The following is a 57,671-nucleotide window of genomic DNA, read 5'->3' as shown; positions in this document are numbered from 1 at the left end:
CCAGACCCCGGCGCGGGTTGGCGGAGAGGATCAGCTTGTTCAGCTCGCCCTGGACCCGCTCGGCCGAGACGATCTCGATCCGGTCGGACATCGCCTTCATCGCGGCCACCACCTCCGGGGCGACCTCGAAGTCCAGCTGCGCCGAGAAGCGCGCCGCCCGCAGCATGCGCAGGGGATCGTCGGAGAAGGAGTCCTCAGGGGTTCCCGGGGTGCGCAGCACTCCCGCGGCCAGGTCGTCCAGGCCACCGTGCGGGTCGATGAACTCCTGCTCGGGCAGCGCCAGGGCCATCGCGTTGACCGTGAAGTCACGGCGCACGAGGTCCTCGTCGATCGAGTCGCCGTAGGAGACCTCCGGCTTGCGCGACGTGCGGTCGTAGGCCTCCGAACGGTACGTGGTCACCTCGATCTGGAAGGTCCGCACGACGCCTGCGACGCGCGCGTTCTTCTGGGCCCCGACGGTGCCGAAGGCGATGCCGACGTCCCATACCGAGTCGGCCCACGGCCGGACGATCTTCAGAACGTCCTCGGGGCGGGCGTCGGTCGTGAAGTCGAGATCGTTGCCGAGACGCCCGAGCAGCGCATCGCGGACGGACCCGCCGACCAGGGCGAGGCGGAAGCCCGCCTCCTGGAACCGGCGGCCGAGCTCGTCGGCGACAGGAGCGACCCGCAGCAGTTCACTGACCGCGCGGCGCTGCACCTGACTCAGGGCACTGGGATTGTCTTCGTTGGCGTTCGGCACAACAGAAAAGGGTACGTGCCCGGCCCACCCGGGACCGCCCCGTTTATCGGCGACCCCGGTCCCCGGCCACCGCGGAGCTGTGCCGATCATGTGGAGCAAGGGGCGGCACTCGCACACAGCGCACCTCGTTACCATTCGTGGACACACGAAAGACGACCACTGACACTTCTAGGGACGGGCTAGCGCGTGGCCGAGGCGGCAGACATCCAAGGGGCCTCCCCCGCCCCTGTCCGGCGCCGATGGCTGCGGCGCGCGATCGTCCTGGTCGCCGGGACCCCCGTGCTGGCCGCCCTCGTCTACGCCCCCGCCCCGCAGGCCGAGGCCGCACAGGCCTCCTCCGTCGACGTCCAGCTGGTCTCCATGGCCCCGAGTGCCCCTGTGAAGGGCGACACCCTCACCATCCAGGGCACCGTGGTCAACACCGGCTCAGAGAAGATCACCGACGCCCATGTCGGGCTGCGGGTCGGACCCGCGCTCACGGACCGGTCGTCCATCGACGAGACGGCGGACCGCAACGGCTTCCGGGCCGGCGCCGACCCCGGCGAGATCGACTCGGCCTACGCCGTGAAGATCGCCTCCCTGCCGTCGAAGGTCACCCAGAACTTCACCCTCACCGTCCCGGTGAACAAGCTCGAGCTCGACAAGGACGGCGTCTACCAGCTCGGTGTCTCCCTGTCCGGGGTGACCGAAAGCCGGCCGTCCGAGCAGGTGCTGGGCATCAAGCGGACCTTCCTGCCGTGGCAGCCCGAGACCGCCGCCAAGCGCGCGCAGCTCACCTACGTGTGGCCGCTGATCTCCACCACGCGTGTCACGGCCGAGACCGGCTCGGACGAACTCCAGACACCCGTCTTCCTCGACGACTCCCTCTCCGAGGAGATCAAGCCCGGCGGCCGCCTGGACCAGATGGTCACGCTCGGCAAGGATCTGCCGGTCACCTGGGTCATCGATCCCGACCTGCTCTACACGGTCGACGCGATGACCAAGGGCTACCGGGTCCGCACAGCCAACGGGAAGTCCGTCCAGGGCAAGAACAAGGCCGTCGCCGAACAGTGGCTGAACTCACTGGAGGCGGCCGTCCAGGGCAAGAAGGTCGTCGCCCTGCCCTTCGCCGATCCCGACCTCGCCTCCCTGGCACACCACGGCAAGGACGTCTCGGGCACTCTGGGACAGCTGCGCCCGGCCACCGACAAGGCCAAGGCCGCCGTCCAGACCGTCCTGCACGTCCCCGCGTCCACCGACTTCTCCTGGCCCGTGAACGGCGCCATCGACCCGGCCATCGTCAACGTGGCCACCTCGGCCGGCGCCCACAACGTCCTGACCCGCAGCGACAGCCTCGTGGAGAGCGGCGCCCTCGGCTACACCCCGTCGGCCGCCCGCCCCATCGGGGCCGGCACCACCGCCGTCGTGGCGGACGCCGAGCTGTCCACCGCGTTCGAGGGCGACATGCTGAGCGCCGGCGGTTCCACGCTCGCCGTGCAGCGGTTCCTCGCCCACAGCCTCGCCCTGAACCTGCAGAAGACCGACGAGCAGCGCAGCTTCGTCGTGGCCCCGCAGCGGACGCCGACCGTCAGCCAGGCGCAGACGATGGCCGCCGCCGTGCGCGGCCTCCAGGGGGGCCGCTGGACGCAGCCGGCGGACCTCGAAGCGGCCGCCGCCGCCAAGCCCGACCCCGGCGCGGCCACGCAGGTGCCGGGCGCCGGCCAGTACCCGCAGGACTTGCGCAAGCAGGAGCTGCCGGTATCGGCCTTCGAGAAGATCCGCACCACCCAGAACACGCTCGATCATTTCAAGGTGATCCTCACCGCACCCGACCGCGTGGAGATCCCCTTCGGCAACACCGTCAACCGGGAGATGTCGACCTCCTGGCGAGGACGTCCCGACGAGGCGCGCCTCTACCGGGACCAGGTGCAGGAGTACCTGATCGGTCTCACCGAGAAGGTCAAGGTCATCCCCAAGTCCGACGCCACCCTGTCCGGACACAGCGCCACCATTCCGGTCAGCGTCCAGAACAGCCTCGTGCAGGACGTGCACGACCTGGTCCTGCGGGTGAAGTCCGCCAACCCGTCCCGCCTGATGTTCGGCGAGAGCGGCCAGGCGGAGCAGCAGGTCACCGTGCAGGGCGACCACACCCAGACGGTGAAGTTCCCGGCCAACGCCACCGCGAGCGGACCCGTCGAGGTCACCGCGCAGCTCTTCACCAAGGACGGCATCCCCTACGGCAAGGAACGCCGGTTCACCGTGGAGGCCACCGAGATCACCCCCACCGTGATGCTCGTGATCGCCGGCGGTGTTCTCCTCCTGGTCCTGGCAGGCATCAAGATGTACGCCAGTCGCAAGCGTGTCGCGGCCCGCGCCGCCGCCGAGGAGAGCACGCAGCCGAGTGACGAGTCCCCGGACACCGAACCGCAAAGCACCGAGGGGTCCGGCACGAGTGAGACAGTGGACCGTTGAGCGATGCCGTGGCCGGTCGGCCTGGGGACGATGAGGTGGGGTTTCGATGAACGCGCCGTACGACGGTGACCGCGCGCAGGGCACTGGCGGGCCTGCGCCCTCCCAGGGCACTGCTCCGGGCGCCCCGGTGCCCGGGCAGGTTCCCGTGCCTGCGCCCGCGCCGGACCGCGACCCGTATGTCCAGGATGCCTACGACTACGACCCGTACCGGTCCCAGGACCTCTCCGCCCAGGACCCCGTCGGCGAGGTCCTCTACGACCGGGCCGCGCACCCGCCTCCGCCGCCCGGCACCTTCCAGGAACCCGGTCCGCTCTACGCGGCCCCGGCCGCCCCCGTGTACTCCCCCGACCCGCGCGTCTGGGCCCAGACCCCGCCGCCGGAGCCGGACGGCCCCTCCCGGCACCTGCCGTACGGCGACCGTGCCGCCACCACCGAGTTCGTGGGCGTGGACTCCCTCGTCACACGGGCCTCGGAGGAGCAGCCCGAACCGGATGCCTTCGCCCACCTCTACCGGGACCAGGAGGCGGCGCCCCGTACCCCCACCGAGGACGCCCCCGTCGCGGCACCGGCTCCGAGCAAGCCGGCCGGCCGCGCCGCGAGCCTGCTGAAGTCCAGCGCGCTCATGGCCGCCGGCACGATCGTCTCCCGCATCACCGGCTTCCTGAGAACCCTGGTCATCGCCGCGGCGATCGGCGTCGGCACCTTCAACGACACGTACCAGATCGCCAACACGCTGCCCACGATGATCTACGTGCTGGTCGGCGGCGGCGCCCTCAACGCGGTCTTCATCCCGCAGCTGGTCCGCGCGATGAAGAACGACGACGACGGGGGAGAGGCGTACGCCAACCGGCTGCTGACCCTCGTCGTGGTGCTACTGGCCGGCATCACCACCATCTGCGTCCTGGCCGCACCGGTGTTCATCACGATGATGTCCCCGAAGATCGCCTCCGACCCGCAGCAGATGGACGTGGCCGTCGCCTTCGCGCGCTACTGCCTGCCCACCATGTTCTTCATGGGCGTCCACGTGGTGCTCGGTCAGATCCTGAACGCCCGCGGCCGGTTCGGCGCGATGATGTGGACCCCGGTCCTCAACAACATCGTGGTCATCGCCACCTTCGGCGCCTTCATCTGGGCCTTCGGCGGCTTCACGACCTCCGGCGTCAACGCCACCACGGTCACCCCGGAAGGCGTCCGTCTGCTGGGGCTGGGCACCCTGCTCGGCCTGACCGTCCAGGCCCTCGCGATGCTCCCGTACCTGCGCGACGCCGGCTTCACGCCGCGCCTGCGCTTCGACTGGAAGGGCCACGGCCTCGGCAAGGCCGCCCGCCTGGCCAAGTGGACGTTCTTCTTCGTCCTCGCCAACCAGGTAGGCCTCGTCATCGTCACCCAGCTCGCCACCTGGGCCGGTTCGGTCGCCGAGAAGCAGGGCCACCCCGGCACCGGTATCACGGCCTACAACTACGCACTGCTGCTGTGGCAGATGCCGCAGGCGATCATCACCGTCTCCGTCATGACGGCCGTCCTGCCCCGCATCTCCCGCTCCGCGCACGACGGGGACGCCGCCGCGGTCCGCGACGACATCTCCTACGGCCTGCGCACGTCGGCCGTCGCGATCGTGCCCTGTGCCTTCGCGTTCCTCGCGCTCGGCATCCCGATGGCGACCCTGCTGTACGCGGGCTCCGGCGCCGGCGCCCAGAACATCGGCTACGTCCTGATGGCCTTCGGCCTCGGACTGATCCCGTACTCCGTGCAGTACGTCGTCCTGCGCGGCTTCTACGCCTACGAGGACACCCGGACGCCCTTCTACAACACCGTCATCGTCGCCGCCGTCAACGCTGCGGGCTCGGCGATCTCCTTCTTCGTCCTCCCCGCCCGCTGGGCCGTCGTCGGCATGGCCGCCTCCTACGGTCTCGGATACGCCGTGGGCGTCGGGGTGGCCTGGCGCCGCCTGCGCAGCAGGCTCGGCGGCGACCTCGACGGAGCCCATGTGATGCGGACCTACGCCCGTCTCACCGGGGCCTGCGTCCCGGCGGCCGTCGTGGCCGGCGCGGCCGCCTACGGGGTCACCCAGTGGCTCGGCAGTGGCGTTCTCGGCTCCGCCACGGCCCTGGTCGCCGGCGGAATCGCCCTGGCCGCCGTCTTCCTCATCGCCGCCAAGCGGATGCGGATCGAAGAGCTCAACGCGATGGTCGGAATGGTCCGCGGACGTTTGGGGCGCTGATGCGCACAACCGTCGCCCCCTTTCGTGTGTCGTGCATAGCGTCGGACTGTGGGCACAATTGGCATGGCTTCGCAGACTGGCCTACAGCGCGCAACGGATGGGGAGGCAGGAACGACGGTGGCGGAACGTAGCACGGCTGCCGTCGACGTGGCCGACAACGACGGCGACGAGCCGTCTGCCGCTCAGGCGGCGAAGGCCACGTCCGACGGGGTGGACACCCAGAACGGACGAGCCGCGGACGGACCCATGCCCGACAAGGACGGCGAACGCACGAACACGGCCTCCACGGCCGCACCCGAACTCCACAGCGGCCACAAGCTCGCCAGACGCTACCGGCTGGAAGAGTGCGTCACCCGTGTGGACGGATTCAGCAGTTGGCGCGCGATGGACGAGAAGCTGCGCCGGGCCGTGGGCGTGCACCTCATGCCCGCCGACCACTCGCGGGCGCGTTCGGTCCTGGCAGCCGCCCGCTCGTCCGCGCTCCTCGGCGACCCGCGCTTCGTGCAGGTGCTCGACGCCGTGGAGGAGAACGACCTCGTCTACGTCGTCCACGAGTGGCTGCCCGATGCCACCGAGCTCACCGCCCTCCTCGCCGCAGGCCCGTTGGAGCCCCACGAGGCCTACCAGCTCGTCAGCCAGGTCTCCCAGGCGATGGCCGCCGCACACCGCGAGGGCCTGGCCCACCTGCGGCTGACGCCGAGCGCCATACTGCGCACGTCCACGGGTCAGTGGCGGATCCGCGGCCTCGCCGTGAACGCCGCACTGCGCGGCATCACCAGCGAGACTCCGCAGCGCGCCGACACCGAGGCCATCGGTGCCCTGCTGTACGCCGCCCTCACCCAGCGCTGGCCGTACGAGAGCGACGCGTACGGGCTGGCCGGTCTGCCCAAGGGTGTCGGCCTGATCGCACCCGACCAGGTTCGCGCCGGCGTCCACCGGGGCCTGGGCGAGCTCGCGATGCGCGCACTGGCCAACGACGGAGCCACCGCCTCCCGTCAGGAGCCGGCCTGCACCACCCCGGAAGAGCTGTCCAAGGCCGTGGCCGCGATGCCCCGCATCCGGCCGCCGGAGCCCGTCTTCACGGCCCCGCCGGAGTACCAGCACACCACCTACCAACAGGGCAGCTACGGCCGCAACACGCCCGTCGGTGTGTCCACCGTCCAGAGCCTGCCCGTCGCGCCCCCGCCGCCGCCCCTGCAGAGCCGTACCGGTCGCGCACTGAAGTGGGGCGTCGCCGCCCTGCTCATCGCCGCCCTCGGCCTGGGCAGCTGGCAGCTGGCAGACGCCCTCCTGGAACGCGGCACCCAGAAGGGCAACAGCGGCACGAGCAACAACACCACCAAGCCCGGCACGGACGACGACAACCCGAAGGCCGAGCCCGGCGAGCAGCTGCCGCTGTCGCACGCGAGAGTCCTCGCCATAGGCGGCGACGACCAGGTGAAGCCCGAACTCGCCGCGAAGACCATCGACGGCAGTGCGGAACCTGGCTGGATCACCCCGCAGTACCTCGGGTTTTCGAACCTCGGCAACCTGCCCGGCCGCAAGGACGGCAGCGGCATCGTCGTGGACCTGGGCAAGGTCAAGGACGTAACGGGACTCGACGTGGACTTCTACGTCGAGGGACAGAAGGTCCAGGTCCTCGCCGCACCAGAGGATGCCTCCAACCCGAACTCCCTCTCCGCGTTCTCCCAGCAACTGACCAAGCTGGAGGTCGCGCCGAAGAAGCTGGAGACCACCCTCGAGAAGCCGGTCCGCACACGGTTCGTCCTGATCCACATCACCGACCTGCCGTCCGACGGCGAGGGCGGCTACCGCGGCGGCATCAACGAGATCAGGGTCCTCGGCACGGCCTCCTAGGCCGATCCAAAACACGGCCTGGCCGTCCCGCCACCGCAGGGTCCGCTGCGCCACCGGCGCGGCGGGCCCTCGTGTTCAGCGAGCCCAGGCCGTAATCTCCCCCGGGGAGGCGAGGTGTGATGCACGAAGCGAAAGCCGAGGGCGCCAGCGACCAGGAGCTTCTGGCGCTGCACGCGGCCGGGGATCCCGATGCCTTCGGGGAGCTCGTGCGACGCCACCGGGACCGGTTGTGGGCCGTGGCGCTGCGCACGCTCGGGGACCGGGAGGAGGCCGCTGACGCCGTGCAGGACGCCCTGGTCTCCGCCTACCGGGCCGCGCACACCTTCCGGGGCGAGTCCGCCGTCACCACCTGGCTGCACCGGATCACCGTCAACGCCTGTCTCGACCGTGCCCGTAAGGCCGCCTCGCGCAGGACCGCTCCCCTGGACGACACGGAGCGCCTGGAGCGCCTACTGGAGCCCCATGAGTCCGCAGAGGCGCCCGCCGAGCGCCGGGATCTCCACCGCCAGCTCCTGGCCGCCCTCAGGACGCTCCCGGACGAGCAGCGGGCCGCGCTGGTCCTCGTCGACATGCAGGGATACCCCGTCGCCGAGGCCGCCGACGTCCTCGACGTGCCCACCGGCACGGTGAAGAGCAGGTGTGCACGCGGCCGGGCGAAACTCCTGCCGCTCCTCACTCATCTGCGCACGAATGCCGGGGATAACACCAGCGCCGAGCGGGGAAGGAACCGGTCGCCGGGCAGGCCCGTCCCACCAGCGGCAGCAGAACCCCGGCAATCAGACCCAGACGCTGTGAAGGGCGGAGGTGGACGACCGTGAGCCCTGCGACGGGCACGCCCGGCACGATCCGGCACCCGGACGTCTCGGAGATCTCCGACCTGACCGAAGGACTGCTCTCCCCGGCCCGGAGCACGGAGATCCGCCGCCATCTCGACGGCTGCACCCTGTGTGCCGACGTCCGGACCTCACTGGAGGAGATCCGCGGCCTGCTCGGCACCCTGCCGGGCCCGGCCCGGATGCCCTCCGACATCGCCGGCCGCATCGACGCCGCCCTCGCCGCCGAGGCGCTCCTCGACGCGACCCAGCCGGAGACCCCTGCGGCTCCCGAGGCTCCGGTCCGCGCAACGGGGCGCGCCGTTTCACGTGAAACGTCGCCCGCAGGTCACCCGACCGGCCCAACCGGACCCGGCCGGCGCCGCGCCCGACGCCGCATCGCGGTGCTCGGCGGTCTGATCGGCGCCGGGGCCTGTGCCCTGGGCCTCTTCCTGTTCGGGGACTTCTCCGGGAGCCCGGCACACGACAGCGCTGCCCGTACCGAAGCCCCCTCCTCCGCCGACCAGCCCTCCGTCAGTGCGGCCGGCGGCCCGGACTACACGGGACAGGGACTGCGGGAGGGAGTCGACCGGCTCGTGGCCCTCGCTCCCGGTGCCCGCAACGTCCCGGGTGAGGAGAACAGCACCCTCGGCGCCGACGACACCCCCGGCAACGTTCCCGGGGCTGTACCGGGCGACAAGGTCGCTCCGCCGAACCTCCCCGCCTGTGTCCGGGAGGCGACCGGCCGCACGGAGTCACCGCTCGGCGCCGAGCGCGGCACGTATCGGAACACCGGTGTCTACCTGGTCGTCCTGCCGCACCCGAACGACTCCTCCCGCATCGACGCGTACGTCGTCGACAGCGGGTGCGAGAGCACCGCCTCGGGCACCCCGGGCAAGGTCCTCCTGAAGAACACCTATCCCCGATAGCTGACGCGTTCAGGTCCGCTGCGACAGGTGGGGAATGCAGGCACCGTAGGATCCGTTGGGTGGGGTGAGAGTCCGCACCGGCCCCCGGTAGGCAGCACGCAGTCCGCAGAGACGAGGAAGAAACCCGTGAGCGACGTCCGAAACGTGATCATCATCGGCTCCGGGCCGGCCGGGTACACCGCCGCCCTGTACACCGCACGCGCTTCGCTCAAGCCCCTGGTCTTCGAAGGTGCCGTCACCGCGGGTGGCGCCCTGATGAACACCACCGAGGTGGAGAACTTCCCCGGGTTCCAGGACGGCATCATGGGCCCGGACCTCATGGACAACATGCGTGGCCAGGCCGAGCGCTTCGGTGCCGAGCTGGTTCCGGACGACATCGTGTCCGTGGACCTCACCGGTGAGATCAAGACCGTGACCGACACCGCCGGCACCGTGCACCGTGCGAAGGCCGTCATCGTCACCACCGGTTCGCAGCACCGCAAGCTCGGCCTGCCCAACGAGGACGCCCTCTCCGGCCGTGGCGTCTCCTGGTGCGCCACCTGCGACGGCTTCTTCTTCAAGGACCACGACATCGCCGTCGTCGGCGGCGGTGACACCGCGATCGAGGAAGCCACCTTCCTCTCCCGGTTCGCCAAGTCCGTCACGATCGTCCACCGCCGGGACAGCCTGCGCGCCTCCAAGGCCATGCAGGACCGCGCGTTCGCCGACCCGAAGATCAAGTTCGCCTGGGACAGTGAGGTCTCCGAGATCCACGGCGACCAGAAGCTCTCCGGCCTCACCCTGCGCAACACCAAGACCGGTGAGACCTCCGAGCTGCCCGTGACCGGCCTCTTCATCGCCGTCGGCCACGACCCGCGCACCGAGCTCTTCAAGGACCAGCTGGACCTCGACGACGAGGGCTACCTCAAGGTCGACGCCCCCTCCACCCGCACCAGCCTCACCGGCGTGTTCGGCGCCGGCGACGTCGTGGACCACACGTACCGTCAGGCCATCACCGCCGCGGGCACCGGTTGCTCCGCCGCCCTCGACGCCGAGCGCTTCCTCGCCGCCCTCGCGGACGCCGAGAAGGCGCACGCAGCGGTCTGACCGGTCCCACCCCCCGCACCAGCCCCACACCCCACCCCGCAGGAAGAACAAGGAGGCCGCTGTGGCCGGCACCCTCAAGAACGTGACCGACGACGACTTCGACGCCGAGGTCCTCAGGAGCGACAAGCCCGTACTGGTCGACTTCTGGGCCGCCTGGTGCGGACCGTGCCGCCAGATCGCGCCGTCCCTCGAGGCCATCGCCGCCGAGTACGGCGACCAGATCGAGATCGTCAAGCTCAACATCGACGAGAACCCGGCCACCGCCGCCAAGTACGGCGTCATGTCCATCCCGACGCTGAACGTCTACCAGGGCGGCGAGGTCGCCAAGACCATCGTCGGCGCCAAGCCGAAGGCCGCCATCCTGCGCGACCTCGCTGACTTCGTCGAGGTCAAGGCCGTCTGACCGCGGCGCGCGTTTCACGTGAAACGGGCCAGCCCCCTTCAAGGGGGCTGGCCCGTTCCCGTAGGTCGTCAGAGAGGCCGTAGTGCCGGCTCCTTGCGCGCGGCTCCCAGCAAGCGGTCCAGGGCGAGCTCGACGTCTTCCTTCCAGGACAGGGTCGACCTCAGCTCCAGCCGCAGCCGCGGATGGGCCGGATGCGGCCGTACCGTCTTGAAGCCCACCGCCAGGAGATGGTCCGCCGGCAGCAGGCAGGCAGGCCCCTCCCACCGGGCGTCCCCGAACGCCTCGATCGCCCGGAACCCCCTGCGGAGCAAGTCCTTGGCCACCGTCTGCACCATGACGCGGCCCAGCCCCTGTCCCTGGTATCCGGGCACGATCCACGCGGTGATCAGCTGTACGGCGTCCGGTGAGACGGGACTCGTCGGGAAGGCCGTGGCCCGGGGAACGTACGCAGGCGGCGCGTACAGCACGAAGCCGACCGGGACCTCGTCCACGTAGACCACACGGCCGCAGGATCCCCACTCCAGCAGGACAGCGGAGATCCAGGCTTCCTTCTCCGTCGCCGAGGTGCCCGCCTTCACGGCGGCCTCACCGCTGACCGGGTCCAGTTCCCAGAAGACGCAAGACCGGCAACGTCGAGGCAGATCCTGGAGGTTGTCCAGCGTGAGAGGTACCAGCCGACGACCCATGACGGCATCGTATCCACTGGTCCATCGTTCTTCGACAGCAAGCGAAGGGGCGGACCGCGCCGGCTCACACCGGCAGGATCCGCCCCTCGGCCGACCGGGGGATCACTCCCCGGAGAGACCCTGATCCAGCACCCGGCCCTCGCCCGGTGCCAACGTCCCCAGGATCCGCTCCAGGTCCTCCATCGAAGCGAACTCGACGGTGATCTTGCCCTTCTTCTGGCCGAGATCGACCTTCACCCGGGTCTCGAACCGGTCCGACAGACGCGTCGCCAGCTCGCTGAGCGCCGGCGACACCCGGGCCCCCGCACGGGGACCCTTCGGCTTCACCGCACTGGACGGCTGCGAGGCCATCAGCGTCACGATCTCTTCGACCGCGCGCACCGAGAGTCCCTCGGCAACGATCCGATGGGCGAGCCGGTCCTGCTCTGCGGAGTCCTCCACCGAGAGCAGCGCACGCGCGTGTCCGGCTGACAGCACTCCGGCAGCCACCCGGCGCTGCACCGGCGGAGACAGCTTCAGCAGCCGCAGGGTGTTCGACACCTGGGGACGCGACCGACCGATCCGGTCGGCCAGCTGATCGTGCGTGCAGTTGAAGTCCTGGAGCAGCTGGTCGTAGGCCGCGGCCTCTTCCAGCGGGTTGAGCTGAGCCCGGTGCAGGTTCTCCAGGAGAGCGTCCAGCAGGAGCTTCTCGTCGTCCGTCGCACGGATGATCGCCGGAATGGCCTCCAGCCCGGCCTCCCGGCAGGCACGCCAGCGCCGCTCACCCATGATCAGCTCATAGCGACCCGGGGACGCCTGGCGCACCACGACCGGCTGGAGCAGGCCCACCTCCTGAATGGAGGTGACCAGCTCGGCGAGGGCATCCTCGTCGAACACCTCACGCGGCTGCCGCGGGTTGGGCGTGATCGCGTCCATGGGAAGCTCCGCGAACGTCGCTCCCGCCACCAGGTTCGCCTCCGGCTCCGACTCCGGCTCCGGACCCGGCTCTTCCACCGGAAGGACAGCAAGCGATGTTTCACGTGAAACATCGGCCTGCGCCAGAGCCGCCAGCTTCGCCGCCGCGATCCCGCGCTCGGACGTCAGCTCCGGTACCGCCGTCGGGGAGGTGGCACCGGCACTGCTCGCCGGCAGCGTCTTCTCCTGCGGAGCCTGCGGGATCAGTGCAGCGAGCCCCCGTCCCAGCCCTCTACGTCGCTCACTCACTGGATCCCCTCCGCCACACTCTGCGTGCTGTTCATGCCCATGCCCAGATGGGCGTGCTGGGACTCGTACCGCATTCCGACCCCCCGATACGCGATCTCTCGCGCCGCCTCCAGATAGGAGAGGGAACCGCTGGAACCCGGGTCATACGTGAGCACCGTCTGTCCATAGCTCGGCGCCTCCGAGATGCGCACCGAGCGGGGGATGCTCGTTCGCAGCACCTCCTTGCCGAAGTGGCTGCGCACCTCCTCCGCCACCTGCGATGCCAGCCGGGTCCTGCCGTCGTACATCGTCAGCAGGATGGTCGACACGTGGAGGGAAGGGTTGAGGTGGGCCCGCACCAGATCGACGTTGCGCAGCAGCTGACCCAGTCCCTCCAGCGCGTAGTACTCGCACTGGATCGGAATCAGCACCTCGGCGCCGGCCACCAGGGCGTTCACCGTCAGCAGTCCGAGCGAGGGCGGGCAGTCGATCAGGATGTAGTCGAGCGGCTGGTCGTACGCCTGGATCGCCCGCTGCAGGCGGCTCTCCCTCGCCACCAGCGACACCAGCTCGATCTCGGCACCCGCCAGATCGATCGTGGCCGGAGCGCAGAAGAGGCCCTCGACGTCCACGACCGGCTGGACGACCTCCATGAGCGGCCGGCTGTCCACGAGCACGTGGTAGATGGACGGCACATCGGCGTGGTGGTCGATGCCCAGGGCGGTGGACGCGTTCCCCTGCGGGTCGAGGTCGACCACGAGGACCCGAGCCCCGTTCAGAGCCAGCGAGGCCGCCAGGTTCACGGTCGTCGTGGTCTTGCCCACGCCGCCCTTCTGGTTGGCGACCACGATGACACGGGTCTCCTCCGGGCGCGGCATCACAGCGCCGGAGCGCCCCATGGCCTCCACCGCCAGCTGGGCGGCTCTGCCGATGGGGGGCTCGTTGTCTACAAGGGGTGGGGGCGATGTTTCACGTGAAACATCCTCACCCACCTGTTCAGAGCGGGGACCGGGGACCGGGTCGGCCATCGGCCCCGCGAGGTTGGCGTCGGACCGCACGGTGTCACTCTCCTCGACATCAGGCTCGCGATGAACAGAGCCTGCCATGTCACCGGGGTCGCGAACCAGCGGGGCCCGTACTCCTGTGGATGAATCCACCGATGTGGACAACTCCGTCCCCCTGGCGTCCTTGCGCTGGAGGGGGGACGCAGCCGCACGACCGCGGCTGATGATTCCGTGCAGCAGAGAGCGACGTTTCACGTGAAACACGATGCCCGGACGGAGTCTTCAGGCCTCTACGACACTCCGAAATGCATACCTATAGGGCCCAAAGCAGGCGAAATCTCCGCATGGGCCCCACACAGCCAGCGAATCAACGACGGCGACGAGACCGTCCGACCCTGGCGGCCTTAGCCCGCTTGGCCGCGAACCTCACCCCACCGGGGCTTTCTCCGACCTCGACCCGGACCACCGTCGACAGCGGGTCCACCAGACCCTCGCCCACCTGCAGCACCGAGGTCTTCACCACACCCAGCTTCGTCAGCGCCGTCTTCGCCGACACCAACTCCTCCTCGGCGGTGTCTCCCTTGAGCGCCAGCATCTCTCCGTACGGACGCAGCAGGGGAACGCCCCAGCCGGCCAGGCGGTCCAGCGGAGCCACCGCACGCGCCGTCACCACGTGCACCGGCTGCAGCTTGCCGAGGACCTCCTCGGCCCGCCCCCGCACCACCGTGACATGGTCGAGGCCGAGCAGTTCCACTGCCTCCTGGAGGAAGGTCGTCCGCCGGAGCAGCGGCTCAAGCAGCGTGATCTTGAGATCCCGTCGCACCAGCGCGAGCGGGATACCGGGCAGGCCCGCACCGGAGCCCACGTCGCACACGGTGACGCCCTGGGGCACCACCTCCGACAGCACTGCGCAGTTCAACAGGTGCCGCTCCCACAGCCGCGGCACCTCACGCGGCCCGATCAGGCCGCGCTTGACCCCCGCGTCCGCGAGCAGCTCCGCATACCGCACAGCTTCCGGGAAAAACTCTCCGAACACCGCGCGCGCCTCTTCGGGCGCCTCGGGAAGCTCAGCTGCCTCCGTCACGGGACCGTCCTTCCGTACCTCGTGGTCCTGCAGACCACGTATTCAAGATGCCGCGTCGTTCACATGCCAGGCTGACAAACTTCGGCCCCGCCTGCGAGACAGACGGGGCCGAACACTCATGCCGGTGATCAGGCCGGGAGCACAACGACGAAGCGCTGCGGCTCCTCGCCCTCGGACTCGCTCCGCAGACCGGCGGCCGCCACGGCGTCGTGGACGACCTTCCGCTCGAACGGGGTCATCGGCTCCAGCTTCAGCGGCTCGCCGGATGCCTTCACGTCCGCCGCCGCCTTCGCGCCCAGGGCCGCCAGTTCCTCGCGCTTCTTCGCACGGAACCCGGCGATGTCGAGCATCAGCCGACTGCGGTCCCCGGTCTCCCGGTGGACGGCCAGGCGGGTCAGCTCCTGCAGGGCCTCCAGGACCTCACCGTCGCGCCCCACGAGCTTCTGCAGGTCGCGGCTGGCGGAGTCACTGACGATCGACACCGCGGCACGGTCGGCCTCGACGTCCATGTCGATGTCGCCGTCCAGGTCTGCGATGTCCAGCAGACCCTCGAGGTAGTCGGCCGCGATCTCACCCTCCTGCTCAAGGCGGGTCAGGGTGTCGCCACTCTCAGCGGCGGCGGTGGTGGTGCCTTCCGTCACGGGAGGGACTCCTTCTTACTTCTTGGGAGAGGACTTGCTGGGCGTCTGGCGCTGCGACTTCGTCTGCCGCTTCGGCTGCTGCCGCTTCGCGGCACCGCCGCTCGCGGCATCCGAGTCCGCCGTGGCCTCGGAACTCTTGATCACGGAACCGTCCGCCTGAGCGGCCAGACCCTGCTTGGACAGGGACGTGATGAACTTCCGCTCGATGTCGTTGCGGTCCGGACCCTTGGCCACGATGACAGCGACGACCTTCTTCTTGCCCCGGCCCTTGACCTCACCGTGCGAGGTGGCGTGCTTGAGCAGCCGCGTCAGGTACTGCTCCTGCGCCTTGCTGCCCGGCGTCGGGTTCTGGTTGATCACGTACATCTGCTGACCCATGGTCCAGACGTTGGTGGTCAGCCAGTAGACGAGGACACCGACGGGGAAGTTGATACCCATGACCGCGAAGATCACCGGGAAGATGTACATCAGCATCTTCTGCTGCTGCATGAAGGGCGTCTTGACCGACAGGTCGACGTTCTTCTGCATCAGCTGACGCTGGGTGTAGAACTGCGACAGCGACATCAGGACGATCATGACTGCAGTCACGATCCGGACGTCCGTCAGCGAGGCACCGAGGGCGGCGACCTTCTCGGAGCTGTCCATGAACTTGGCGGCGATCGGCGCGCCGAAGATCTTGGCCTCACGGGCGCTGTCGACGAGCTGCTGGTTCAGGACGCCGATGGTCTTGCCGTCGGCGATGTTCGCCAGCACGTGGTACAGCGCGAAGAAGAACGGCGACTGCGCCAGGATGGGAAGGCACGAGGAGAGCGGGTTGGTACCCGTCTCCTTGTACAGCTTCATCATCTCTTCGGACTGACGCTGCTTGTCGTTCTTGTAGCGCTCCTGGATCGCCTTCATCTTCGGCTGGAGCGCCTGCATGCCACGCGTCGCCTTGATCTGCTTCACGAAGAGCGGGATCAGGCAGATACGGATCAAGACCACCAGGGACACGATGGAAAGGCCCCAGGCCCATCCACTGTCCGGCCCGAAGACCGCCCCGTACAGCGAGTGGAACTGGACGATGATCCAGGAAACGGGTGTGGTGATAAAGCTGAACAGACCGGCGATCGTGTCCACTAATCAGGCTCCTTGAGCATTGCGAGATCTACGCAACGCACTGCGCAGCTGCTCGTGCCAACGCGGGCGTTTACGGGGTGGGACATGGTCCACGCCGCCCGGGGACCACGGATTGCACCGCAGGATCCGCCAGGCGGTCAGTGCTGTCCCCTTCACCGCACCATGCCGGTCGATGGCCGTGTACCCGTAGTGCGAACACGACGGGTAGTAGCGGCACACCGGCCCGAGCAGCGGACTGATCGTCCACTGGTACAGCTTGATCAAAGCGAGCAGCGGGTACTTCATCGAGCCACGCCTCCCAGGAGCCGCACCAGAGCGGCATCCAGGTCCCGGGCCAACTCGTCGGGGCCGGCATCGCCCGCTCCGGGCAACGCTCGTACCACCACCAGGCTACCGGCGGGCAGCTGCGACAGCCGATCGCGGACCAGATGGCGAAGACGGCGCTTCACCCGGTTCCGTACGACGGCATTGCCGACGGCCTTGCTGACGACGAAACCCGCACGCGACGAGGGATCGATCTCCCCCGACTCGTGCGGGTCCGTTGCACCGCTTGTACGTAGGTGGACGACGAGGAGTGGGCGACCGGCCCGACGTCCTCGGCGTACCGCGCTCGCGAAGTCCTCGCGCCGCCTCAGCCGATTCTCGGGAGACAGCACGACGTCACGACCTGCGCGTTGTTACGCGGAAAGGGCGGCGCGGCCCTTGGAACGACGGTTCGCGAGGATCGCGCGACCGGCACGGGTACGCATCCGCAGGCGGAAGCCGTGGGTCTTGGCGCGACGGCGGTTGTTCGGCTGGAAGGTGCGCTTGCTCACTCGGGGGCTCCAGAGAATGAATCGTTGTGGCGGGACATCGCCTGGCTGTCACCGTGCGCCCACGAGGAAACTCGCGTGTTCGCCCGAGTGGCACCGCTAATTGATCACTATCAGTGACCTTCGCCCATCGGTAGGCAGGCGGCAGCAGCCATCGACAACTCGACCTCGTTACGGTACGCGCGGCTACGCCATCCGGTCAAACCGAGTCTGCCCGACCCCGCACTGTGCACAGGCTGTGGACAACGACTTGAACCGCAGCCTCTGGCCTGACTACCGTTGTCTGACCCCGGATTTTTTGTCCCGACCGTCCCAAAGAACCACACATTCGTGGGACCCCTGTGAGAGAGCGTGCTCTGTGGCTGACGTACCTGCCGATCTTGCCGCAGTGTGGCCAAGGGTGCTCGAGAAGCTCCTCGGGGAGGGTCAGCCGGGTATCGAGCCCAAGGACAAGCAGTGGGTCGAGCGGTGCCAGCCCCTGGCACTCGTCGCCGACACCGCCCTGCTCGCCGTCCCCAACGAGTGGGGCAAGCGCGTCCTCGAAGGCCGCCTCGCCCCGCTGATCAGCGACGCGCTCAGCCGGGAGTGCGGCCGCCCCATCCGGATCGCCATCACGGTGGACGACTCCGCCGGCGAGCCCGCCCCCACCACGCCTCCCGCCCAGCAGCCCGGCGGCTACGAACCGTACGGCGGCCAGCGCCCGGGCGGCGGCGGTCCTTCGGACGACCAGCTCCCCACGGCCCGCCCCGCGTACCCGGACTACCAGCAGCCGCGCGCCGAGGCCGGCGCGTGGCCCCGCGGCGGACAGCAGGACGACTACGGCTGGCAGCAGCCGCGCCTGGGCGGCTTCCCCGAGCGCGACCCCTACGCCTCCCCGCAGCCGGGCTACCTCCAGCAGGCCGAGCCCTCGGGCTACGACCAGCAGCAGTACGACCAGTCCGCCTACGACCAGGGCTCCTACGACCAGAAGCAGTACGAGCAGGCACCGTACGAGCAGCAACAGCCGCACCAGCCCCACCAGGCCCATCCATACGAGCAGCAGTCCTACGAGCAGCCCGCACCGCGCCAGGCCCCCGGCCGGCCCGCCGCGCCCCCGGCCCCGTCCGGCGGCTCCACCTCGGGCCCGCTGGAGCCGACCGCCCGGCTCAACCCCAAGTACCTGTTCGACACCTTCGTCATCGGTGCGTCCAACCGCTTCGCGCACGCCGCCGCGGTGGCCGTCGCCGAGGCGCCGGCGAAGGCCTACAACCCCCTCTTCATCTATGGGGAGTCGGGCCTCGGCAAGACGCACCTGCTGCACGCCATCGGGCACTACGCGCGCAGCCTCTACCCCGGCACCCGCGTGCGGTACGTGAGCTCGGAGGAGTTCACGAACGAGTTCATCAACTCGATCCGCGACGGCAAGGGCGACGCCTTCCGCAAGCGCTACCGCGAGATGGACATCCTGCTCGTCGACGACATCCAGTTCCTCGCGAGCAAGGAGTCGACGCAGGAGGAGTTCTTCCACACCTTCAACACGCTCCACAACGCCAACAAGCAGATCGTCCTCTCCTCCGACCGGCCGCCCAAGCAGCTCGTCACCCTTGAGGACCGGCTCCGCAACCGCTTCGAGTGGGGCCTGATCACGGACGTCCAGCCGCCCGAGCTGGAGACCCGCATCGCGATCCTGCGCAAGAAGGCGGTCCAGGAGCAGCTCAACGCCCCTCCGGAGGTGCTGGAGTTCATCGCCTCCCGCATCTCGCGCAACATCCGCGAGCTGGAGGGGGCGCTGATCCGGGTCACGGCCTTCGCGAGCCTCAACCGGCAGCCGGTCGACCTGGGACTCACCGAGGACGTCCTCAAGAACCTGATCCCGGGCGGCGAGGACAGCGCCCCGGAGATCACGGCCGGCGACATCATGGCGGCCACCGCGGACTACTTCGGCCTGACCGTGGACGACCTGTGCGGCTCCTCGCGCAGCCGGGTCCTGGTCACCGCCCGCCAGATCGCCATGTACCTGTGCCGGGAGCTCACGGACCTGTCGCTGCCGAAGATCGGGGCCCAGTTCGGCGGCCGCGACCACACCACGGTGATGCACGCGGACCGCAAGATCCGGGCTCTGATGGCCGAGCGGCGGTCCATCTACAACCAGGTCACGGAGCTCACCAACCGCATCAAGAACGGCTGAGCCCGGGCGCCGGCCGACTGGACCGGCGCCGCGTCAGGCCCCTTTCACACACCTTCAGAGGGCGCTCCCGGTCCACAACGGGGGCGCCCTTCTTCGTGCGTGCGCCCCCGACCTGTTCGAATACGCCCCCTGCGGAGCAACTTATCCACAGATTCGGGGACTTTCTTCCGTCCACACCCTGGGGACTGCCCGCGTCGCCCACAATCTGTCCACAGGGGAGACTGTTGATGACCCATCAGGCCTGGTCAGGCCCCTGTGGATTTGTGCGCAAGCGTCATCCACAGCCTGTGGACAAAAATCTCGTCCACAGCCCCACCCACGCCGTTGTCCACCGCCACCCCACAGGTTCCCTCATGCTGTGCACAGGTTCTGCGGACTTCTCCACACCCTTGTCCACTGTTCGGCAACCCGCCACCCCCTCTCACCGCCCGGAGTGAAAGGCGTCACACGGATGTAGACGTTTGGGCTGTGGAGTACCGGGGGAAAGCTGGGGACACACCTGTGGAGTAATCGGGGTCACCTGGGGACAGCCTGTGCAGAACTTTTTGTTCTCCACAGGGACACCGTGTTGTCCACCGGTGTCACCCACAGGGCCGGTGGATAAAAAACGCACTCTGACCTGCGCCATCGGGGTTATCCACCGTTTCCACAGGCCCTACTACTACCCCCATAGAGAGTGAGCCCGGTTTCGGTTTTCAAGCGGGGCCTGTGCACAACTCGTCGCTCGCCCGTCCCGCCGCTCCGCTCCCGACTTGACCTCCGGCCGCACCGAGTGTCGGCGCCGTACGTCAGACTGGTCCCCGGCATCGGTCGAGGCATCGACGAGCCGACGACGAAGGCCGGCAGACGAGCGAGCAACAGCAGGAGGCGGTTCCGGTGAAGATCCGGGTGGAGCGCGACGTACTCGCGGAGGCGGTGGCCTGGGCGGCCCGCAGCCTCCCGGCCCGGCCGCCGGTGCCCGTTCTCGCGGGCCTGCTGCTCAAGGCCGAGGAAGGCACCCTGAGCCTCTCCGGCTTCGACTACGAGGTCTCGGCCCGCGTCTCGGTCGAGGCCGACGTCGAGGAGGACGGCACCGTCCTGGTCTCCGGCCGACTGCTCGCCGACATCTGCCGCGCCCTCCCCAACCGCCCGGTGGAGATTTCCACAGACGGTGTACGGGCGACCGTGGTCTGCGGCTCCTCGCGGTTCACACTCCACACCCTTCCTGTGGAGGAGTACCCGGCACTGCCGCAGATGCCCACCGCCACCGGCACCGTGGCGGGCGAGGTCTTCGCCTCCGCCGCCAAGCAGGTCGCCACCGCCGCCGGCCGTGACGACACGCTGCCGGTGCTGACGGGTGTCCGCATCGAGATCGAGGGCGACCGCGTCACCCTGGCCTCCACCGACCGCTACCGCTTCGCGGTCCGCGAGTTCCTGTGGAAGCCGGAGAACCCGGACGCGTCGGCCGTGGCCCTGGTGCCCGCCAAGACCCTCCAGGAGATCGCCAACTCGCTGACCAGCGGCGACACCGTCACCCTGGCGCTCTCCGGCTCCGGTGCGGGAGAGGGCCTGATCGGTTTCGAGGGCGCCGGCCGCCGCACCACCACCCGGCTGCTCGAGGGCGACCTGCCCAAGTACCGGACGCTCTTCCCGACCGAGTTCAACTCCGTCGCCGTGATCGAGACCGCCCCGTTCGTCGAGGCCGTCAAGCGCGTGGCCCTGGTGGCCGAGCGCAACACCCCGGTCCGCCTCAGCTTCGAGAAGGGCGTGCTCACCCTGGAGGCCGGATCCTCCGACGACGCACAGGCTGTGGAAAGGGTCGACGCCCAGCTCGACGGCGACGACATCTCGATCGCCTTCAACCCGACCTTCCTGCTGGACGGCCTGAGCGCGATCGCCTCCCCGGTGGCCCAGCTCAGCTTCACCACGTCGACCAAGCCCGCGCTGCTCAGCGGCCGCCCGGCGATCGACGCGGAGGCCGACGAGGCCTACAAGTACCTGATCATGCCGGTGCGACTGTCCGGCTGACGTCCCGCCTGTCGACGCCGGGCCCGGTCTCGCACGCTGCTGCGGACCGGGCCCTGCGTCGTCCACAGGCTGGGGAAGGACGCCGGTAGACCCGGAAAGCCGGAAAGCCGGACCGCTCGCCCGGGAGCGCCCGCAGGGCCCGTCGCCACGGCCCGGCGTAGGCTCGGATCCGGTGGGCGGCCCCCGCGCGTCCCGCGAGGACACGGCCGGGGCAGCCCCGGCAAAGACGGCCACAACGCTTAAGGAACCACCTGATGGAGCTTGGTCTCGTCGGTCTCGGCAAGATGGGCGGCAACATGCGCGAGCGCATCCGCCGCGCAGGCCACACCGTCATCGGATACGACCGCAACCCGGACCTCGCGGATGTCCACAGCCTGCGGGAACTCGTGGACAGCCTGCAGGCCCCCCGCGTCGTGTGGGTGATGGTCCCCGCCGGCGCGGCGACGCAGTCCACCGTCGACGAGCTGGCCGAGCTGCTCTCGATCGGCGACATCGTCGTCGACGGCGGCAACTCCCGCTGGACGGACGACGAGAAGCACGCCGAGGAGCTGGCGGCCAAGGGCATCGGCTTCGTCGACTGCGGTGTCTCCGGCGGTGTGTGGGGCCTGGAGAACGGCTACGCGCTCATGTACGGCGGTGCCAAGGACCACGTCGCCCGCGTCCAGCCGATCTTCGACGCCCTCAAGCCCGAGGGCGAGTTCGGCGCCGTGCACGCCGGCAAGGTCGGCGCGGGCCACTTCGCGAAGATGGTCCACAACGGCATCGAGTACGCCATGATGCAGGCCTACGCCGAGGGCTGGGAGCTCCTGGAGAAGGTGGACTCGGTCACCGACGTCCGCGAGGTCTTCCGCTCCTGGCAGGAAGGCACCGTCATCCGCTCCTGGCTGCTGGACCTGGCGGTGAACGCCCTCGACGAGGACGAGCACCTGGAGAAGCTGCGCGGCTTCGCGCAGGACTCGGGCGAGGGCCGCTGGACGGTGGAGGCGGCGATCGACAACGCCGTACCGCTGCCCGCGATCACGGCGTCGCTGTTCGCGCGGTTCGCCTCGCGGCAGGACGACTCCCCGCAGATGAAGATGATCGCGGCCCTGCGCAACCAGTTCGGCGGCCACGCGGTCGAGAAGAAGTAGCAGCTCAGCAGCACAGCAGCATTAGAGAGCAAGGGAAGCCGGGGGAGGTCGGCGCCGTATGCATGTTTCGCATCTCTCACTGGCCGACTTCCGCTCGTACGCCCGGGCCGAGGTTCCCCTCGACCCGGGCGTCACCGCGTTCGTGGGTCCCAACGGCCAGGGCAAGACCAACCTCGTCGAGGCGGTCGGCTACCTCGCGACCCTGGGCAGCCACCGCGTCTCCTCGGACGCACCGCTCGTACGGATGGGCGCGGACCGGGCAGTCATCCGTGCCGCCGTGGCCCAGGGCGAGCGCCGGCAGCTGGTCGAGCTGGAGCTGAATCCGGGCCGCGCCAACCGCGCCCGGATCAACCGGTCCTCGCAGGTCAGGCCGCGGGACGTGCTGGGGATCGTACGGACGGTGCTGTTCGCCCCGGAGGACCTGGCCCTGGTCAAGGGCGACCCGGGCGAGCGCCGCAAGTTCCTCGACGAGCTGGTCACCGCGCGCTCCCCGCGGATGGCCGGGGTCCGCTCCGACTACGAGCGCGTCCTCAAGCAGCGCAACACCCTGCTGAAGTCCGCGGCGATGGCCCGCCGGCACGGCGGGCGCCAGGGGGCCGCTGGACGGAGTTCGGGGGCGGACCTGTCCACGCTGGACGTGTGGGACCAGCACCTCGCCCGCGCGGGCGCGGAGCTGCTGGCCCAGCGCCTCGACCTGATCGCGACGCTGCTGCCGCTGGCCGACAAGGCGTACGAGCAGCTCGCGCCCGGCGGCGGCCCGCTGGGACTGGCGTACAAGTGCTCGGCGGGCGAGCCGGTGGACAGCGGGGCGGCACGCACCCGCGAGGCCCTGTACGAGGTGCTCCTGGCCGCGCTCGGCGAGGTGCGGGGGCAGGAGATCGAGCGTGGGGTGACCCTGGTCGGCCCGCACCGCGACGACGTGGCCCTGCGGCTGGGGGACCTGCCGGCCAAGGGGTACGCCAGCCACGGCGAGTCCTGGTCGTACGCGCTGGCGCTGCGGCTGGCCTCCTACGAGCTGCTGCGCTCCGAGGGCAGCGAGCCGGTGCTGATCCTGGACGACGTGTTCGCGGAACTGGACGCGCGGCGCCGGGAGCGGCTGGCGGAGCTGGTGGCGCCGGGCGAGCAGGTGCTGGTGACGGCGGCCGTGGACGACGACGTGCCCGGCGTGCTGGTGGGAGCCCGGTACGGGGTGTCCGGCGGTGAGGTGACCCGGTTGTGAACGAGCACGGCAGGGACCCGCAGCCGGCGCGCAGGGCACCGGAGGCCTCCGGGGTGGACCTGGCCCGCCAGGCCCTGGCGGCGGCCCGGGAGCAGGCGCGGGCCCGGGGCGACGCGGCGGGCGGCAGGAAGCGCCGGCAGCAGCCGGGGCTGCGGTCGGGCGCCCGGGCGGACGGCCGCGACCCGATGCCGCTGATGGCGGCGCTGGACCGGCTGCGCACCGAGCGCGGCTGGGAGATGCCGATGGCGGTGGCGGGCGTGATGGAGCGCTGGCCGGAGATCGTCGGTCCCGAGATCGCGGCCCACTGTGAACCGCAGCGCTACGAGAACCGTGAGCTGGTCGTGAGGTGCGACTCCTCTGCGTGGGCGGCGCAGCTGAAGCTGCTGGCCCCGCAGCTGGTGGCGCGGCTGAACGCGGATCTGGGGCAGGGCACGGTCCGCCTGATCAAGGTGCAGGGCCCGGGCGGACGGCCGAAGGGGTACGGGCCCTGGCGGGCTCCCGGGAGCACCGGACCCGGGGACACCTACGGGTGAGTAGCGCCCGTGGGCCGCTGTCCGGCCCGCGCCGGCGGGTGGCGTCCCTCACGGTAGCCGGAGGTTGACAGGCCGAAGCGCTGGGTGCCCGTGTGAGCCTCTTTGAGCCCCTTCCCGCATATGGGGAGTCGGAGAGTGGAGGTTCAGGGCGGCACATGCGTACTCAGGTACCGGCAAACCCCCATTCATGTCGGTGGTACCGGTAGACTGGAGGAAATCCCGCCCGTTCGCGGGATCACGCAGACAACGCAGATCGACGCGGCCGCTCCCGCCGGCGCACTTGCTGGTCCGGAGTACGGGCTGCGCTGTGCCAGAAAGGGCGCTTCGTGGCCGATTCCGGCGACTCCAACGAGAAGAATTACGACGCCAGTGCGATCCAGGTCCTTGAGGGCCTGGACGCGGTCCGCAAGCGGCCGGGTATGTACATCGGCTCGACGGGTGAGCGTGGTCTGCACCACCTCGTCTACGAGGTCGTCGACAACTCGGTCGACGAGGCGCTGGCCGGGCACGCGGACACCATCGACGTGACGATCCTCGCCGACGGCGGGGTGCGCGTGGTCGACAACGGCCGCGGCATCCCGGTCGGCATCGTTCCGTCCGAGGGGAAGCCGGCCGTCGAGGTCGTCCTGACGGTCCTGCACGCGGGCGGCAAGTTCGGCGGTGGCGGTTACGCCGTCTCCGGCGGTCTGCACGGCGTCGGCGTGTCCGTCGTGAACGCCCTGTCGACCAAGGTCGCGGTCGAGGTCAAGACGGACGGCCACCGCTGGACCCAGGACTACAAGCTGGGTGTGCCGACGGCTCCGCTGGCCCAGAACGAGGAGACGGCGCAGACCGGCACCTCGGTCACCTTCTGGGCGGACGGCGACATCTTCGAGACGACCGAGTACTCCTTCGAGACGCTGTCGCGGCGTTTCCAGGAGATGGCCTTCCTCAACAAGGGCCTGACCCTGTCGCTGACGGACGAGCGGGAGTCGGCGAAGGCGACGGCGGGCGCCGACGACCCAGACGCGGACACGGCCGAGCCCCAGGCGCGCACGGTGAAGTACTACTACGAGGGCGGCATCGTCGACTTCGTGAAGTACCTCAACTCGCGCAAGGGCGAGCTGATCCACCCGACCGTCATCGACGTCGAGGCCGAGGACAAGGAGCGCATGCTCTCGGTCGAGATCGCGATGCAGTGGAACTCGCAGTACACCGAGGGCGTCTACTCCTTCGCGAACACGATCCACACGCACGAGGGCGGTACCCACGAGGAGGGCTTCCGCGCGGCGCTGACGGGTCTGGTGAACCGTTACGCGCGCGACAAGAAGCTGCTGCGCGAGAAGGACGACAACCTCGCCGGCGAGGACATCCGCGAGGGTCTGACGGCGATCATCTCGGTCAAGCTGGGCGAGCCCCAGTTCGAGGGCCAGACGAAGACCAAGCTCGGCAACACGGAGGCCAAGACCTTCGTGCAGAAGGTCGTCCACGAGCACCTCAACGACTGGTTCGACCGCAATCCGGTCGAGGCCGCGGACATCGTCCGCAAGGCGATCCAGGCGGCCACGGCGCGCGTCGCGGCCCGCAAGGCCCGTGACCTGACGCGCCGCAAGGGTCTGCTGGAGAGCGCCTCGCTGCCGGGCAAGCTGTCCGACTGCCAGTCGAACGACCCGACCAAGTGCGAGATCTTCATCGTCGAGGGTGACTCCGCCGGCGGTTCGGCGAAGTCCGGCCGCAACCCGATGTACCAGGCCATCCTGCCGATCCGCGGCAAGATCCTGAACGTCGAGAAGGCGCGGATCGACAAGATCCTCCAGAACACCGAGGTCCAGGCGCTGATCAGCGCCTTCGGCACGGGTGTGCACGAGGACTTCGACATCGAGAAGCTCCGCTATCACAAGATCATCCTGATGGCCGACGCCGACGTCGACGGCCAGCACATCAACACCCTGCTGCTGACCTTCCTCTTCCGCTTCATGCGCCCGCTGGTCGAGGCCGGTCACGTGTACCTCTCGCGTCCGCCGCTCTACAAGATCAAGTGGGGTCGCGACGACTTCGAGTACGCGTACTCGGACCGCGAGCGCGACGCCCTGGTCGAGATCGGCAAGCAGAACGGCAAGCGCATCAAGGAAGACTCGATCCAGCGCTTCAAGGGTCTGGGCGAGATGAACGCCGAGGAACTGCGCGTCACCACGATGGACGTGGACCACCGCGTGCTCGGCCAGGTCACCCTCGACGACGCGGCGCAGGCCGACGACCTGTTCTCGGTGCTGATGGGTGAGGACGTCGAGGCCCGGCGCTCCTTCATCCAGCGCAACGCCAAGGACGTCCGCTTCCTCGACATCTGAGTCGGCCCGACGCTGACCGCCGCCTGAAAGGATTTCTGACCAGCAATGGCCGACGAAACCACCCCCACCGCAGAGAATCCCGCGGAGGAGCAGCCGCAGCTGCGCATCGAGCCCGTCGGGCTCGAGACGGAGATGCAGCGCTCCTACCTCGACTACGCGATGTCCGTCATCGTCTCGCGTGCACTGCCCGACGTGCGGGACGGCCTCAAGCCCGTGCACCGTCGCGTGCTGTACGCGATGTACGACGGCGGCTACCGGCCCGAGAAGGGCTTCTACAAGTGCGCCCGCGTCGTCGGCGACGTCATGGGCACCTACCACCCGCACGGTGACAGCTCCATCTACGACGCCCTGGTCCGCCTGGCCCAGCCGTGGTCGATGCGCATGCCGCTGGTGGACTCCAACGGCAACTTCGGCTCCCCGGGCAACGACCCGGCGGCCGCCATGCGCTACACCGAGTGCAAGCTGATGCCGCTGGCCATGGAGATGCTCCGGGACATCGACGAGGAGACCGTCGACTTCCAGGACAACTACGACGGCCGCAACCAGGAGCCGACGGTCCTCCCGGCGCGCTTCCCGAACCTGCTGGTCAACGGCAGCGCCGGCATCGCGGTCGGTATGGCGACCAACATCCCGCCGCACAACCTGCGCGAGGTCGCCGCCGGTGCCCAGTGGGCGCTGGAGCACCCGAACGCCACGCACGAGGAGCTCCAGGACGCGCTCCTGGAGCGCATCAAGGGCCCGGACTTCCCGACCGGCGCGCTCGTCGTGGGCCGCAAGGGCATCGAGGAGGCGTACCGGACCGGCCGCGGCTCCATCACGATGCGCGCGGTGGTCGAGGTCGAGGAGATCCAGAACCGCCAGTGCCTGGTGGTCACGGAGCTCCCGTACCAGACCAACCCCGACAACCTCGCCCAGAAGATTGCCGACCTGGTCAAGGACGGCAAGATCGGCGGTATCGCGGACGTCCGCGACGAGACCTCCTCGCGGACCGGCCAGCGCCTGGTGATCGTGCTCAAGCGCGACGCCGTCGCCAAGGTCGTGCTGAACAACCTCTACAAGCACACCGATCTGCAGACGAACTTCGGCGCGAACATGCTGGCGCTGGTGGACGGGGTGCCGCGCACCCTGTCGATCGACGCCTTCATCCGCCACTGGGTGACGCACCAGATCGAGGTCATCGTCCGGCGTACGCGCTTCCGCCTGCGCAAGGCCGAGGAGCGCGCCCACATCCTGCGTGGTCTGCTCAAGGCCCTGGACGCGATCGACGAGGTCATCGCGCTGATCCGGCGCAGCAACACGGTCGAGATCGCGCGCGAGGGCCTGATGGGCCTGCTGGAGATCGACGAGATCCAGGCGAACGCGATCCTGGAGATGCAGCTGCGCCGCCTCGCCGCCCTGGAGCGGCAGAAGATCGTCGCCGAGCACGACGAACTGCAGGCCCGGATCAACGAGTACAACGCGATCCTGGCCTCCGAGGACCGCCAGCGCTCCATCGTCAGCGAGGAACTGGCCGCGCTCGTCGAGAAGTTCGGCGACGACCGGCGCTCCAAGCTGGTGCCCTTCGACGGTGACATGTCCATCGAGGACCTGATCGCCGAAGAGGACATCGTCGTCACCATCACGCACGGCGGTTACGTCAAGCGCACCAAGACCGAGGACTACCGCTCGCAGAAGCGCGGCGGCAAGGGCGTGCGCGGGACGAAGCTGAAGCAGGACGACCTGGTCGACCACTTCTTCGTCTCCACCACGCACCACTGGCTGCTGTTCTTCACGAACAAGGGCCGGGTCTACCGGTCCAAGGCCTACGAGCTGCCGGACGCCGGCCGGGACGCGCGCGGGCAGCACGTGGCGAACCTGCTGGCCTTCCAGCCGGACGAGAAGATCGCGCAGATCCTCGCCATCCGCGACTACGAGGCGGCCCCCTACCTGATCCTGGCCACCAAGGGCGGCCTGGTGAAGAAGACGGCGCTCAAGGACTACGACTCGCCCCGTTCGGGCGGTGTCATCGCCATCAACCTCCGGGAGACCGGCGCCGACGGGGCCGACGGCTCCGCCGACGAGCTGATCGGCGCCGAGCTGGTGTCCGCCGAGGACGACCTGCTGCTGATCAGCAAGAAGGCGCAGTCGATCCGCTTCACGGCGACCGACGACGCGCTGCGTCCGATGGGCCGCGCGACCTCGGGCGTGAAGGGCATGAGTTTCCGAGAAGGGGACGAACTGCTCTCCATGAGCGTGGTCCGGCCCGGTACGTTCGTCTTCACCGCGACCGACGGCGGCTACGCCAAGCGGACGGCGGTCGACGAGTACCGCGTCCAGGGTCGTGGCGGTCTGGGCATCAAGGCCGCGAAGATCGTGGAGGACCGCGGGTCCCTCGTCGGGGCGCTCGTGGTGGACGAAACGGACGAGATTCTCGCCATCACGCTCAGCGGTGGTGTGATTCGTACGCGCGTCAATGAAGTCAGGGAGACCGGCCGTGACACCATGGGCGTCCAGCTGATCAACCTGGGCAAGCGTGATGCCGTGGTCGGCATCGCCCGCAACGCCGAGGCCGGTCAGGAAGCTGACGAGGTCGAGGCCGACGAGAACGAGACCGAGGCGGCCGCCGCACAGGCCGTCGAGGCAGCCGGGGGCACGCAGCCCTCGGCCGGGGAGCACGAGGAGTAAGTCGTGAGTGGAGCCACGGGCGCCGGACCGGCCAAGACTGGAGCGAACGGTGCCCGTGGCCCTGCCGCGGACTCCCAGGGGGGAACCGTGACGGACACCCGAGGACCGCAGACATCGGACGAGGCCGAGGCCAAGCCCGCTGCCGACGCGGACAAGCCCGCGCAGCCGTACCAGCCGCCGCAGGCCTACGCGGCCCCCACGGGCCCGGGTGCGCCGCGCGGCGGCGGTACGGGCGCCACCACCCAGCGCAAGCCGCGCACGCCGGTGCGCACGGCTCCCAGGACGCGCAAGGCGCGGCTGCGGGTGGCCAAGGCGGATCCGTGGTCGGTGATGAAGGTCAGCTTCCTGCTGTCGATCGCGCTGGGCATCTGCACGATCGTGGCGGCGGCCGTGCTGTGGATGGTCATGGACGCGATGGGCGTCTTCTCGACCGTCGGCGGCACGATCAGCGAGGCGACCGGCTCGAACGAGGGCAACGGCTTCGACCTGCAGGCGTTCATGTCGCTGCCGCGCGTGCTGATCTTCACGTCGGTGATCGCGGTGATCGACGTGGTGCTGGCGACGGCGCTGGCGACGCTGGGCGCGTTCATCTACAACCTGTCGGCGGGATTCGTCGGCGGCGTCGAGCTCACCCTCGCCGAGGACGAGTAGGCCTCCCGGCGGAGCGCCTGTGAGGGGTCGGATGACCTGCGCAGACGCCCCCCGGGAACGGATTTTGGCCTGACCGGGTCTGTGCGCTAATCTTCAGGAGTCAGCGCGCAGCGCGGATGGGGCTATAGCTCAGTTGGTTAGAGCGCATCCCTGATAAGGATGAGGCCACAGGTTCAAATCCTGTTAGCCCCACAGTGTCGAAGACCCCCAGGCTCAAGGCCTGGGGGTCTTCTGCGTCGGGCCAGTTGGCGGACCCGGTGCCTGTCGAATGGCGCCGATCGGATATCGGTCGGTGTGTATTGTTGGGCGCCAGAAGTCCCCTACGTCAACGAAAGACGAGGTCGCGCGGTGAAGAAGCTGCTCCTGGTCGCACTGGCCGCCATCGGCGGGCTCCTCGTGTACCGCCAGATCCAGGCGGACCGCGCCGAGCAGGACCTGTGGACGGAGGCAACCGACTCCGTGCCCTCTGGTTCCGGTGTGTGAGACCGAAGGCTGAGTTCATGAAGCCCCGGCTGCCGCTGCGGCCGGGGCTTCATGCTGTTCTGTGACGAAAACTTACCTTTTGTAAAGATTTGGCTTGCGGTAGCAAATTCGGGGTGGGCGTGATGGGTCGGGTACCGACGACGGTGTGGGCGGTGGCCCTCGGCACGATGGTGGCCGGAGTGCCCGCCGCCGCGTACGCCGGGGAGAACACCCCCCGGCCGCCCTCCGTCTACCGCCCCGCCGACGGCGCCGAGACCGTCGAGGGCAAGCCCTCCTCGGCCGACGCCCCGCTCGTCGAGGCCGGTAGGACCTACGAGGACACCATCGCGCCCGGGCCGCGCTACTACCGTCTCGTCCTGGCGGGCGACGGCTCCAACGCCTACGTCAGCGCCGTGGTCCGGCCCCCGGCGGGTGCCAAGGTCTCCCGCAGCGACGGCATCGAGGTCGAGCTGATGACCACCGCGGGGAAGTCCTGCGACAACAGCACCGGCCGCGCGACCTTCGGCTACGACGCGGTGCCCCTCGCCGCCGCCGGTGTCCGCTGGGGCACCGAGGACCAGCCGTGCGCCGCCCCCGGCGTCTACTACGCGAAGCTCACCCGGACCGCGGCCGAGGACTCCGACCAGAGCCCCTGGCCGCTCGAACTGAAGGTGCAGCGCGAACCGGGCCGCGGCGCGGGCGCCCCGACCACCGCGCCCAGTGGCCGGCCGACCGGGGCGCCGTCCCTGCCCGGAACCGAGGCGGTCGGCCGCGTCGGCGGCACCGGCTTCAACGACGCGCGCGCCCTGGGCGCCGGGGTGTGGCGCGACGAACTGCGGCCCGGGCAGACCCGCTGGTACCGCGTTCCGCTGGACTGGGGGCAGCGGCTCGGCCTGGGAGCGGAGCTCTCCGCCGCCCGCGTGACCAAGAAGTACACCTCCGCCTCGGGCGGACTGGCCGTCACCCTCTACAACCCCTACCGGGCCGCGGTTTCGGGCAAGGAGGCGTCCTACGACGGCGTGCAGGCGGGGGTCACCCTGGAGAAGACGCCCCCGGTGGACTACGGCAACCGTTTCTCCGGCGACCGGGAGACCCGGCCCGTCGGCGTCGCCGGCTGGTACTACATCGCCGTGACGATGGGCGGGAAGGTCGCCGACTTCACCGAGGACGCGGTCCCCGTTCCGCTGACGCTGCGGCTGGAGGTGGCCGGAACCCCGGCCAAGGCCCCCGCGTACCAGGAGGATCCGGCCGCGGGCGGCTTCGGGGTCGGGGCCGCGGACCGGACGGCGGCGGCGGAGGGCCTGACGGCCCCGGAGGCCGCGGAGGCGGCCGGGACCCGTTCGGTGATGCGCGTCGTCGCGAGCGCGGGCTTCGGCGGCGGGACGCTGCTGCTGGCGGTGCTGGGCGGCTGGGTCCTGCTCGGCCGGCGGGGGCGCGGCGCTACATCTGCGTGAGCGCCCAGACGCCGACGGCGAAGCACACCAGCGCCGCGGCGAGCAGTGAGGCCACCGCCTTCGGCGGGGGCGGGGCGATGCCGCCGCGCACCCTGACCGGCGCGGTGGGCGTCCCCGGCACCCCAGGCGCGGCCGGTACGGCCGGCGGGGGCAGATGGAAGCTGCCCGTCTCCGAAGGGCCGTACGAGGGGCCGTACTCGGGCCCGTACGAGGGGCCGTGCGCGGGCGCTCCGACAGCGGCGGCCTGCTGCGGGACGCGGGGCGGCGTGGCGGCGGCACCGCGGGGATCGGCGACGGCGGGCCCCGCGGCGGGCGCCTGCGGGGTCGCCGCGGCAGCCGAGGCGGGCGCGGAGGCGGCCGTGGACGGGGCCGTGGACGGGGCCGTGCCCGTCCGTCCCTCGGGCCCCTCGGGGCCGAACCCGGGCGGCAGCGGACCGAGTTGGTCGAACACCTCCACCGGATCCTCGTCCGGGGCCGGGGCCGGCAGCAGCTCCACGGCCGCGGCAAGGGCCTTGCGCGCCCCTGTGGCCGTCCGGAACCGGTTCTGGGGGTCGGGCTGCAGGAGGTTCGCGATGACGTCCCAGAGCGGGCCGGGGACGCCTTGCGGGGCGTCCGGGGTCCCGTGCGCGAGGAAGTGGTCCACCAGGGCCCGGGCGTCGGGCTTGCTCCCCTGGAGGAGGTACAGGGAGACCAGGCCCACGGCGAAGAGGTCCGCTGCGAAGTCGGGTTCCGCCCCCGTCAGTTGCTCGGGAGCGAAATAGCCCGGCGTGCCGACCACGTAGTCGGTCTCGGTCAGGCGGGGCTCGCCCTTGCGCATGGAGATGCCGAAGTCGGACAGCCGCAGGTGCGGCCGCCCGCTTCCGGTGGCCTCCATGAGGATGTTGGCCGGTTTGATGTCGCGGTGCACCACGCCTTCCGCGTGCACCGCCGCCAGGCCCGACAGCAGCTGGTCGAGCAGCGCGCACACGAAGCGGGGCGGGAGGGGACCGTAGTCCCCGATCACATGGCCGAGGGAGCCGCCGCCTACCAGGTCCATGGTGAAGAGGACCTTGTCGTCGTCGGCCGCCCAGCTCGCCGGCGCCAGTACGTGCGGGTGGTCGATCCGCAGCGCCTGCTCCCGTACGAAGCGCAGGAGCGTGTGGGCGTCGCTCTGCAGCAGGACCTTCGCGGCGACGTAGCGGCGACGGCGGTGGTCCCAGGCCCGCCACACGGCGCCCGCGCCACCGCGCCCGATCGGATCGATCAGCTCGTACCGGCCGGCGAAGACCTCACCCATCGCTGCGCCCGTCCCCCGTCATCCTGTTGTCCGCCGTCGCGCGTGTCAGTTCTGGTGCGCCTCGTAGTGGGCGACCGCGTCCGCAGTGCGGCCCGCTCCGTACACCCGGAGGAACTCTGCCAGTTCCGGGTGGCTGGGGGCGAGGCTGTTCGCCGCGTCGATGATGTCGCCGGCCGCGGAGACCGAGCGCAGCAGCGACTGGATCTCGCGGACCACGCGCTTGACGGTGGGTGCGCCGGAACCGGTGGTGGTCTGGCCGCTGCTGCTGAGGACGGATCCCCCCTGGGTCTTCTTGATCTCGTCCATCCGGTCGGTCGCCTCCGCCGCGCTGACGCTGCCGTCGGCCACCTGTCCGGCGAGGTCCTGGAGGGCCTGGACGCGCTGGACCACGGCAGGATTCCCGATCTTGGCGCGCTGGCCGCTCATCAGCTGGGACAGCATGGGCGCCGACAGTCCGAGTACTGCAGCGAGACGGGCCTGGTTCAGGCCGAGGTCGTCTATGAGCCTGCGGAAGAGCGCCCCCAGCGGCTCTCCGTACCAGCTTCGCTGGAGCTCTCTGGCTCTGGCCGTGGCCTCTTGCTGCACTGCGTCCACTCTTACTACTCCCCTTCGCTGGTGCGAACCTCGCGAGCATCTTACGGAGAGTGGTCGCAGGGCGGGAGTCCCTAGCATTTTGCGAGATGAGGGGGTAGACCCGGTACTCTGTTCTGCGGAACGGCCGTATCCCTCACGTGGGACCGGTGCGTCCAGTTCCATGGGGCCTTAGCTCAGTTGGTAGAGCGCTGCCTTTGCAAGGCAGATGTCAGGAGTTCGAATCTCCTAGGCTCCACATCCAAATGCCCTCTGATCTGCGAAAACGCGGCTCGGAGGGCATTTTTCATGCCCGCGGACGGCGAAGGTCTGCCCGGCCGTTCCTCCCCGGGTGCCCTTGGCGGCCCGGGGCGCGGGACCGGCGGTGCAGTTTCCCCCATCAGTCGGACCAGCTTGCTGCGCATGTGCTGAACGCCCTGGTGCGTGGTGCCCGGTGTGCGGATCCCGCGTGGTGCGGTGCCGTTTCTCGACACGACGGAGCATGGCCCGGTCCCTTCCGGGAGCGTTCCCGAGGGCCGCGCGTCCCCCGGACGGCCCCGTCGCTGGGCCGCTCGCCGTCCGGTGGCGGACAGTGGGGAGAAAGGCATCGATCCCAGGGGGGAACCCTCACGCCGGAGGCGTACAGACATGGGACTCTTCGACTTCCTGAAGTCCGACAAGAAGAAGGCGCACGACAGCGCCGACAGGGCCAAGGAGCAGGCGCAGCAGCAGGCGGACGAGGGGGCGGGCCGGTCCCGGAGCGCCGCGGCCGACGCCGCCTCGGCGACGAGGGCCGCCGCCGAGCGCATGGCGGCCGCCGCACCGCCCAGGCCGGGGCCCGCGCCCGCGACCCCGACCCCCGGCTCGGCGGCGCACAAGGCGGTGCCCGCACCGCCCAGGCCCGCCGCGATGCCGAAGCCCGCGCCGCCCTCCACCGGGCCCGGGGCGGCGCACACGCCCACGCCCCACTCGGCCGCGCACAAGGCGGTGCCCGCGGCCCCGACGGCCAAGCCGGGGCCCACCGCCAAGAAGCGCACCTACACCGTCCAGCGGGGCGACACGCTCGCCGCGATCGCCGCCCGCGAGCTCGGCAACGAGGCGCGCTGGCGCGAGCTCTACGCCATGAACAGGGGGGTCATCGGCGCCAACCCCGACCTCCTGCCGCCGGGCGCGGTCCTGACGCTCCCGGCCTGACCCCACCCGGCTCCGCCCGCACACGACGTGGCAGGGCCCGGACCCCGCGCGGGGTCCGGGCCCTGCCACGTGCCGGAACGTCTGGGGCGTGTGTCGAAAGTCCCGCCTGCCCCGCGACGCCTGGCACGCACGCTCGCCGCGTTGTCGGGATCGTCCACGTACGCCCAGTACGAGGACGATCCTCCGCCTTGCGATCGCACGCACCAGACGCCGCGGGGCCCGCCGTTCGGGCGGACGGCGCTACTTTCGACACACGCCCTAGTGGCCCGGGTCCGGCTCGGGTCCGGAGCCCGCCTCGCGCTCCTTCTCCGCCAGCTCGTCGTCGAAGCTGGCCGGCGCGGCGTCGCGGTCCGACAGCTCGGTCGCCGCGGGCGGCTCGACCAGCCAGTCCGGGTTCGACTGCTGGTCCCACCACCGCCACGCCAGGTAGGCGCCGGCCGCGACCAGGCCGACGAGCGCGGCCCCGCGCAGAACCCTGCCGCGGCGCCGTGCCCGCTCGTGCTTGCGCACGAGCTTCTGCACTTCCTTGGCCGTCACCTGGCCGCGCAGCGCCGCCAGGGCCGCGGTCGACCGCGACGCGGCCTCCTCGGCCACGGGCGTGGCGACCGCGATGGCGCTCTCGATCTTCGGCTGCGTGTAGTCGGCGGCGTGACGGGCCGCCAGGCGGGTCTGGTGCACCGCCTTCGTCGCGGCACGGTCCACGGGTGGCGGTACGTGTGCCCGCGCCGCCTTCAGCCGCGGCTGCAGATGGCAGTCGTAGGTCATCCGGGCCTGGCGCGCGGCGCCGGTCGCCGCCTGGGACACCATCGGCGTCAGCCGCTCGTTGGCCTCGTGCGCGTAGTGCACCGCAGCGTCCCTGGCGGATTCCGCGTACGGCGCCACCATTTCAGCCGCGTACCGCACGCTCTCCCTGGCGCTCTCGGCTGCCAGGCGCGCGCTGTCCTTGCCGGTCACGGGATCCTCCTCCTCGGTGGCGGACACAGTTCACCTTTCCACCCTTTGTCGGATCATGCCTGCCATAGCGCCGACAGGCATGCGTGACAGGGCATACGGGTGGAGGATTTCAGTGCCGCGGAGCCCTCCGTGCGACCATCTGGACCGACAGCGATGACTATGGAAGGCAGATCCGTGGCCGAGAAGCTCTACGCCACCCTGAAGACCACGCACGGCGACATCGAGATCGAACTTCTGGAGAACTTCGCTCCGAAGACCGTCCGCAACTTCGTCGAGCTCGCCACGGGCGCCCGTGAGTGGACCCGCCCCACCGATGGCCAGAAGACCACGGACCCGCTGTACGACGGCACCGTCTTCCACCGTGTCATCAGCGGCTTCATGATCCAGGGCGGTGACCCGCTCGGCAACGGCACCGGCGGTCCCGGCTACGCGTTCGCGGACGAGTTCCACCCCGATCTGGCCTTCACCAAGCCCTACCTGCTCGCCATGGCCAACGCCGGCCCGGGCACCAACGGCTCGCAGTTCTTCATCACCGTCGCCCCGACCGCCTGGCTGACGCGCAAGCACTCCATCTTCGGAGAGGTCACCGACCCGGCGAGCCGGAAGGTGGTGGACGCGATCGCCTCCGGCGCCACCAACCCGCGCACCGAGCGGCCGCTGGACGACGTGATCATCAAGTCCGTCGTCGTCGAGAGGCGCTGACGGCCCGCGCCACCGCGCGCCCGCGCCACCGCGCGCCCGCGCCACCGCGCGCCCGCGCCACCGCGCGCCCGCGCCACCGCGCGCCCGCGCCACCGCGCGCCCGCGGCACCGGGCCACCGCCCCACCGCGCACCGGGAACCTTTCCGCCCCGCCCGTCCGTACTGCATACGTACCGGACCGGCGGGGTCCACACCGTTCGCCCCGCCGCCGACCGAGGGAACCGATGGACACCGACCGTCTGCCGGGCTGCTACCGCCACCCGGACCGCGACACGGGGATCAGCTGCACCCGCTGCGAACGCCCCATCTGCCCCGATTGCATGATCAGTGCGTCGGTGGGGTTCCAGTGCCCCGAGTGCGTCCGCGAGGGCTCGGGGACCGGTCACCGGCCCGCCGCCAACGCGCCGCGCACCATCGCGGGCGGTGTGGTCGCCGAGGACCCCCAGCTGGTCACCAAGATCCTCATCGGGATCAATGTCGCCGTTTTCTTCCTCTGCCTGCTGGCTCCGGCGCTGGTGGTGCAGCTGCAGCTGATCGGCGGCTACCGCGAGTACCTCGGCGGCCCCGTCCACGGCGTCGCCGGGGGCGAGTACCACCGACTGCTGACCTCGGTGTTCCTGCACACCGAGTGGTGGCACATCATCAGCAACATGATCGCGCTCTGGATCATCGGGGGTCCGCTGGAAGCGGCCCTCGGCCGGACCCGGTACCTCGCCGTCTACCTGCTGTCGGGCCTGGGCGCGAGCGCCTTCGTCTATCTCCTGGCGGAGCCGTACATCCGGACCGTCGGCGCGTCCGGGGCGATCTTCGGCCTGCTCGGCGCCACCGTGGTGCTGGCACGGCGGCTGCGGTACGAGATGCGGCCGGTGATCATCATGGTCGTGCTGATGCTGGTGCTGACCTTCGTACCGCTCGGCGGCGTCCTGCGTGTGTCCTGGCCGGCCCACGTGGGCGGTCTGATCACGGGTGCGCTGGTGGGCCTGGGCATGCTCGTGCCGACCGGTGCCCGAAGTCGGACGTTCGTCCAGTGGGGCACCTGTGCGGTGGTGTTCCTGCTGGCAGCGGCGCTGATCGTGCTCCGCACAGCGGAACTCACCTGATCACACCGGCGTCAACTCTCCACAGAGTTATCCACAGATCTTCTGTCTTTTCCTCAGGTGTGGATGACGCTGTGGATAACTCCTGGGGAGAGCTTCCGTCAGGGACTGCCGGGTGCTACTTCCACTGCGTGGAAACGCCGAATCCCGCCGCGATGAAGCCGAAACCGACGACGATGTTCCAGTTGCCGAGGGCCTCGACCGGCAGCTGGGTCTCGGTCACGTAGAAGACGACGATCCACGCGAGACCGATCAGGAAGAACGCCAGCATGACCGGGGCCACCCAGCTGCGGTTCGTCAACCGGATGTTCTGCGGCTGCCGCGCGGGCGGCGGGGTGTAGTCGTCCTTCTTGCGGATACGTGACTTCGGCACGAGGGGCTCTCCTGTCGATGCGCTGGGGACCTTGCCTGCCCCGGGCGTCCGTTAGCGTAGTGGACCTGTGGCGTTGAAGGAGAAGGGTACGTTGAGCAATTCAGACGACTCCTCCACGGGTCCCCGTCGCCGGGCCAGGCCGGTCCGGTTGCTGACGGCCGCCGTCTTCGCCCTGGCCGGGCTGCTCTTCGTCACCAGTTTCAACACCTCCAAGGGTACGAACATCCGCACGGATGCCTCGCTCCTGAAGCTGTCGGACCTGATCAAGGAACGCAGTGCGGACAACGCGGAGCTGGAGGAGAGCACCGGAGCGGCCCGCGCCCGCGTGGACGCCCTCGCCGACCGCGACAACGGCAGCACCAAGGCCGAGGACGCGAAGCTGGCCGCTCTGCGCGCCGCCTCGGGCACCGAGGAACTCTCCGGCAAGGGCCTGACCGTCACCCTCAACGACGCCCCGCCGAACGCCACCGCCCGCATCCCCAACGTGCCCGAACCGCAGCCCAACGACCTGGTGATCCACCAGCAGGACCTCCAGGCCGTGGTGAACGCCCTGTGGCAGGGCGGCGCCGAGGGCATCCAGGTCATGGACCAGCGGCTCATCTCCACCAGCGCGGTGCGCTGCGTGGGCAACACCCTGATCCTCCAGGGCCGCGTCTACTCGCCCCCGTACAAGATCTCGGCGGTCGGCGACCCGGCGGCGCTCAAGAAGGCCCTCGCGGCCTCCCCGGCCCTGCAGAACTACCAGGCGTACGTGAACGCCTACGGCCTGGGCTGGAAAGTGGACGAGCACAAGGCGCTGACACTTCCCCCCTACTCCGGCACAGTGGACCTCCACTATGCGAAGCCGGTGGGCACCACCCCGTGACCGGGCCCGTCCCGACGCCCTCCTGCGGCTGGCGGTACGGACGTTCAGCGAGGTGTGCCTGACGGCGGGCACGCTGATCGTGCTCTTCGTCGTCTACGTCCTGGTGTGGACCGGGGTCAAGGCCGACCGGGCCGCGGACGGCGAGATGGCCCGGCTGCGCGACGGCTGGGCGGCGGCCGCGCGGCCGACGGCCCCGGCTCCACCGGCCGCAGCCCCACCGGCCACCGCCCCCGGGGCCGCGCCGCAGCCGGCCGGATCAGCCGCCCCCGCCCCTGCGGAACCGCGCTACCCCGCGGGCCGGGCGTTCGCCGAGATGCGCATCCCGCGCTTCGGCCCGGACTGGGTCCGGCCGGTCCTGGAGGGCACGGACCCCGAGCTGCTGAAGAAGGGCCTGGGCCACTACGCCGCCACCGCCCGCCTCGGTGCCGTCGGCAACTTCTCCGTGGCCGGCCACCGCCGCACCTACGGTGACCCCTTCAAGGACTTCCCCCGGCTGCGCCCGGGGGACGAGGTGATCCTCAAGGACGCGGGCACCCGGTACACGTACACGATCCGGGGCGGGCCCCTGCGCACCCTGCCCACCGACGTCGGCGTGGTGGACCCGGTTCCGCCGAAGTCCCCGTTCACGGCACCGGGCCGGTACCTGACGCTGACCACCTGCGACCCGGAATGGGGACACAGCCACCGGCTGGTGGTCTGGGCGGAACTGACCGGTACGCGCGCCGCCGGGCAGGGCGGACCGGAGGGTTCGTCCAGGTGACCCTCCCCGCCGGGCCGCTGCCTTTAGTCTGTTCGCGTACCGCCCCCGCGGTGCGTTGAACGAATGTGGACGAAAAGGAATCAGGCGGCATGTACGGCTGGATCTGGCGGCATCTGCCGGGCAACGCGTGGGTACGCGCGCTGATCTCCCTCGTACTGGTCCTCGCCGTGGTCTTCGTACTGTTCCAGTACGTCTTCCCGTGGGCCGAGCCGCTCCTTCCGTTCAACGATGTGACGGTGGACGAGGGATCGGGAGCCACTCCGTGAGCGCACGCATTCTGGTGGTCGACAACTACGACAGCTTCGTCTTCAACCTGGTCCAGTACCTCTACCAGCTCGGAGCCGAGTGCGAGGTGCTGCGCAACGACGAGGTCGCCCTCGCGCACGCGCAGGACGGGTTCGACGGCGTCCTGCTCTCCCCCGGGCCGGGCACGCCCGAGGAGGCCGGCGTCTGCGTGGACATGGTCCGGCACTGCGCCGGCACCGGCGTCCCCGTCTTCGGGGTGTGCCTCGGCATGCAGTCCATGGCGATCGCCTACGGGGGCGTCGTGGACCGGGCCCCGGAACTGCTCCACGGCAAGACCTCGCCCGTGGTGCACGAGGGCCTGGGCGTGTTCGAGGGGCTGCCCTCGCCGTTCACCGCGACCCGGTACCACTCCCTGGCGGCCGAGCCCGCGACCCTGCCCGACGTCCTGCAGGTCACGGCCCGGACCGAGGACGGGATCATCATGGGCCTGCGCCACCGGGAGCACGACGTCGAGGGCGTGCAGTTCCACCCCGAGTCGGTGCTGACCGAATGGGGCCACCGGATGCTCGCGAACTGGCTGGTGCGCTGCGGTGACGCCGGCGCGGTGGAACGCTCGGTGGGGCTGGCCCCGGTGGTGGGCAAGGCCGTCGCGTGACCACGGTCGCGCCGTCCGCGCCCACCGAGGGCCGGGCCGCGCGACGCAGGGCAGCTCAGGAGGCCGCGAAACGGGCCGCCAGGAACTCCCGGAGGAGGGGCGGGCGGCGTCGCAAGCGGCCGGCGTCGGGCGGCCCGGTGGTCATCGCGAGCCGGCTGGGCGGGGAGCTCTTCATCACGGCGGGCCTCGTGATGCTGCTGTTCGTCGCCTACCAGCTCTGGTACACGAACCTGGTGGCCGAGCGGACGGCGAACGGCGCCGCCGGCTCGCTGCGGCAGACCTGGGAGCGGCAGCCGGACGGCGCGGCGGCCGCACCGCCCGTGACGGCCTTCGAACCGGGCCAGGGCTTCGCGATCCTCCACATCCCCAAACTGGACGTGAAGGTCCCGGTCGCCGAGGGCGTCAGCAAGCCCAAGGTGCTGGACAAGGGCATGGTCGGGCACTACGGCGAGGGCGCGCTGAAGACCGCGATGCCCGCCGACAAGCAGGGCAACTTCGCGGTGGCCGGACACCGCAACACCCACGGCGAGCCGTTCCGCTACATCAACCGGCTCGTGCCCGGGGACCCCGTCGTGGTCGAGACCCGGGACGCGTACTACACGTACGAGATGACCTCGTCGCTGGCGCAGACACCGCCGACGAACATCGGGGTGATCAAACCCGTGCCGGAGGGCTCCGGGTTCACTTCCGCGGGCCGGTACATCACGCTGACCACCTGCACCCCGGAGTTCACCAGCACCTACCGGATGATCGTATGGGGCAGGATGACCGGGGAACGCCCCCGTAGCCAGGGCCCGCCGCCCGCGCTGACCAGCTAAGGACGAATCAAGCGTGTCTCGTGCCAGCCGCCGCGCCGCGGCCCCGCCCGCCGGCAGCCGCAGTGTGCTCGCCGGCTTCCTGAGCCTGCTGGGAGAGGTCCTGATCACGGTGGGCCTGGTGCTGGGCCTGTTCGTGGCGTACTCGCTGTGGTGGACCAACGTCCTCGCGGACCGGCACGCCGCGGCGCGGGGCGACGAGATCCGCCGCCAGTGGCAGGACCCGGCCCCCGAGCAGGCCGGGCCGGGGGCGCTCGACACCAGGGGCGGGGTCGGCTTCCTGCACGTACCGGCCATGAAGAACGGCGAGGTGCTCGTCAAGGCGGGCACCGCGCCGGACATCCTCGACGACGGCGTCGCCGGCTACTACACCGAGCCCGTGAAGTCGGCGCTGCCCTGGGACGAGAAGGGGAACTTCTCGCTCGCCGCGCACCGGGACGGGCACGGGGCGAAGTTCCACAACATCGACAAGGTGAAGAACGGCGACGCGATCGTCTTCGAGACCCGGGACACCTGGTACGTCTACAAGGTCTTCGCGGAGCTGCGCCAGACCTCGAAGTACAACACCGACGTGATCAACCCGGTCCCCAAGGAGTCCGGAAGGACCGCTCCGGGCCGGTACATCACGCTCACCACCTGCACGCCGGTCTACACGTCGAAGTACCGCTACATCGTGTGGGGCGAGCTGGTCCGCACGGAGAAGGTGGACGCCAAGCGCACGCCCCCGCCGGAGCTGCGCTGAGCCGGGGCCTGCGTGGCCCCCAGAGGGCCTGGAGGGCCCCGCGGGAGCCCCGGGAGTCCCAGGAACCCCAGAGGCGCCGGACAGGCCCGCAGAGGCCCGTCTGCCGCCGTCGGGGGTGTGGGCGTGCGAAAAGGTCCGGCCCCTCTCGCATCCGAGAGGGGCCGGACCTGGTCGCCGGGCCGGCGGCCGAGGCTGCGCCTAGCGGCGGCCTCCGCCACCGGTCAGGCCTCCGAAGAGACCGCCGTTGTTGTTCCCGCCGTCCTGCTGTCCGGCGATCGTGGCCACGTTGACGGCCTGCCCCGAGGTGCCCGGAGTGCCGGGCTGCGGGTCGGTGTTTACCACGAGCGCGTTGTCGTCCGACGGGCCGGCGACGATGCCGAGCCGCAGGTTGGCCCGCTGGAGGTCGTTCTTGTACTGGCCCAGGGTCCGGCCCGCGAAGTTCGGGACGGCCGTCGCCTGCGCGGCCTTGGCGATGGTGATGCCCACCGCCTTGCCCTGCTCGATCTGCTGGCCCGCCGCGATCTGCTGGCCGGTGACCGTGCCCGGAACGGCTCCGGGCTGCTGGTCGGACTCCGTGACGCTGCCGAGCCGGAGGTTGACGGCCTTCAGGGCCTTCTCCGCCTCGTCCTTGGTCTTGCCCCTGAGGTCGGGGACCTCGGACTTGGACTGCTCCTTGGCGACCGTCAGCGTGATCACGCTGTTCTTCTCGGCCTCGGAACCGGCCTTCGGGTTCTGCTCCAGCACGGTCCCCGGGGTGCGGTCGGACTCCTGGGTCTTGCGGTCGACCTGGAAGCCCTTGTCCCTCAGCGCCTTCTCGGCCTCTTCGTACGTCATGTTGAGCACGTCGACCACGGACACCTTCGGGGCGCCCGAGGAGACGGTGATCGTCACCGTGGAGCCCTCGTCGACCTTGGTGTCGGGGGCGGGGTCCTGCTTGCAGACGTTGCCCTTGGGCTGGTCGTCGCAGGGCGCGTCGGCGCCCTTGACCACCTTGAGCTTGGAGTTCTCGGCGCTCTTCGTGGCCTGTTCCAGGGTCTGGCCGATGAGCTTGGGCACGCTGGGCCGGTTGTCGGCCGTGTTCGAGGACAGGGCCCGGCCGATCAGGATCGCGCCGACCAGCACGAGGATGCCGGCCGCCACGAGCAGCACGGTGGACGCCTTGCTCTTCTTCTGGCTCTGGCGGCGGTTCGAGCCCTGGTCGTAGCCGCCGTGGCCCTGGTCGCCGTAGCCGTAGCCGCCGTCGCCCGGGGGCATGGGCGGCATCATCGACGTCTGGGCGCCGGGGTCGGCGGTGCGCAGGGCGGTGGTGGGCTGGTCGTAGCCCTGCGGGCCGTAGCCGTGGCCCTGGTCGTGCGGGTAGCCGTACCCGGCCGCGCCCATGGCGGCGGTGGCGGCGACGGGCTGGCCGTCGAGACAGGCCTCGATGTCGGCGCGCATCTCGTCCGCCGACTGGTAGCGGTAGTCGGGGTCCTTGACCAGTGCCTTGAGGACGATCGCGTCCATCTCGGGCGTGATCTCGGGGTCGAAGTTCGACGGGGGCTGCGGTTCCTCCCGCACGTGCTGGTAGGCCACGGCCACCGGCGAGTCGCCGACGAACGGGGGCCGCACGCTGAGGAGTTCGTAGAGCAGGCAGCCCGCGGAGTAGAGGTCGGAGCGCGCGTCGACCTGCTCGCCCTTGGCCTGCTCCGGGGAGAGGTACTGGGCGGTGCCGATGACGGCGGCCGTCTGCGTCATGGTCATGCCCGAGTCGCCCATGGCGCGGGCGATGCCGAAGTCCATGACCTTGACCTGGCCGGTGCGGGTCAGCATCACGTTGGCGGGCTTGATGTCACGGTGCACGATGCCGGCGCGGTGCGAGTACTCCAGGGCCTGGAGGATGCCGATGCACATCTCCAGCGTGCGCTCGGGCAGCAGCTTGCGGCCCGAGTGCAGCAGCTCGCGCAGGGTCGAACCGTCGACGTACTCCATCACGATGTACGGGATGGAGATGTTGTCGACGTAGTCCTCGCCGGTGTCGTACACGGCGACGATCGCCGGGTGGTTCAGGGACGCGGCCGACTGGGCCTCGCGCCGGAACCGGGCCTGGAAGGACGGGTCGCGGGCGAGGTCGGCGCGCAGGGTCTTGACGGCGACGGTACGGCCGAGCCGGGTGTCGTGGGCGAGGTAGACCTCGGCCATGCCACCGCGGCCGAGCACGTGGCTCAGCTCGTACCGGCCGCCGAGGCGACGCGGCTCTTCCATAACGTTGCAGCCCTCTCCGTCAGTCCCGACCGCACCTGTGTGTGGTCCGGCGGTGTGCTGTTCGCGCAAAGGCTACCGGCCGATCGTCCGTGATCGGATCGTGGCCACAGCCTGATACAGGACCGGTACCGTACGCTCGGATCCGGGGCTGATTCAGTGACCTGCGTCACGTCGGTCGCCCCGTGATCCCCCGGTCATCCCTGGCTCTTCAGCACCGCTTCCATGACCGCCTTGGCGACCGGGGCGGCGAGACCGCCACCGCTGATGTCGTCACGGGCGGTGCCCTCGCTGTCCTCGATCACGACGGCGACGGCGACGGGCGAGGTGCCGTCCGGGTTCTCGGCGTAGGAGATGAACCAGGCGTACGGGCGCTTCTTGTTGCCCTCGCCGTGCTGGGCGGTACCCGTCTTGCCGCCGACCGTCACGCCCTTGATCTGGGCCTTCTCGCCGGTGCCCTTCGCGACGACGTTGACCATCATCTCCTGGACCTTCTGCGCGTTGCCCGCGGACAGCGGCCGGCTCATCTCCTGCGGCTCGTGCTTCTCGATGATGTCCAGGTTCGGCGCGGTGAGGTGGTCGACCATGTACGGCTTCATCAGCTTGCCGTCGTTGGCGATCGCCGCGGTGACCATGGCCATCTGCAGCGGGGTGGCGGCGGTGTTGAACTGGCCGATCGAGCTCTGGGCGTTGCCGTCCCGGCCCATCTTCTTGTCGTAGACGCTGGCGAACGCGCGGACCGGGGTGTCGATCTTGTCGTTGTTGAAGCCGAACTTCTCGGCCGTCTCCACCATTTTGTCGCGGGTGACCTTGTCGCCCAGGTTCGCGAAGACGGAGTTGCAGGAGATCCGCAGCGCCTGGTTCAGGCTGGCCTTCTCGCACCCCGTGTGGGAGTTGGGCAGCTGGGTCTTGGTGCCCGGGAGGATGTACGGCTCGGGGGTGTCCGTCGGGTCGTCGATCTCCTTGACCACGCCGTGTTCCAGGGCGGCCGCGGCGGTGACCACCTTGAAGGTGGAGCCGGGCGGGTAGGTCTCGCGCAGGGCGCGGTTGACGAGCTTCTTGTCCTCACTGTCCTTCAGCTCGACCCAGGCCTTCTCGTCGGTCTTGGAGTTTCCGGCGAAGCTGGACGGGTCGTAGGAGGGGGTGGAGACCAGCGCGAGGATGGCACCGGTGCGCGGGTCGATCGCGGCGACCGCGCCCTTCTTGGTGCCGAGCTTCTCGAAGGCGGCCTTCTGCGCGGCGCGGTTCAGCGTGGTGACGACGTTGCCGCCCTGCTTCTTCTCGCCGGTGAACATGCCGATGGTGCGGTCGAAGAACAGCCGGTCGTCGTTGCCGGTGAGGATGCCGTCCTCAAGCGATTCGAGCTGGGTGGCGCCGAAGGCCTGCGATGCGTACCCGGTGACCGGGGACCACAGCTCCCCTTCGGTGTAGGTGCGCTTGTACTTGTAGTCGCTGCCGTCGGTGACCGTGGAACCGGTGATCGGCTCGCCCTGCACGATGATGTTCCCGCGCTCGGTCGCGTACTGGGCGATCTGGACCCGTCGGTTCTCCTTGCGCGTGCTGAGTTCCTCGGCCTGGACGTACTGCAGCCAGTTGGTCCGGATCAGCAGCGCGAGGACGAGCAGCCCGCAGAACAGCGAGATGCGGCGCAGGGGCTTGTTCATGACGGGCGGACCACCTGGGTCATCTCGGAGTCGGGGGACGGGGCCGGGGCCGGTGCCGGTCGGCGGGCGGTGTCGCTGATCCGGATGAGGACGGCGATGAGGATCCAGTTCGCGAGGACGGAGGAACCGCCGGACGCCAGGAAGGGCATCGTCATGCCGGTGAGGGGGATGAGCCCCATGACTCCGCCGGCGACGACGAAGATCTGGAGCGCGAAGGCGCCGGACAGGCCGATGGCGAAGAGCTTGCCGAAGGGGTCGCGGGCGGCGAGGGCGGTGCGGACGCCCCGCTCGATGATGAGCCCGTAGATCAGCAGGAAGGCCATCACACCGGAGAGACCGAGCTCTTCGCCGACGGTGGAGAAGATGAAGTCGGAGTTGGCGGCGAAGCCGATGAGGTCGGAGTTGCCCTGGCCCCATCCGGCGCCGAGGACCCCGCCGGAACCGAAGCTCATGATCGACTGGCCGACCTGCTCACAGGCGCCCGAGGTGGTGTAGCAGCCGAAGGGGTCGAGCCAGGCGTTGACGCGGGCCTGGACGTGGCTGGCGAAGGAGGCCACCACGACCGCGCCGCCGACCGACATCAGCAGGCCGATGACGATCCAGCTGGTGCGCTCGGTCGCCACGTACAGCATGATCACGAACATGCCGAAGAAGAGCAGCGAGGTACCGAGGTCGTTCTCGAAGACCAGGACCAGCAGGCTCATCGCCCAGATCATCAGGATCGGGCCGAGGTCGCGGCCGCGCGGCAGGTAGAGGCCCATGAAGCGGCGGCTGGCCAGGGCGAGCGCGTCGCGCTTCACCATCAGATAGCCGGCGAAGAAGATCGCGATGACGATCTTCGCGAACTCACCGGGCTGGATGGAGAAGCCGCCGACGCTGATCCAGATCTTGGCGCCGAAGACGTCGGCGCCCAGGCCCGGGACGACGGGCAGGATCAGCAGCACCAGCGCGCCGGCCATGGAGATGTAGGTGAACCGCTGCAGGACGCGGTGGTCCTTGAGGATCAGCAGCACGGCGGCGAACAGGGCGATGGCGAGCGCCGTGTAGAGCATCTGGTTGGGCGCGGAGGGCGAGAAGGCCCCGAAGCTGCGCTTGGCGAGGTTCTGCAGCCGCTCGGACTGGTCCAGGCGCCAGATCAGGACGACGCCGAGGCCGTTGAGCAGGGTGGCGAGCGGCAGGAGCAGAGGGTCGGCGTACTTGGCGTACCGGCGTACGACGAAGTGCGCTATTCCGGCGAGCACGGCGAAGCCGGCCCCGTAGGCGAACATGCCGGGGGGCAGCTCGCCGTGGATCGCCAGACCCACATTGGCGTAGGCGAAGATCGGGATGACCACGGCGAAGGCGAGCAGCATGAGCTCGGTGTTCCGCCGGCTCGGCAGCTCGATGGCGCCGATGGTGGTCGTATTGGTGACAACGCTCATGGTGTGGCAGGCCCCCTGTGCCCGCGGGCTACTTTCCGCACAGGCCGACCAGCTGCTGCTCCTCGGGAGTCAGGCTGGGGCCGGGTGTCTGGCTGTTCTGCGCCTCGGCGCCTCTGCGCTGTTCGTCCTTCTTGCAGGCGGAGACCTGGACGCCGAGGTCGTCCAGCTTCTTGCGGGCACCGTCGAGGCTGCCCTCGCTGATGGTGGCCTCGACCAGCTTCCGCTTGAAGGGCGGCAGGTACTTCAGTTCGATGTCGGGGCGGTCGGTCTCCACCTTGGAGAGCTCCAGCGGTCCGAGCTTCGGGCTGATACCGCGGAAGAGCGCGACGTGCTCGCCCTTCACGCCGACGTAGAACTGGGTCTGGGTCCAGCGCCAGCCGGCGTAGAGGCCGCCGCCGATGACACCGGCGACGACGAGCAGGGTCAGGGTGCGGGTGGTCCACTTGCGCCCTTTGCTGCGGCGCCTGCGGGGGTGGTCGTACGTGTCGTCGTAGCCGGAGCCGGAGTCGTACCCGTCGGCCTCGCCGAAGGAGCCGTAGCCGCCGCCCTGGCCGTGGTCGCCGTACCCGTAGCCCGGGGCGTCGCCGCTGCCGGGGGGACCGAAGGCGCCCGCGGGCGACGGGGACTGGCGGCCGAGCCCGGAGGCGCGGCCGGCCGGGGTCTGCATGGCGTTGTTGTTGTCGAAGAGCTGGTGCTGGGTCTCGGCAACCGCGCCGACGACCACCGGGGTGTCGCTGACCTGGGCGGCGAGGGTGTCCCCGCTGTCGGTGTCGAGGACGTCGGCGACGATGCAGGTGATGTTGTCGGGTCCGCCGCCGCGCAGCGCGAGCTGGATGAGGGACTGCACGGTCTCGCGGGGGCCGTGGTAGTCGGCGAGGGTCTCCTCCAGGGTCTGGTGGGAGACGACGCCGGAGAGCCCGTCGGAGCAGATCAGGTAGCGGTCGCCGGCACGGACCTCACGGATGGAGAGGTCGGGCTCGACGATGTCGCCGCTGCCCAGCGCGCGCATCAGCAGGGAGCGCTGCGGATGGGTCGTCGCCTCCTCCTCCGTGATGCGGCCCTCGTCGACCAGGCGCTGCACCCAGGTGTGGTCCTGGGTGATCTGCGTGAGGACGCCGTCGCGGAGCAGGTAGGCGCGGGAGTCGCCGACGTGGACGAGGCCGAGGCGCTGGCCGGTCCACAGCAGGGCGGTGAGGGTGGTGCCCATGCCCTCGAGCTGGGGGTCCTCCTCGACCATGACGCGCAGCTGGTCGTTGGCGCGCTGCACGGCGGTGGCCAGCGAGGTGAGGATGTCGGAGCCCGGTACGTCGTCGTCGAGCTGCACGAGGGTGGAGATCACCTCGGAGCTGGCGACCTCGCCGGCGGCCTGGCCTCCCATGCCGTCGGCGATCGCCAGGAGACGGGGACCGGCGTAGCCGGAGTCCTCGTTCCCCTCACGGATCATGCCTTTGTGGGATCCGGCTGCGAACCGCAGGGACAGACTCATGCGCACCTGCCCTGTCGACGAAGCTTGCTCCGGGTACAACCGGTCTCGAGCCACACTGCCCACCCTCCGGTCGGGAGCGCGCTCGTGTCCGTGTCCTCGCTGGCACGGATCACCGCCGCGCGCTCGCTCCGCTCGCTCATTGTCGTACTACTTCCGCAGCTCGATGACGGTCTTGCCGATGCGGATCGGTGCGCCCGGCGGAATGGGCGTCGGGGTGGTCAGCCGGGTCCGGTCGAGATACGTGCCGTTGGTGGACCCGAGATCCTCGACGATCCACTGGCCGTCACGGTCGGGGTAGATCCTGGCATGGCGGCTGGACGCGTAGTCGTCGTCCAGCACGATCGTGGAGTCGTGGGCGCGGCCCAGGGTGATCGTCTGTCCGGCGAGGGCCACGGTGGTGCCCGTGAGGATGCCCTCGGAGACGACGAGCTTGGTGGGCGCACCGCGACGCTGGCGCTGCTGCGGAGGCGTGGCCTGGCGGCCGCCCTGCTGCGGGGCGCCGCCGGCACCGCCGCGGCGGGAGGAGCCGCGCTGGGTCACCCTCGTGCCGAAGAGATCGCTGCGGATGACCTGGACGGCCACGATGACGAACAGCCACAGAACGGCCAGGAAACCCAACCGCATGACCGTCAGGGTCAGCTCTGACATTGCCCCCGCTTCACCCTTCGGCTTGCCGGTAAATGATGGTGGTGCTGCCCACGACGATCCGCGAGCCGTCGCGGAGCGTAGCGCGGGTGGTGTGCTGCCCGTCCACCACGATGCCGTTGGTGGACCCGAGATCCTGGATCGTCGAGGGCGTTCCGGTCCGGATCTCACAGTGCCGGCGCGATACGCCGGGGTCGTCGATCCGCACGTCGGCTTCGGTGCTTCGGCCGAGTACGAGCGTGGGGCGCGAGATCTGGTGGCGGGTGCCGTTGATCTCGATCCAGTGCCGCCGCGGGCCTCCGGATCCCGCTCCCGGAGCCGCCCCGCCGGGACCGCCCGGGGTGGGCCTGCGGGCGCCGGGTCCGCCCGGGGGCGGGCCGGCGGGCATGGGAGGTGCGGCGACCGGCGGATAGCCGTAGCCGCTCGCAGGGGACGGCGGCGCCCCCTGGGGCTGGGAGGTGCTGGAGGCGAGGGTGCGACTGCGGACCCGGTAGAGCCCGGTGTCGAGGTCCTCGGCCTTCTCCAGGTGGACCTTGATGGGGCCCATGAAGCTGTAGCGCTGCTGCTTGGCGTAGTCGCGGACGAGGCCCGCGAGCTCGTCGCCGAGCTGCCCGGAGTAGGGGCTCAGGCGGTCGTAGTCGCCGGTGCTGAGCTCCACGATGAAGTCGTTGGGGACGACGGTCCGCTCGCGGTTCCAGATGGTGGCGTTGTTGTCGCACTCCCGCTGGAGGGCTCCTGCGATCTCCACCGGCTGGACCTCGGACTTGAACACCTTGGCGAAGGTGCCGTTCACCAGACCTTCGAGTCGCTGCTCGAACCGCTTCAGAACTCCCATGGGGCACCTCCTCCGTCGTTGTCGCCCTGTACTGCTTACTGATCGTATCCACGCGTGGCGGATTCGGGTGGTTCCCCTTCGCACCTGTGGGGACGAGTGTTGGTCCTCACAAGGGATCGTAGGGGCGCTCGGGGAACAGTGTCCCGCACCCGGAGCGGAGTGCGGGAGGGGCTGTCCGCACGGGTGCGTATGCCCCCGGGGAAAGCGATGTGAATCCACCCCGTTCTACGTGCTAATGTTTCGACGTCGCCAGGGGAACGGCCCGAAAGGGAAGGCCACTGGGACGCTGCTCGGGCGAGTGGCGGAACGGCAGACGCGCTGGCTTCAGGTGCCAGTGTCCTTCGGGACGTGGGGGTTCAAATCCCCCCTCGCCCACATCGACGAAACGGTCGTCACCGCGAAAGCGGTGGCGGCCGTTTCGCTTTGTGCCCGTGACCGGCTGTGCGCGGGATGCCGGAGGGCCGGTGTCCGTGCCCGGTGTCTCCCGTGTGGTGTCGGTCACGGATGGGTGCGGGGCCAACTGCTCGCGCGGGATCCGACTTTCGTCGCGGCGGGTGAGACGAAAGAGGGCGGCCGGGGCGGTGGCCGGATGTCTAGGGTCGGGCGCGTGGATGCGATGGCGAAGACACGTGCGGGCTGGGACTGGCTGCGGGGGCCCGAGCCGTGGACACGGCGGATGCTGGCGGGGGACCTCGCGCTCGCCGCCGTGCTGGCCATACTCGGGCTGGGCGTCGAGGAACTCGACCATGGGTCCGGGCAGCGGATGCTGCTGGGTGCCGTGGTCGTGGTGGCGTTGACCCTGCTGCGCAGGCGGCTGCCGGCGGCGACGCTCGTGGTGAGTTCGGCGCTGAGTGCGGTCCTCCCGGGGCTGTTCTTCGTGCTGCCGCTGCTGGGCTGGTCGGCCGGGCGGCGGATCGTCGGCGTGGGCCGGGCGCTGGGCGCCTTCACCCTGGCCTTCGTCGCGGCGCTCGCCTTCAGCGTCCTGGACCAGTGGGCGCAGATGCGGCCGCTGCTGATCATCGTGTTCTCCACGCTGATGTTCCTGGCCGTCACCGTGATGCCCGGCCTGGCCAGCCGGTACTGGTCTCAGCGCCGCACCCTGCTGGCCGCCCTGCACGAACGCAACGGGCAGCTGCTGCGCGAGCGGGCCATGGTCGCCGGGCAGGCGCGGCTGCGTGAGCGGCAGCGCATCGCCCAGGACATGCACGACAGCCTGGGCCACCAGCTGGCGTTGATCTCCGTTCACACGGGCGCGCTGGAGGTGGATCCCGAACTCACCGACCGTCAGCGGGAGGCCGTGGGCGTGCTGCGGCAGGCCTCGGTGTCCGCGATGCACGAACTGCGCGAGGTCGTCGGGATCCTGCGCGACGGTGTGGAGGCGCCCCCGCCGGTGGAGGAGGCGCAGCCCGCGGCGCGCGGCGTGGCCGGGATCGCCGGGGTCGTGGAGGCGGCGCGGGCCGCCGGGACCGAGGTGCGGATGACCACTTCGGGGCGGCCGAGGCAGCTGGTCGCGGCCTGTGACCACGCCGCCTACCGGATCGTGCAGGAGGCCCTGACCAACGCCTACAAGCACGCTCCGGGTGCGCCGATCACGGTGGAGCTGCGGTACGAGGACGACTCGCTGGTGGTGGAGATCGCCAACGGGCCGTCGGCCGGACCGGGCGAGGACGTGGTGTCGGGCGGGCAGGGACTGACGGGGCTGCGCGAGCGGGCCCGGCTGGTGGGCGGCATGGTGCACGCGGGTCCGGCCGAGAGCGGCGGGTTCCGGGTGGCCGGGGTGCTGCCGTACGGCGCGGAGCCGGCCGGGGCCCAGGACGTGGCCGACGACTTCGGACAGCAGGCGCAGGCGCGGAAGAGCACCCTGCCCCCGGGGCGGGGGCGGCGGGGCGAGCAGCAGCCGATGGACTGGGCGGCGGTGGACCGGGAGCTCGCCGTACGGGTGCCCAGCCGTGCCGGTGGCATCGCCGTGGGCTGCGGGATCGCGTTCGCGGCGGTGGTGGTGCTGGTGATCGTGCTGGTCGCCGCGGCGGTGATGCTGATGGACACGGCGGGCGACGCGATGATCGGCAGGGACGAGTACGACGCCGTGCACGTCGGCGAGGCCGAGAGGACGGTCCGTGACCGGCTGCCGTCCGGAGAGAGCTTCCTGACCGCGGGAGCCGACCGGAAGGGGCCGCCCCGGCCGGAGGGCTCGGAGTGCCTGGTGCTGCTGGCCAACGACCAGTCCGGCCAGAGCCTGACCACGGACCTCGTTTTCCGGTTCTGCTTCAAGGACGGCAAGCTCGTGGACAAGCAGGCGTACGAGGTCAAGCAGTAGGAGCACGGGGTGACAGCCGAAGTGATCAGAGTGGTGATCGCCGACGACGAGCCGCTGATCCGGGCCGGGATCAGGATGATCCTGACCTCGGCGCCGGACATCGAGGTCGTCGCGGAGGCGGCGAACGGCCGGGAAGCGGTCGAGCTGGCCCGCTCGCACGCCCCCGAGGTGATGCTGCTCGACATCCAGATGCCGGTGATGGACGGTCTGACCGCACTGGGTGAGCTGCGGCGGGCCGCGCCGGAGGTGCGGGCCCTGATCCTGACCACCTTCGGCGAGAAGGAGAACGTGCTGCGCGCGCTGGGGCAGGGTGGGGCGGGGTTCCTGCTCAAGGACTCGGCGCCGGGCGAGCTGATCGGCGCGGTCCGGGCGGCCGCGGCCGGGGACGCCTACCTCTCGCCCGGGGCCACCCGGCACGTGGTGGACCAGCTGGCGTCCGGGAGGGCGGCGGCGCGCGGCGAGGAGGCACGCCGTCAGGTCGCCGGGCTGAGCGAGCGGGAGCGGGGGGTCCTGGCGCTGCTCGGGGAGGGCCTGTCCAACGCGGACGCGGGCCGGCGCCTGCACATGAGCGAGGCGACCGTGAAGACGTACGTGAGCCGGATCCTGGCCAAGCTGGGCTGTGAGAACCGGGTCCAGGCGGCGCTGCTCGCCCGGGACGCCGGGCTGTAGCCGTCGGCCGGTGCGCCGGGCTTGCGGGCACCGGCCGGGCGGCCGGACGCCGTGGGCGCTGGCCAGGGACACCGGGCTGTCGGTACGGTCAGCCCGTTCTCGAAGCGATCATATGAACGAACGGGTGGGGGCGGCGCCGATGGCGGCGACAGCGGGACAGCGGATTCCGGACGTGGCGGGGTTCGCGCCGCGCGTGGCGGCGGACTCGCCGAAGGAGGCGGGCAAGGCGCTGCGCGCCCGTGTGCCGAGGGCGGCGCACGCCGGCTTCACGGTGCCGGCCGGGCGGCCGGACGCCGTGCGGGCGGTGGAGGAGTCCAACGCGGGGCGGGTGGCCGAGCTGACGCCCATACGGGTCGGCAGGATGGCCGCCAGCCCCTTCGCGTTCCTGCGCGGCGCGGCCGGGCTGATGGCGCACGACCTGTCCGGCGGTCCGGTGACCGGTGTCGGCGCGCAGATCTGCGGTGACGCGCACGCGGCGAACTTCGGTCTGTACGGGGACGCGCGCGGCCGGCTCGTCATCGACCTGAACGACTTCGACGAGACCGTGTTCGGCCCGTGGGAGTGGGACCTGAAGCGGCTGGCGACCTCCCTGGTGCTCGCCGGGCGGGTGGCCGGGGCGGACGAGGACACCTGCCGGGCGGCCGCGCTGGATGCCGTGGGCGCCTACCGGCGGACCATGCGGCTGCTGGCCAAGCTGCCCGCGCTCGACGCGTGGAACGCCATCGCCGACGAGGAACTCGTCTCGCACGCCGACGCCCGCGACCTGCTGGGCACCCTGGAGCGGGTCTCCGAGAAGGCCCGCAACAACACCTCCGCGCGGTTCGCCACCAAGTCCACGGAGATCGGGCCGGACGGCGGCCGCCGTTTCGTCGACGCGCTGCCCGTGCTGCGCCGGGTCACGGACGGGGAGGCGGCGGCCGTGGCGGCCTCGCTCGGCCCCTACCTGCAGACCCTTCAAGGCGACCGGCTGCCGCTGCTGGCCCGGTACGCGATCCACGACGTGGCCTTCCGCGTGGTGGGCACCGGGAGCGTCGGCACCCGCTCGTACGTGGTCCTGCTGCTGGACCACCGGGGCCAGCCGCTGGTCCTCCAGGTGAAGGAGGCCCGGCCCTCGGTGCTGCTCCCGCACCTGCCCGGACTGGGTTTCGTCTCGCCGCCGGAGGAGCACGAGGGCCGCCGGGTGGTGGCCGGGCAGAAGCGGATGCAGGTGGTCTCCGACATCATGCTGGGCTGGACCACGGTGGAGGGGCGCCCCTACCAGGTCCGCCAGTTCCGCAACCGCAAGGGCAGCGTGGACCCGGCGGCGCTGGCTCCCGACCAGATCGACGACTACGGGCGGATGACCGGTGCCCTGCTGGCCCGGGCGCACGCGCACAGCGTCGATCCCCGGCTGCTGGCCGGGTACTGCGGCAAGAACGAGGAGCTGGACGAGGCGATGGCGGCCTTCGCGGTGGCCTATGCCGACCGGACCGAAGCCGATCACGCCGACCTGGTCGCGGCGGTGCGGACCGGGCGGATCGCCGCGGAGGCCGGGGTCTAGATCGCGCGGGTCGCGCCGTCCCTGCGCGACGGGCGATGTTTCACGTGAAACATCGCCCGCGCGGGCGGGCCGTACCCTGGCCGGGTGAGCGAGCAGACCGAGCAGCCCGAGCAGACAGTCCCCGGTGGATCCGGCGACTCCTCCGACACCGGTGAGGAGCGCCCCGAGGCGCGCCTGGAGCGGGCCGTACGGGCCGCGGAGCAGGCGCTGATCGAGTTCGAGATCGCGGTGGAGACCTTCCGCGTGGAGGTGGAGAACTTCTCCCGCCTGCACCATCAGAAGCTCGGCCCCATGTACACGCGGCTCGACGAGCTGGACGCGCTGATCGCCGAGGCGAAGGCTGCGCGCACCGGCGATGCCGAGGATCTCCGGCGGGCGCGGGACGCGCGCTCGCTGGTCATGCCGATGCCCGGCGTGGACGAGCTCTTCCACGACTGGCTGGGTTCGGAGGGCATCTCCGACGACGCCGCCGCGATGCTCACCGACCGGCCGGTGCGGCCGCCGGAGCGGGTCCGCCCCTCCGAGGAGGTGCGCCGCCTCTACCGCGAGCTGGTCCGCCGGGCCCACCCCGACCTGGCCCAGGAGGAGGGCGAGCGGGAGCGCCGCGACGCCTTTATCGCGCGGGTCAATGCCGCGTACGGCCGGGGCGACGAGGGGCTGCTGCGCGAGCTGGCCGAGGAGTGGGCGGCGGGGCCGGTGCCCGAGACGGCCGGGCCCGGCGAGAGCGAGGAGCTGTACGCCCGGCTGGAGTGGCTGGCGCGCCGCAAGGAGCTGCTGTCGCTGGTGGCGAAGGAGCTGGAGGAGAGCGCGATCGGGTCGATGCTGAGGATGGCTCCCGACGACCCCGACCGGCTGCTGGAGGAGATCGCGGAGCAGCTGCTCGCGCAGGTCTCCGAGCGCGAGGCGGAGCTGGCGGCCGAGCTCGCCGCCCGGTGAGGACGGGGCCGTTCGCGCACGCACGGCCGGGGCCGCGGTCGGATAGGTTGGCCGCAGACCTGTGAAGAGAGAAGGCGACAGTTATGAACTTCGGACCGCTTCCCTCGGTGGACGCCGCCGCGGTGCCCTCCGAAGGCTTTGTCCTCGACGTCCGTGAGGACGACGAATGGGCGGCCGGGCACGTCGAGGGCGCTCTGCACATTCCGATGAGCGACTTCGTCGCCCGCTTCGGCGAGCTGACGGAGGCCGTCGAGGACGGCCGCCGCGTGTACGTGATGTGCCGGGTCGGCGGGCGTTCCGCGCAGGTCACCCAGTACCTGGTGCGCCAGGACATCGACGCCGTGAACGTCGACGGCGGGATGCAGGCCTGGGACGGGGCCGGGCGCCCGATGGTGACGGACAACGGAAACCCGGCCTTCGTGCTCTGACCTCCTGAGGGGGCGGCTTCAGGCGAGGGGATGGGCGGCCAGCAGGTCGCCCAGGGCCTCCTCGTGCGCGGCCGCAGGGCCCAGCTGGAGCTCCAGTTGCTTGGCCCAGGCGTGGTAGCGGTGCAGGGGGTAGTCGGTGTCGGCGCCGAAGCCGCCGTGCAGGTGCTGGGCGGTCTGGGCGACCCTGCGTACGCCCTCCGAGGCCCAGATCTTGGCGACCGCCACGTCACCGGCGCTCGGCAGCGGCCCGCCGGCGCCGCCCGTTGCGGCATCGAGCCGCCAGGCGGCCTGCCACAGGGTGACCTCCATGGCGCGCAGGTCGATATAGCGGTCGGCGGCCTGGACGGCGACCGCCTGGAAGGTGGCCACGGGAAAGCCGAACTGCTCGCGCTTGCTGGTGTACCGGCTCGTCATGCCGAGGACGGCCTCGCCCAGTCCGAGCGTCAGGGCGCAGGTGCCGGTGGTGAGGATCTGGCGGAACCGCTCCACGGCTCCCGGGGTGTCGATCAGGTGCGTCCGGTCCACCCGCACGCCGTCCAGGGCGAGTTCGGCGAAGCGCTCCCCGCTGGTGGAGACCTGCTCGGCGAGAGCGAGGCCGTCGGCCGTGCGCGGGACCAGCGCGAGGACGCCCTCGCCCTCGCCGGTGTGGGCCGGTACGGCGATCCAGTCGGCGGTGTGCGCCCAGGGGACGGCGGTCTGGGTGCCCTCCAGAACCCATCCTTCGCCGTCGAGCCGTGCGGTGACGGCGAGTTCGGCCGGGTCGTGCCCGGAGCGGCCGTGCGCGGCGGCGGTCAGGACGAGCGTGCCGCGCCCGGCGCCGGGCAGCAGTGCGGCGGCCAGTTCGGGGCTGCCGTGGGCCTGGACGGCCATGGCGGTGGCGCAGTGCTCCAGCATCGGGACCCGGGCCAGCACCCGGGCGGCCTCGCGCAGGACGAGGCACAGGGCGATGGTGTCCAGGCCGGCGCCGCCGTGCTCCTCGGCCAGGACCAGGCCCAGCAGGTCGGACGCGGCGAGCCGGGCCCACAGCGGGCGGTCGAAGTCGTCGGCGACGGCGCCCGGGGTCAGCGCGGGGCTGGGCACGCCGTCGGGTGCCACGTCCGCGAACACGGCCCTGGCCGCTTCGACGGCGGCCAGCTGCTCCTCGGTGAAGGTGAAGTCCACTGCCTGTCCTCCCGTTCTGACCTGACGGGGCGTCAAGATAGAACAGGTTCCTGAAAATGGACAGGGGAGGAGGACGGCAGGGGAAGCGGCCGGACCCCGGGGCACCCTCTGGGCCCTGTCGTCGAAGTCCCGCCCGGCCCGCGGCGTTGCTTCGGCGACCGGCCCTAGCGGTCGAAGTCGATCTCCACTTCCTCGGTGACCGGGTGCGACTGGCAGGCGAGGACGAAACCGGCGTCCGTCTCCTCGGCCTCCAGGGCGAAGTTCCGGTCCATCCTGACCTCGCCCGACACCACGAACGCCCGGCACGTGCCGCAGACGCCGCCCTTGCAGGCGTACGGGGCGTCAGCGCGGTTGCGGAGCACCGCGTCCAGCAGGGACTCGCCGTCCTGAACGGGCCAGGTGCCGGAACGCCCGTCGAGCCGTGCGGTGACCCGGCCCTGCGC

52 protein-coding genes, 3 tRNA genes and 1 pseudogene (2 of these 56 only partly in view) are annotated in these 57,671 nt (G+C 70.5%); 34 read left to right on the top strand and 22 right to left on the bottom strand.

All coding sequences use genetic code 11. The annotated features are described in order from the left end of the window. Nucleotides 1-739, bottom strand: partial view of a CCA tRNA nucleotidyltransferase gene (locus ACIPXC_RS05265; RefSeq protein ID WP_401613702.1) — the 5' portion only. It extends 728 nt beyond the left edge of the window; only the first 739 of its 1,467 coding nucleotides appear in the window; the start codon lies at nucleotides 737-739; the stop codon falls past the left edge of the window. 186 nt (nucleotides 740-925) lie between these two features. Between ACIPXC_RS05265 and ACIPXC_RS05260 the strand changes: the two genes are divergently transcribed. From ACIPXC_RS05260 to trxA, 7 genes are all read left to right on the top strand, one after another. Next, complete coding sequence (locus ACIPXC_RS05260; RefSeq protein ID WP_401613700.1) at nucleotides 926-3,190, top strand: DUF6049 family protein; 2,265 nt, start codon at nucleotides 926-928, stop codon at nucleotides 3,188-3,190. A 46-nt stretch (nucleotides 3,191-3,236) separates the two neighbouring features. Then, nucleotides 3,237-5,411: a murein biosynthesis integral membrane protein MurJ gene (murJ, locus tag ACIPXC_RS05255; protein WP_401613698.1), complete on the top strand. Its 2,175-nt coding sequence runs from the start codon at nucleotides 3,237-3,239 to the stop codon at nucleotides 5,409-5,411. A 117-nt stretch (nucleotides 5,412-5,528) separates the two neighbouring features. After that, nucleotides 5,529-7,268, top strand: a complete 1,740-nt coding sequence (locus tag ACIPXC_RS05250) for a serine/threonine protein kinase (protein WP_401613696.1) — start codon at nucleotides 5,529-5,531, stop codon at nucleotides 7,266-7,268. 119 nt (nucleotides 7,269-7,387) lie between these two features. Next, the gene (sigM, locus tag ACIPXC_RS05245; RefSeq protein ID WP_401613694.1) at nucleotides 7,388-8,086 is read left to right on the top strand and encodes an RNA polymerase sigma factor SigM; all 699 of its coding nucleotides are present in this window, start codon (nucleotides 7,388-7,390) and stop codon (nucleotides 8,084-8,086) included. Next, a complete protein-coding gene (locus tag ACIPXC_RS05240; protein WP_401613692.1) occupies nucleotides 8,083-9,009 on the top strand; it encodes a hypothetical protein in 927 nt (308 codons plus the stop codon). Before sigM ends, ACIPXC_RS05240 begins: the two co-directional genes overlap by 4 nt. 126 nt (nucleotides 9,010-9,135) lie before the next feature. Further along, entirely contained in the window at nucleotides 9,136-10,095 is a 960-nt protein-coding gene (trxB, locus tag ACIPXC_RS05235) for a thioredoxin-disulfide reductase (RefSeq protein ID WP_401613690.1), read from the top strand. 61 nt (nucleotides 10,096-10,156) lie between these two features. Beyond that, the gene (gene trxA / locus ACIPXC_RS05230; RefSeq protein ID WP_401613688.1) at nucleotides 10,157-10,498 is read left to right on the top strand and encodes a thioredoxin; all 342 of its coding nucleotides are present in this window, start codon (nucleotides 10,157-10,159) and stop codon (nucleotides 10,496-10,498) included. A gap of 68 nt (nucleotides 10,499-10,566) precedes the next feature. On the opposite strand, the gene ACIPXC_RS05225 is transcribed toward trxA, so the two are convergent. From ACIPXC_RS05225 to rpmH, 9 genes are all read right to left on the bottom strand, one after another. Continuing rightward, nucleotides 10,567-11,184 carry a GNAT family N-acetyltransferase gene (locus tag ACIPXC_RS05225; protein ID WP_401613686.1) on the bottom strand — a complete coding sequence of 206 codons (618 nt, stop codon included), beginning with the start codon at nucleotides 11,182-11,184 and terminating at the stop codon, nucleotides 10,567-10,569. Nucleotides 11,185-11,286: 102 nt separating this feature from the next. Further along, nucleotides 11,287-12,387 carry a ParB/RepB/Spo0J family partition protein gene (locus ACIPXC_RS05220; RefSeq protein ID WP_401613684.1) on the bottom strand — a complete coding sequence of 367 codons (1,101 nt, stop codon included), beginning with the start codon at nucleotides 12,385-12,387 and terminating at the stop codon, nucleotides 11,287-11,289. Continuing rightward, a complete protein-coding gene (locus tag ACIPXC_RS05215; protein WP_401613682.1) occupies nucleotides 12,384-13,472 on the bottom strand; it encodes a ParA family protein in 1,089 nt (362 codons plus the stop codon). The genes ACIPXC_RS05220 and ACIPXC_RS05215 overlap by 4 nt, the downstream gene beginning before the upstream one ends. A 265-nt stretch (nucleotides 13,473-13,737) precedes the next feature. Further along, entirely contained in the window at nucleotides 13,738-14,454 is a 717-nt protein-coding gene (gene rsmG / locus ACIPXC_RS05210; protein WP_030817076.1) for a 16S rRNA (guanine(527)-N(7))-methyltransferase RsmG, read from the bottom strand. A 128-nt stretch (nucleotides 14,455-14,582) separates the two neighbouring features. Continuing rightward, nucleotides 14,583-15,095: a protein jag gene (locus ACIPXC_RS05205; RefSeq protein WP_401613680.1), complete on the bottom strand. Its 513-nt coding sequence runs from the start codon at nucleotides 15,093-15,095 to the stop codon at nucleotides 14,583-14,585. Nucleotides 15,096-15,110: 15 nt separating this feature from the next. After that, entirely contained in the window at nucleotides 15,111-16,214 is a 1,104-nt protein-coding gene (gene yidC, locus ACIPXC_RS05200) for a membrane protein insertase YidC (RefSeq protein WP_401613678.1), read from the bottom strand. Between the two features lie 3 nt (nucleotides 16,215-16,217). Then, a complete protein-coding gene (gene yidD, locus ACIPXC_RS05195) occupies nucleotides 16,218-16,499 on the bottom strand; it encodes a membrane protein insertion efficiency factor YidD (RefSeq protein WP_076043740.1) in 282 nt (93 codons plus the stop codon). Next, nucleotides 16,496-16,870, bottom strand: coding sequence for a ribonuclease P protein component (gene rnpA, locus ACIPXC_RS05190; RefSeq protein WP_401613676.1), 375 nt, complete (start codon nucleotides 16,868-16,870; stop codon nucleotides 16,496-16,498). The genes yidD and rnpA overlap by 4 nt, the downstream gene beginning before the upstream one ends. 21 nt (nucleotides 16,871-16,891) lie before the next feature. Further along, on the bottom strand, nucleotides 16,892-17,029 hold the full coding sequence (gene rpmH / locus ACIPXC_RS05185) for a 50S ribosomal protein L34 (RefSeq protein ID WP_018547628.1): 138 nt from the start codon (nucleotides 17,027-17,029) through the stop codon (nucleotides 16,892-16,894). A gap of 235 nt (nucleotides 17,030-17,264) precedes the next feature. On the opposite strand from rpmH, the gene dnaA reads away from it, so the two are divergent. The 11 genes from dnaA (at nucleotide 17,265) to ACIPXC_RS05130 (ending at nucleotide 31,640) form a co-directional block, all read left to right on the top strand. Next, entirely contained in the window at nucleotides 17,265-19,193 is a 1,929-nt protein-coding gene (dnaA, locus tag ACIPXC_RS05180) for a chromosomal replication initiator protein DnaA (protein ID WP_401613673.1), read from the top strand. Between the two features lie 876 nt (nucleotides 19,194-20,069). Further along, nucleotides 20,070-21,200, top strand: a complete 1,131-nt coding sequence (gene dnaN / locus ACIPXC_RS05175) for a DNA polymerase III subunit beta (protein ID WP_401613671.1) — start codon at nucleotides 20,070-20,072, stop codon at nucleotides 21,198-21,200. A 254-nt stretch (nucleotides 21,201-21,454) separates the two neighbouring features. After that, nucleotides 21,455-22,330 (top strand): phosphogluconate dehydrogenase (NAD(+)-dependent, decarboxylating), encoded by an 876-nt coding sequence (gnd, locus tag ACIPXC_RS05170; RefSeq protein ID WP_030956767.1) that lies wholly within the window; start codon nucleotides 21,455-21,457, stop codon nucleotides 22,328-22,330. Between the two features lie 58 nt (nucleotides 22,331-22,388). Continuing rightward, nucleotides 22,389-23,549, top strand: a complete 1,161-nt coding sequence (gene recF / locus ACIPXC_RS05165) for a DNA replication/repair protein RecF (RefSeq protein WP_401613669.1) — start codon at nucleotides 22,389-22,391, stop codon at nucleotides 23,547-23,549. Further along, entirely contained in the window at nucleotides 23,546-24,082 is a 537-nt protein-coding gene (locus tag ACIPXC_RS05160; protein ID WP_401613667.1) for a DUF721 domain-containing protein, read from the top strand. Before recF ends, ACIPXC_RS05160 begins: the two co-directional genes overlap by 4 nt. A 305-nt stretch (nucleotides 24,083-24,387) precedes the next feature. Next, the gene (gene gyrB / locus ACIPXC_RS05155) at nucleotides 24,388-26,409 is read left to right on the top strand and encodes a DNA topoisomerase (ATP-hydrolyzing) subunit B (RefSeq protein ID WP_401613872.1); all 2,022 of its coding nucleotides are present in this window, start codon (nucleotides 24,388-24,390) and stop codon (nucleotides 26,407-26,409) included. Between the two features lie 45 nt (nucleotides 26,410-26,454). Continuing rightward, nucleotides 26,455-29,073 (top strand): DNA gyrase subunit A, encoded by a 2,619-nt coding sequence (gene gyrA / locus ACIPXC_RS05150; RefSeq protein ID WP_401613665.1) that lies wholly within the window; start codon nucleotides 26,455-26,457, stop codon nucleotides 29,071-29,073. 3 nt (nucleotides 29,074-29,076) lie between these two features. Beyond that, a complete protein-coding gene (locus ACIPXC_RS05145; protein ID WP_401613663.1) occupies nucleotides 29,077-29,724 on the top strand; it encodes a DUF3566 domain-containing protein in 648 nt (215 codons plus the stop codon). Nucleotides 29,725-29,842: 118 nt separating this feature from the next. Beyond that, a tRNA-Ile gene (locus ACIPXC_RS05140) sits at nucleotides 29,843-29,916 on the top strand. A 156-nt stretch (nucleotides 29,917-30,072) separates the two neighbouring features. Further along, complete coding sequence (locus ACIPXC_RS05135; RefSeq protein ID WP_208809277.1) at nucleotides 30,073-30,207, top strand: DLW-39 family protein; 135 nt, start codon at nucleotides 30,073-30,075, stop codon at nucleotides 30,205-30,207. 122 nt (nucleotides 30,208-30,329) lie between these two features. After that, on the top strand, nucleotides 30,330-31,640 hold the full coding sequence (locus tag ACIPXC_RS05130) for a hypothetical protein (RefSeq protein ID WP_401613661.1): 1,311 nt from the start codon (nucleotides 30,330-30,332) through the stop codon (nucleotides 31,638-31,640). On the opposite strand, the gene ACIPXC_RS05125 is transcribed toward ACIPXC_RS05130, so the two are convergent. Both ACIPXC_RS05125 and ACIPXC_RS05120 read right to left on the bottom strand, forming a co-directional pair. Further along, nucleotides 31,627-32,916 (bottom strand): serine/threonine-protein kinase, encoded by a 1,290-nt coding sequence (locus tag ACIPXC_RS05125; protein WP_401613659.1) that lies wholly within the window; start codon nucleotides 32,914-32,916, stop codon nucleotides 31,627-31,629. The two genes, ACIPXC_RS05130 and ACIPXC_RS05125, sit on opposite strands and share 14 nt — an antisense overlap. Nucleotides 32,917-32,961: 45 nt before the next feature. Further along, a complete protein-coding gene (locus tag ACIPXC_RS05120) occupies nucleotides 32,962-33,510 on the bottom strand; it encodes a transcriptional regulator (protein WP_030647515.1) in 549 nt (182 codons plus the stop codon). Between the two features lie 162 nt (nucleotides 33,511-33,672). Between ACIPXC_RS05120 and ACIPXC_RS05115 the strand changes: the two genes are divergently transcribed. Both ACIPXC_RS05115 and ACIPXC_RS05110 read left to right on the top strand, forming a co-directional pair. Then, a tRNA-Ala gene (locus ACIPXC_RS05115) sits at nucleotides 33,673-33,745 on the top strand. Nucleotides 33,746-34,134: 389 nt separating this feature from the next. Beyond that, a complete protein-coding gene (locus ACIPXC_RS05110) occupies nucleotides 34,135-34,680 on the top strand; it encodes a LysM peptidoglycan-binding domain-containing protein (RefSeq protein WP_401613656.1) in 546 nt (181 codons plus the stop codon). Between the two features lie 258 nt (nucleotides 34,681-34,938). Here the strand turns inward: ACIPXC_RS05110 and ACIPXC_RS05105 are convergent, their stop codons facing one another. Continuing rightward, nucleotides 34,939-35,661 carry a DUF5324 family protein gene (locus ACIPXC_RS05105; RefSeq protein WP_401613654.1) on the bottom strand — a complete coding sequence of 241 codons (723 nt, stop codon included), beginning with the start codon at nucleotides 35,659-35,661 and terminating at the stop codon, nucleotides 34,939-34,941. Between the two features lie 147 nt (nucleotides 35,662-35,808). On the opposite strand from ACIPXC_RS05105, the gene ACIPXC_RS05100 reads away from it, so the two are divergent. Both ACIPXC_RS05100 and ACIPXC_RS05095 read left to right on the top strand, forming a co-directional pair. After that, nucleotides 35,809-36,336 (top strand): peptidylprolyl isomerase, encoded by a 528-nt coding sequence (locus ACIPXC_RS05100; RefSeq protein ID WP_386455361.1) that lies wholly within the window; start codon nucleotides 35,809-35,811, stop codon nucleotides 36,334-36,336. A 223-nt stretch (nucleotides 36,337-36,559) separates the two neighbouring features. Beyond that, entirely contained in the window at nucleotides 36,560-37,435 is an 876-nt protein-coding gene (locus tag ACIPXC_RS05095; RefSeq protein WP_401613652.1) for a rhomboid family intramembrane serine protease, read from the top strand. Nucleotides 37,436-37,550: 115 nt separating this feature from the next. Here ACIPXC_RS05095 and crgA read toward each other — a convergent pair whose 3' ends face one another. Further along, a complete protein-coding gene (crgA, locus tag ACIPXC_RS05090) occupies nucleotides 37,551-37,805 on the bottom strand; it encodes a cell division protein CrgA (RefSeq protein ID WP_350990365.1) in 255 nt (84 codons plus the stop codon). Nucleotides 37,806-37,896: 91 nt separating this feature from the next. Here crgA and ACIPXC_RS05085 point away from each other — a divergent pair, with 91 nt between their 5' ends. From ACIPXC_RS05085 to ACIPXC_RS05060, 6 genes and pseudogenes are all read left to right on the top strand, one after another. Beyond that, nucleotides 37,897-38,670: a DUF881 domain-containing protein gene (locus ACIPXC_RS05085; RefSeq protein ID WP_401613650.1), complete on the top strand. Its 774-nt coding sequence runs from the start codon at nucleotides 37,897-37,899 to the stop codon at nucleotides 38,668-38,670. Next, entirely contained in the window at nucleotides 38,642-39,430 is a 789-nt protein-coding gene (locus ACIPXC_RS05080; protein ID WP_401613648.1) for a class E sortase, read from the top strand. The genes ACIPXC_RS05085 and ACIPXC_RS05080 overlap by 29 nt, the downstream gene beginning before the upstream one ends. Nucleotides 39,431-39,519: 89 nt before the next feature. After that, nucleotides 39,520-39,696 (top strand): hypothetical protein, encoded by a 177-nt coding sequence (locus ACIPXC_RS05075; protein ID WP_030011120.1) that lies wholly within the window; start codon nucleotides 39,520-39,522, stop codon nucleotides 39,694-39,696. Continuing rightward, a complete protein-coding gene (locus tag ACIPXC_RS05070) occupies nucleotides 39,693-40,331 on the top strand; it encodes an aminodeoxychorismate/anthranilate synthase component II (protein ID WP_401613646.1) in 639 nt (212 codons plus the stop codon). The genes ACIPXC_RS05075 and ACIPXC_RS05070 overlap by 4 nt, the downstream gene beginning before the upstream one ends. A gap of 149 nt (nucleotides 40,332-40,480) precedes the next feature. Then, nucleotides 40,481-41,149 (top strand): annotated as a pseudogene (locus ACIPXC_RS05065) (class E sortase); the annotation flags it as partial. A gap of 13 nt (nucleotides 41,150-41,162) precedes the next feature. After that, nucleotides 41,163-41,888 carry a class E sortase gene (locus tag ACIPXC_RS05060; RefSeq protein ID WP_401613644.1) on the top strand — a complete coding sequence of 242 codons (726 nt, stop codon included), beginning with the start codon at nucleotides 41,163-41,165 and terminating at the stop codon, nucleotides 41,886-41,888. A gap of 198 nt (nucleotides 41,889-42,086) precedes the next feature. On the opposite strand, the gene pknB is transcribed toward ACIPXC_RS05060, so the two are convergent. The 6 genes from pknB to ACIPXC_RS05030 form a co-directional block, all read right to left on the bottom strand. Continuing rightward, the gene (gene pknB, locus ACIPXC_RS05055; RefSeq protein ID WP_401613642.1) at nucleotides 42,087-44,129 is read right to left on the bottom strand and encodes a Stk1 family PASTA domain-containing Ser/Thr kinase; all 2,043 of its coding nucleotides are present in this window, start codon (nucleotides 44,127-44,129) and stop codon (nucleotides 42,087-42,089) included. A gap of 194 nt (nucleotides 44,130-44,323) precedes the next feature. Further along, entirely contained in the window at nucleotides 44,324-45,790 is a 1,467-nt protein-coding gene (locus ACIPXC_RS05050) for a peptidoglycan D,D-transpeptidase FtsI family protein (protein WP_401613640.1), read from the bottom strand. After that, nucleotides 45,787-47,211, bottom strand: a complete 1,425-nt coding sequence (locus ACIPXC_RS05045; RefSeq protein WP_401613638.1) for an FtsW/RodA/SpoVE family cell cycle protein — start codon at nucleotides 47,209-47,211, stop codon at nucleotides 45,787-45,789. The genes ACIPXC_RS05050 and ACIPXC_RS05045 overlap by 4 nt, the downstream gene beginning before the upstream one ends. A 28-nt stretch (nucleotides 47,212-47,239) precedes the next feature. Beyond that, nucleotides 47,240-48,751 (bottom strand): PP2C family protein-serine/threonine phosphatase, encoded by a 1,512-nt coding sequence (locus ACIPXC_RS05040; protein WP_401613636.1) that lies wholly within the window; start codon nucleotides 48,749-48,751, stop codon nucleotides 47,240-47,242. A gap of 93 nt (nucleotides 48,752-48,844) precedes the next feature. Then, complete coding sequence (locus tag ACIPXC_RS05035) at nucleotides 48,845-49,345, bottom strand: FHA domain-containing protein (protein WP_326475584.1); 501 nt, start codon at nucleotides 49,343-49,345, stop codon at nucleotides 48,845-48,847. 10 nt (nucleotides 49,346-49,355) lie between these two features. Then, nucleotides 49,356-50,177: an FhaA domain-containing protein gene (locus ACIPXC_RS05030; protein ID WP_401613634.1), complete on the bottom strand. Its 822-nt coding sequence runs from the start codon at nucleotides 50,175-50,177 to the stop codon at nucleotides 49,356-49,358. Nucleotides 50,178-50,469: 292 nt separating this feature from the next. On the opposite strand from ACIPXC_RS05030, the gene ACIPXC_RS05025 reads away from it, so the two are divergent. The 6 genes from ACIPXC_RS05025 (at nucleotide 50,470) to ACIPXC_RS05000 (ending at nucleotide 56,067) form a co-directional block, all read left to right on the top strand. Next, a tRNA-Leu gene (locus ACIPXC_RS05025) sits at nucleotides 50,470-50,552 on the top strand. A gap of 241 nt (nucleotides 50,553-50,793) precedes the next feature. After that, on the top strand, nucleotides 50,794-52,494 hold the full coding sequence (locus tag ACIPXC_RS05020) for a sensor histidine kinase (RefSeq protein ID WP_401613632.1): 1,701 nt from the start codon (nucleotides 50,794-50,796) through the stop codon (nucleotides 52,492-52,494). 9 nt (nucleotides 52,495-52,503) lie between these two features. Beyond that, nucleotides 52,504-53,163: a response regulator gene (locus ACIPXC_RS05015; RefSeq protein WP_392576934.1), complete on the top strand. Its 660-nt coding sequence runs from the start codon at nucleotides 52,504-52,506 to the stop codon at nucleotides 53,161-53,163. Between the two features lie 112 nt (nucleotides 53,164-53,275). Continuing rightward, nucleotides 53,276-54,703 carry a DUF2252 domain-containing protein gene (locus ACIPXC_RS05010; RefSeq protein ID WP_401613630.1) on the top strand — a complete coding sequence of 476 codons (1,428 nt, stop codon included), beginning with the start codon at nucleotides 53,276-53,278 and terminating at the stop codon, nucleotides 54,701-54,703. Between the two features lie 174 nt (nucleotides 54,704-54,877). Continuing rightward, nucleotides 54,878-55,639: a hypothetical protein gene (locus ACIPXC_RS05005; protein WP_401613870.1), complete on the top strand. Its 762-nt coding sequence runs from the start codon at nucleotides 54,878-54,880 to the stop codon at nucleotides 55,637-55,639. Nucleotides 55,640-55,722: 83 nt separating this feature from the next. Further along, complete coding sequence (locus ACIPXC_RS05000) at nucleotides 55,723-56,067, top strand: rhodanese-like domain-containing protein (protein WP_078094686.1); 345 nt, start codon at nucleotides 55,723-55,725, stop codon at nucleotides 56,065-56,067. Nucleotides 56,068-56,085: 18 nt separating this feature from the next. Here ACIPXC_RS05000 and ACIPXC_RS04995 read toward each other — a convergent pair whose 3' ends face one another. Next, entirely contained in the window at nucleotides 56,086-57,228 is a 1,143-nt protein-coding gene (locus tag ACIPXC_RS04995; protein ID WP_401613627.1) for an acyl-CoA dehydrogenase family protein, read from the bottom strand. A gap of 164 nt (nucleotides 57,229-57,392) precedes the next feature. Next, nucleotides 57,393-57,671: the 3' portion of a 1,2-phenylacetyl-CoA epoxidase subunit PaaE gene (gene paaE, locus ACIPXC_RS04990; protein ID WP_401613625.1), read on the bottom strand. Its footprint extends 828 nt past the window's final position; the window shows 279 of its 1,107 coding nt (coding positions 829-1,107); the start codon falls outside the window, past its right edge — the gene reads right to left on this strand; it ends in the stop codon at nucleotides 57,393-57,395.

The organism is Streptomyces sp. NPDC090021 (assembly GCF_044748225.1).
In the GTDB taxonomy this organism is placed as follows: Bacteria; Actinomycetota; Actinomycetes; order Streptomycetales; family Streptomycetaceae; genus Streptomyces.
Note: the sequence above shows the minus strand (reverse complement) of the source record. Positions and strands in the feature narration are given on the sequence as shown.

Bases quoted from the DNA above. Each gene is read 5' to 3' on its own strand.
- ACIPXC_RS05110 (WP_401613656.1), top strand. From the start codon at position 34,135: ATGGGACTCTTCGACTTCCTGAAGTCCGACAAGAAGAAGGCGCACGAC.
- ACIPXC_RS05000 (WP_078094686.1), top strand. From the start codon at position 55,723: ATGAACTTCGGACCGCTTCCCTCGGTGGACGCCGCCGCGGTGCCCTCC.
- murJ (WP_401613698.1), top strand. From the start codon at position 3,237: ATGAACGCGCCGTACGACGGTGACCGCGCGCAGGGCACTGGCGGGCCT.
- ACIPXC_RS05030 (WP_401613634.1), bottom strand. From the start codon at position 50,177: ATGGGAGTTCTGAAGCGGTTCGAGCAGCGACTCGAAGGTCTGGTGAAC.
- ACIPXC_RS05075 (WP_030011120.1), top strand. From the start codon at position 39,520: ATGTACGGCTGGATCTGGCGGCATCTGCCGGGCAACGCGTGGGTACGC.
- ACIPXC_RS05130 (WP_401613661.1), top strand. From the start codon at position 30,330: ATGGGTCGGGTACCGACGACGGTGTGGGCGGTGGCCCTCGGCACGATG.
- ACIPXC_RS05020 (WP_401613632.1), top strand. From the start codon at position 50,794: ATGGCGAAGACACGTGCGGGCTGGGACTGGCTGCGGGGGCCCGAGCCG.
- ACIPXC_RS05225 (WP_401613686.1), bottom strand. From the start codon at position 11,184: ATGGGTCGTCGGCTGGTACCTCTCACGCTGGACAACCTCCAGGATCTG.
- ACIPXC_RS05050 (WP_401613640.1), bottom strand. From the start codon at position 45,790: ATGAACAAGCCCCTGCGCCGCATCTCGCTGTTCTGCGGGCTGCTCGTC.
- ACIPXC_RS05125 (WP_401613659.1), bottom strand. From the start codon at position 32,916: ATGGGTGAGGTCTTCGCCGGCCGGTACGAGCTGATCGATCCGATCGGG.
- gyrA (WP_401613665.1), top strand. From the start codon at position 26,455: ATGGCCGACGAAACCACCCCCACCGCAGAGAATCCCGCGGAGGAGCAG.
- ACIPXC_RS05010 (WP_401613630.1), top strand. From the start codon at position 53,276: ATGAACGAACGGGTGGGGGCGGCGCCGATGGCGGCGACAGCGGGACAG.
- ACIPXC_RS05080 (WP_401613648.1), top strand. From the start codon at position 38,642: ATGCGAAGCCGGTGGGCACCACCCCGTGACCGGGCCCGTCCCGACGCC.
- sigM (WP_401613694.1), top strand. From the start codon at position 7,388: ATGCACGAAGCGAAAGCCGAGGGCGCCAGCGACCAGGAGCTTCTGGCG.
- yidD (WP_076043740.1), bottom strand. From the start codon at position 16,499: ATGAAGTACCCGCTGCTCGCTTTGATCAAGCTGTACCAGTGGACGATC.
- pknB (WP_401613642.1), bottom strand. From the start codon at position 44,129: ATGGAAGAGCCGCGTCGCCTCGGCGGCCGGTACGAGCTGAGCCACGTG.
- ACIPXC_RS05215 (WP_401613682.1), bottom strand. From the start codon at position 13,472: ATGGCAGGCTCTGTTCATCGCGAGCCTGATGTCGAGGAGAGTGACACC.
- gnd (WP_030956767.1), top strand. From the start codon at position 21,455: ATGGAGCTTGGTCTCGTCGGTCTCGGCAAGATGGGCGGCAACATGCGC.
- recF (WP_401613669.1), top strand. From the start codon at position 22,389: ATGCATGTTTCGCATCTCTCACTGGCCGACTTCCGCTCGTACGCCCGG.
- ACIPXC_RS05045 (WP_401613638.1), bottom strand. From the start codon at position 47,211: ATGAGCGTTGTCACCAATACGACCACCATCGGCGCCATCGAGCTGCCG.
- ACIPXC_RS05035 (WP_326475584.1), bottom strand. From the start codon at position 49,345: ATGTCAGAGCTGACCCTGACGGTCATGCGGTTGGGTTTCCTGGCCGTT.
- ACIPXC_RS05095 (WP_401613652.1), top strand. From the start codon at position 36,560: ATGGACACCGACCGTCTGCCGGGCTGCTACCGCCACCCGGACCGCGAC.